This is a genomic window from Amnibacterium sp., assembly GCF_025463795.1.
In the GTDB taxonomy this organism is placed as follows: Bacteria; Actinomycetota; Actinomycetes; order Actinomycetales; family Microbacteriaceae; genus Amnibacterium.
The window spans coordinates 1-57,095 of the sequence record NZ_JAODBE010000123.1 but is presented as its reverse complement, the minus strand read 5'-3'; the positions used below and the strand labels follow the sequence as shown (position 1 = coordinate 57,095).

Genomic DNA, 57,095 nt, shown 5'->3' with positions numbered 1-57,095 from the left:
AAAAGCAGCGACGATCGAGACGGCGAACGAGACGACCCCGCTGATCCAGGTGAGCACGCGATTGCCGCGCCACGCGGCCATCCAGAACTTGCCCCACAGGTGGATGACCATGAAGAGGAAGAACAGCTCGACGGACCACAGATGGGTGCTGTTGATGAAATGCCCCAGCGCCGACAGGTGATACCACGCCGGCCCGTTCAGGGCGAGGACCAGCCCGGAGGCGATCACGAACACGAGAGAGGCGATCGCGCCCATGCCGAAGACGTAGATCCAGGACGCGACGTAGCTGGGCTGCTCGTTCGGCAGCAGCTTGTCGGCAGGGAGCCGCTCGAGCAGCAGACGCCGCGCTCGACCGGTCCAAGACCGGTCATGCTCGAGAACGTCCTCAACCTGCACCGTAGGGATCGGTGCCGGTTCCCCACCAAGGTCGGGCTGCACTGGAGTGTCCGCGGTCGTCATCGGCCGCGCCGCCCACGCGGGAACGGGAGCACCAGAGCGAGGAGGAACAGCACGAGCATCACCAGGATCACGATCAGGTTGCCGACCTGGATGCCGAAAACCCCCCACGACAAGAACACCCCAACTGACGCAGCGGACAGTACCGACACTTCGACCTCCCAGCCATCGATGATGCGACCGACGCTAAGTCGAGGACTGGCAACTCCTTAGGGCCAAACGTCCCGCCCCTAGACCTGACATTGGCGGGAAAGCGGCCGGCGCGAGTGCAGTAGCGGCCGAGAGGGGGCGCCCAACGCGGACACCGGATCCCGCGGAGAGCACCGCACTTCTCGACATCAGGGCCGCGAGGCGCGTCGCTGCAGCCGACAGGGGCCCCGGGCAGCCGGGTCCTCGGACTCCGGTCGCGGCGGAGCGGCCCGAGCATGGTGGTCGCCATGAATGAGCAGTTGCATCAGCACGACGGGTCGCGGCCACGAATCCTGGTCGAGGTGGACCCGCCACTCGAACCGATGTGCTGGGCCAACGTCAGCAAATGAGCGTTGGTTGGCGGCTCGCGCCGGGAGGGGCGCGGACGGCGCAGTAGAGGATCGTCCCCCGTGCCTAGGCGACTGGTGCCCAATAGGCCTGCTGATTGGTCCGAGCTCCTCCGTGCGCGCTCGTTCGCACCGGCTGGCAGAAGGCCCTTGAGCAGCGGAAGTGCTGATCGAGGGCCTTCTGCGTCCTCAACTAGCGGGCGACATGTCCGAAGTAGGACGCCACTGAGCGTCATACCTACGAGAGCGATCAGCCTCCGGTGCTCTTCTCCTCGATCAGGATCCGGAGGGTCTCGGGCGCGACGCCGTCCTGTGCCATCACTTCGCCCATTGATGGCTGCTGCATGGCCGCCATGAGCGCGTCCATGTCCGCGACGTCCATGACGAGGGCGACCTTCGACGCGTCCTGGGGATCGACGAAGGTGCGGATGTTCGTGACGCCGAGCGGCCCGAAGAGCTCCTCGCGGTTCGGTGATGACAGCCAGTGGTTCTTGTCCTTGACGATGTCGTGGTGTGCGACGACGGTGGGCACGGCTCCCTGCTTCCTGGGCGCATCATCGCGCCCGGCTGCGCGAACGGTATACCTCTGGCGGGCCCGGCGACAGGGCGGGGTGGCCCTCCGCGGCAGCCCGGAGAGCGGCGGGAGGTGGCCGGGTTCGATCGGGTCGGCTTGAAGAGGAGGATCCCCTCGTTGTCAGAAGGCGGTGGCCTGCTGCCGCAGCACCGGACGATCGATCGCTGCGGTCCATGCGGCGAACGGGAGCATGCGGACCATGCCGCACTCCGGGCAGAGCAAGTAGCGGACCCCGGAGCTGAGCGCCGTTCGGAACTTCAGGCAGCAATCCGGGCATTCTGCTGCTGCCGCTTCGACATCGTCGTCGTGCATGGCGAAATGATCAGCCGAAGTCGCGCCCACCACAAGCCCCGGATGTTCCGCTGACGGCGTTTCGAGGGCTGAAGCCCAGCCCGGCAGGCCCCTCGTCTCCTTTTGCGCGGGGCGATGCGCGCTCTCGTGCCGGTGGGTGCGAGGTGGCAGGAAGGACGTCCGTTTCGCGCTGCGCAGACTGAAGAAGCCGTAGATCGACACCAGAGCTACAGCGCCTCAGCCAGCACCCTTCGGGCCGAACCCTTGACGACCGAGGAGTGGAACCACGTCGGGGGCCGGGTTCCGAACACCAGGCGTGCCGTGGCGTCCAGCACCGCCCTGGCCTTCTCGCATCCGCTGGTTCACACGCCGTGATGGGGTGATCCTCCCCAGCGATCACCGCGAGCAGCGGCGCGTGCGTGCTCGCGGCGATCAGCGCCGCTTGACGGAAGGCGGCCTCGGAGCCGACTGATCCGTCCACGCCGACGATCACCGGAGCCGACTCCGGGATCAGGCCGGGCGGCCGGGGTTCGTGCGCTCCCGGTGGAGCGGTCTCCGGTCCGCTGCCGTCGCTTCGTTGCCCCACCGATCGGGGTTCGGCTGCATCTCCATCATCGACGGATCACGCTGGCCGGACGATCGAGTCCTGCCGCCACGCGCAGACGACTGCGTCCGCGGTCGGGGAAGCAGCTCCCAGCAGCGCGCGGACGGACTGCGATGCGATGAGCGAGTCGACCCGCTTGATCGCAGCCGACGGCTATCAGGCGGCGTCCTCAAGGAGCACGGGCTCCGCGCCGCCGACCTTCGCCGGCTCCTCGTGGAAGACGAGCACCGGGCACGTGGCGTGCTCGGCGCACGCCTCGCTCACCGAGCCGAGGAGCAGTCCGGTGAAGCCGCCGTGGCCGCGGCTGCCGACGATGAGCATCTCCGCGCCCCGGCTCTCGTCGATGAGGATCTGGGCGGCTCGGCCCTCGCGCACGAGGCCCCGGAATCCGGTGGGCGGCGAGTCGCCGAAGACCGCGGCGACCGTCTCGTCGAGCATCGCCTGAGCCCCGTCCGCGAGCATGCTCGGGTCGGGAATGAACGCTTCGCCCATGTAGCCGCCGTAGAGGTCCGGGTAGTGCCACGCGGCGATGGCATGGAGGGGAAGGTCGAGCGCCGCGGCGATGCGGGCCCCGCGGCGCAACGCGCCGACGGACGAGGGAGAGCCGTCGACGCCCACAACGATCCGGGGCTCACGACCTGCGGTCTGGTTCTGCATGGCCCGAGCATCCTCCGGACGGTTCGTGCCGACTAGGGCCGAAGGTCTCCCTCCGTCGCCCGCGCCGGCCGACCCCGGGAAGGCCGGCGGGGGACGTTCGGCCCTGTTCGGGATCGCGGTGCACGGCGAGGCTCGGCCTGTGCGCCGATCGGGCACGGGACTCGGCGGTGACCATGGTGCAGACGCTCGTGCATGCCGACCGGACTGGGGCGGGACCGGGGGCTGTGCCCTTCTGGTCGATGCGCCAGGACGAGGTCGAGCAGCACCTCGCGGACCATGTCGAGGACCGCCGTCGGGGCCCTGCCGGCGGTCGGCGGGGCGGGCGGGCGCTGGCATGGCTGCGCGTCGTCGGCCGGCAGTTCCTCAGCCCGATCACGCTCATCCTGGTGGTCGCAGCACTGGTCGCGACATCCACGGGCGATCTGGTCGACGGCTCCATCATCCTCGGCATCGTGGTGTGCAGTGCGCTGCTGGGCGCCTGGCAGGAGGGTCGAGCCGCCGACGCGGTCTCGGCGTTGCTCGTCGAGGTCGCCGTCACCATCGAGGTCATCCGCGGTGGCCGAACCCTTGGAGTGATGATCGATGAGGTGCAGTCGGGTGACCGACTGTCCTTGAGATCAGGCGACGTGATCCCCGGAGATTGTCTGCTGCTGAGTTCGCAGGATCTCGCCGTCGACGAGTCGGCCCTCACCGGCGAGTCGTTCCCCGCGATCAAGGCCGCGGGGTCCCCTGTACCGAGCGGGGCCGCCCTCGCGGGCCGCACGAACTCCGTCTTCGCAGGCACGCACGTCATCAGCGGCACGGGCACCGCCCTCGTCGTCCTCGTCGGAGCGGACACCACCTTCGGTCACATCGCTGCAGCACTGAACGGGCGAGCGGACGCGACGAGCTTCGAGATCGGCGTCCGGAAGTTCGGTCTGCTGCTGCTACGGGTGATGCTGGTGCTGGTCGGCGCGATCCTGCTCATCAACATCCTTCTTCACCGCTCGCTGATCGAATCGCTGCTGTTCGCGCTCGCTCTCGCGGTCGGCATCACGCCGCAGATGCTGCCTGTGGTGGTCACGGTCAGCCTCGCCGCAGGAGCCAGGCGGATGGCTCGGAACAAGGTCATCGTGAAGCGCCTCGACGTGATCGAGGACCTCGGCGCCATGTCTGTGCTCTGCACGGACAAGACCGGCACCATCACGCAGGGCGTCGTCGGTGTCGACATGACCCTGGACGCGACAGGCGAGGACAGTCGCGCCGTCCTCGATCTTGCCGCGCTCAACGCGGGCCTGCAGACCAACTATTCGAACCCCCTCGACGCGGCGATCATGGCTCGCGCGGCGATCCCACCCGAGTCGACCCTGCTCGGCGAGGTGCCCTACGACTTCCTCCGGAAGCGACTCTCGGTTGTGACGACGGTCGCCGGCGCGCGGACCATCATCACGAAAGGAGCCCTGGACTCGGTGCTGGGGTGCTCGACCTCCGCCGACGGGCGACCGCTCGACCGTTCCCGGACGGAGGAGATCAGTCGCCGCGCCGAGGCGCTCGGCTCGGCCGGCTACCGCGTGCTGGGTATCGCCACCCGAGCGCTGGCCGCCGGGGAGGCCGTCGTCGGTCCCGGCATCGAGGCCGACCTCGACTTCCGGGGCATCCTCGCCTTCCACGACCCGGTGAAGGAAGGAGCGGCCGACTCCATCGCGGAGCTCTCCGCGCTCGGGGTCCGCGTGAAGATCATCAGCGGCGACAACCGGAACGTGACCGGATCCCTCGCCCTCCTGCTGGGGCTCGCCGGTCGAGTCGTGCTCGGTGAGGAGCTGGAACGGGCGAACGAGGCCGAGCTCCGCCACCTCGTCTCCGAGAACAGCCTCTTCGCCGAGGTCGAGCCCATGCACAAGGTGAAGGTCGTGCACGCCCTGAAGACGAGCGGCGAGACGGTCGGGTTCCTCGGCGACGGCATCAACGATGCCGGTGCCCTGCACGCGGCAGACGTCGGCCTGTCCGTGCTCACCGCTGTGAACGTCGCGAAGGAAGCCGCGAGCATCGTGCTGCTCACGCAGGACCTCGGCGTCGTCGCGGCGGGCGTCCGGCTGGGACGCCACACCTTCGCCAACACCTTGAAGTACGTGCGGGTCGCGGCGAGCTCCAACTTCGGGAACATCCTCAGCATGGTCATCGCGGCCGCGGTGCTGCCGTTCCTGCCGATGCTGCCGGCGCAGATCCTGCTGCTGAACTTCCTGGCCGACATCCCGAACACACTCGTCTCCCGCGACCGCGTCGACACCGAGCGGGTCGCCGTCGCCGGCGCCTGGAACATGCGCTCCATCACCAGGTTCATGGTGACGTTCGGGGCGGTGAGCACGGTCTTCGATCTGATCACCTTCGCCGTCCTGGAGTGGGGCCTGAGCGCCCACGCCACGCTGTTCCACACGGCGTGGTTCGTCGAGTCCGCGATAACCCAGCTCGTCGCCATGATGACGCTCCGGACCGGTCGTCCTGCATGGAGGAGCCGGCCGGACTCGGTGTTCCTCGCCGTCAGCGTCGCGGTGGCCGCGGTGACCTGCGCCCTTCCCTTCACCGTCCTGGGCCCCCTGGTCGGCTTCACACCGGTTCCGCTCGGACTGCTGGGGCTCCTGCTCGGTCTGGCGATCCTGTACGGCGTCGCGATCGAGGCGATGAAGCGGCTCGTACGGTTCTGACGTCTCGGGCTCGATCGAGGCTCAACGCCGAGATCGGCGGTCCCCGCCGGCACCCCGTAGGGGCCCGAGGCGGAGGGACCCGTATGCGAGGAGGCCGATCGGCAGAGGCGCCCAGAACTGGAGCAACCGCCATCCGATCACCCCGAGGAGGGCCGGCCCCGCGGGGACGCCGAAGGCGACGAAGGCGGGCACCATGACCCCTTCCACGAGTCCGAGGCCTCCGGGTGTCAGCGGCACCAGCTGGAGGATGCTGCCGAGACCGTAGACCGTCGCGAGGGCTCCGACGGGTACCGGGTGACCGAAGGCGGCGAGCAGCACCCCGAGTGCTGCGGCGTCGAGAAGCCAGTTGGCCGCCCCCAGCGTTCCTGCAGCGGCGAGTCTCTTCGGCTGGGCGCCGAAAGACCGGAGCCGCCCGGCCATGGTGCGGACGAACGCCTCGGCTCGGACCGGGGTGAGCTTCGGAATCGGACGCGCCATCGCGCGGACGACCGTGACCGTCCGGCTCGTCCGGCCGACGAGGGCCCACAGCCCGACCGCGGACGCGGCGAGGACCACGAGCACGGCGATGCCGGCGACCAGGTAGTAGGCGTTACCGACCAAGGTGGGCAGCGATAGCGCGATCCCCGATGCGAAGATCACCCCGAGGATGACGTTCGAACCGAGGATCTCGACGGTCGCCGTCGTGAACGCGTCGGCGAGCGGGATGCCCACCTGCCGGAAGAAGCGCATCCGGACCGCTCCGGAGGTCGTGCCGCCGCCCGGAACGGCGTGGTTCACCGCGAGGTCGGCCAAGTCGATCCGGAGCAATGTGAAGTAGGTCGGCCGCCCCGACCCGAGGACGACGGCGGTCAGCGCGCTGTACGAGGCGAGCGAGGCCGCTTCGAGCAGAGCGGCGATGGCCACGAGCCCGGGTGAGAGATGCTGCAGCGATTCGGCCGTCCGCGTCGCGGCGCCCAGCTGCGGCAGCACGACCAGCCAGACCGTCAGCGCGATCACCACGACCGGCACCGCGATGCCGACGGCGCGCCGGAGCCGCCGCCGAGACGCCGGCCGTGGCGCGGACATGCGCCCGCCCCGCGGCGGCGAGGACGAGCGAGAGCCGATGTCCGTCGTCATCTGCAGGGGGCCTCGGCCCGCCTACGGTCGAACCTCCGTCGCCGGAGGGAGCCGATCCCAGACCCAGTCGGCCACCTCGGGGATGTCCTCCCCGTGAGCGCGAGTGTGAGCACGGGCCCGGAGGCGTGCGTCCTGCATCTCCTGCCGGAGTCCGCCCTCCCGAGCGGCCAGGCCGGGAACCCGGTCAAGAGCATCGATGACGAGCTGGTACCGGTCCAGGTCGTTGAGCATGACCATGTCGAACGGGGTCGTGGTCGTGCCCTCCTCGATGAAGCCGCGGACATGCAGGTTGTCGTGTCCGTGCCTCTTGTAGGTGAGCCGATGCACCAGGGCCGGGTAGCTGTGGAAGGCGAACACGACGGGCCGGTCCACGGTGAAGATCGCGTCGTACTCCTCGTCACTCAACCCGTGGGGATGCTCCGCCTCGGGCTGCAGCCGCATCAGGTCGACGACGTTCACGACGCGGACCTTCAACGTCGGCACCTCCCGATTCAGGATGGATGCCGCGGCGAGGATCTCCAGGGTCGGCACGTCTCCTGCCGCAGCGAGCACGACGTCGGGTTGCTCGCCGCGCTTCTCAGTCCCGGCCCATTCGAGGATCCCGATCCCTCTCGTGCAGTGCTCGATCGCGGCCTCCATCGACAGCCAGTTCGGCGCGGAGTGCTTGCCGGCGACGACGACGTTCACGTAGTCGACGCTGCGCAGGCAGTGGTCGAACGTCGACAGCAGCGTGTTCGCATCGAACGGCAGGTAGATGCGCACCGTGTCGGCCTTCTTGTTGGCGACGTGGTCGATGAAGCCCGGGTCCTGATGCGAGAAGCCGTTGTGATCCTGGCGCCAGACGTGCGAGCTCAGCAGGTAGTTCAACGAGGCGATCGATCGGCGCCAAGGAACGCGCCTGGCCGACTCGATCCACTTCGCGTGCTGATTGAACATGGAGTCCACGATGTGGATGAACGCCTCGTAGGAGTTGATCAAGCCGTGGCGGCCGGTGAGCAGGTACCCCTCGAGCCAGCCCTGGCACTGGTGCTCGCTCAGCATCTCCATGACCCGGCCGGCACGCGCCAGATGGTTGTCTGCGAGGTCGATCGGCCAGATCTCGGCGTTCCACTGCTTGTCGGTGACATCGAACACGTCCTGCAGCCGATTCGATGCCGTCTCGTCTGGACCGAAGATGCGGAAATTCACCGGGTTCCGCACGATGACCTCCCGCAGCCATCGTCCGAGCACTTCGGTCGCCTCGCTCTGCGTCGTGCCCGGGCTCGGCACGTCCACCGCGTAGTCCCTGAAGTCCGGCAGGTGGAGGTCCTGACGCAGCGATCCGCCGTTGGCGACCGGGTTCGCGCTCATCCGGGCATCGCCATGTGGCGCCAGTGCGGTCGCCATCGGCACCGGCGCGCCTACGGAGTCGAACAGCTCGTCCGGCCCGTAGGAACGCAGCCACGACTCGAGCAGCCGGGTGTGCGCTTCCGAGTCCCGGGCGTTGCCGAGGGGCACCTGATGGGAGCGCCAGTTGTTCTCGGCCGGGTGTCCGTCGATGACCTTCGGGCAGGTCCACCCCTTCGGGGACCGGAAGATGATCATCGGCCATGCGGGTCGCCCCGTATGCCGTCCGTCGGCCGCGTCGGCCTTGATCTGTGCGATGTGGTTCAGCACCCGGTCCAGCGTCTCCGCGAACCGCCGGTGCACCTCGATCGGGTCTTCGTCGTCGAAGCCGCCGGAGACGATGTACGGCGTGTGCCCGTACCCGTGCATCAGCTGGAGCAGCTCCTGCTCAGGGATCCGGGCCAGCACCGAAGGGTTCGCGATCTTGTACCCGTTGAGGTGCAGGATCGGGAGGACGACGCCGTCGGTGACCGGGTCCACGAACTTGTTCGAGTGCCACGCGGTCGCGAGCGGGCCGGTCTCCGCCTCGCCGTCGCCGATGACCGTCGCGACGAGGAGGTCCGGGTTGTCGAAGGCGGCTCCGTACGCATGCGACAGGGAGTAGCCGAGCTCGCCGCCCTCGTGGATCGAGCCGGGCGTCTCGGGAGCCGCATGGCTCGGGATCCCACCGGGGAAGGAGAACTGCCTGAACAGCTTCCGAAGCCCCTCCGTCGAACGGTCGATGTCGCTGTACACCTCGCTGTACGTGCCGTCGAGATACGCGTTCGCCACCATTCCCGGTCCACCGTGCCCTGGGCCCGTGATCGAGAGCACGTTCAGGCCACGCTGCTGGATCGCCCTGTTCATGTGCGCGTACAGGAAGTTGAGACCGGGCGTGGTGCCCCAGTGGCCGAGGAGGCGAGGCTTGATGTGATCCGGTGAGAGCGGTTGCCGGAGCAGGGGATTGTCGAGCAGGTAGATCTGCCCGAGCGACAGGTAGTTCGCCGCGCGCCACCACCAGTTCAGCTGCTGCAGCTCGGCGTCGGTCGGTGTGCGCAGGTCCGCGACCTGCCAGGGCCCGCGGGCGTCGCTGCGGCCGGCGAGAGCGGGTTCGAGGAGGTCGGTTCGGCTCATCCGGCGACTCCACCATCGTCGGGGGCCACGCAGCAGAGCCGAAGGTCCCGACCGGAGCAGGCGTGCCGACCGGCATGACTCAACCGTGCCGGATCGGCTGCCGGCGGAGCATCGGGGGGAAGTGATCCCGCTTTACGCGGTGATCGACCGGAAGACCTCGACCTCGCTTCCCGACACGGGACGGGGTCTTACCCCTCGGCGAGAAGCGTCCAGCGCTCGCCGACGGTGAGGTGCGCGATCGCGGCCTGGAGCGCGGCAGCCCCGTCAGCGGCTGTCGGCGGTCGCGCGCAGATCGGTACCGGGACCGTGCAGCAGCTGGAAACGCCTGCCGCTCACGCTGTCGGGCGTGATCTCCACTGCCGAGCCCTTCTCGGTCGAGGTCCACGGCACCGGCAGAGGCACCGACTGACGCGCTGCGGGGCGCATGTCGATCTCCTCGGCGAGGCCCTTGACGATCACGCTCCACGCGACGCCGTCGCCGAAACCGTCGATCTCGAAGGTGACCCGGTTGTTGATGATCAGGGCCACCAATTTCGTGCCGGGATCGGTCCGGAAGCGGATCCGACCATCGACGGCGAGGTAGTTGACGGGGAAGATCTCCGCCGCGCCGTGCACCGTCACGGCCAGTCGGCCCAACTGCTCCAGCTCGAGATGTGTCCAGCATTCGCGGAGATCCAGGATCTGCACCGACGGCTCCGAGCGTGCCGCGATCGTTTCACTCATGGGCGTTCCTTCCTTCGAGGCTTCGCCGGTCGCGCCCGTCAACGACGGAAGCCCGGTCGTCCTGGCTACCGGTCGGTGCCAGGCACAGTCCAGCTCGGGACGGCGTCGGAAGCCAGGGCCGAAGGTCCTCCCTCGGGAGTGAGGAGCAGGACGACGGACGGCCGGGACCTTCAGCGCTGGGAGGCCGGCGGCAGGGGGGCTTCACTCGTCGGTAGGCCTCGGAGAGCGTGCTGAGTCGGGCGACCGAAGCCCACCGCGGCTCTGCGAAGGCCCCCGCGAGGCGGGGGCGGAGAAGCGATGACGGCCTGGCACGGTGAACCCGATTCCGGGGCGATCGAATCTCCGCGCTGCTTCGCTCTTCGAATCCGTTCATGCCCCGCGCGTCCCCTGCTTCACATGGCCACGGATTCTGCTCATCGGCCGCGGCCGTGACGGGCGTCCCCGGCTGTGCGGCAGTTCCTCCCCGCGACCTTCACTTCGCGGGTGCTCGAAGCGGTCGACTGCGCCGTCGTCATCCTGCCGCCGACCGGAGAGCCGATGCGTCCGACGTGACCGGATCCCCGGCGGAGGCTCCGTCGTTCAGGGGCTGCGCCGACGGGCCGTGGCCGCGAGGTAGGCCACCAGGACCCCGACGATGCCCAGCCCGGAATCGAGGAGCGGCGCCCGAAGGGACCGGGACCGCCCCGTCGAGACGGCGGTGAGTCGCCCGACACCGCCGATCAAGGCCGCCGCGATCATGCCGGCAACGATCCGGTTGCCGATCCGCTCCATGCGAGTGACCAACGGATCGAGTTCCGACGTCCTCAGGTGCAGCTCGAGGCCGTCGGTGTCCATGGTCTCCAGCAGTCGGCGCAACCGCTCCGGCAGCTCGACCCCCAGCGCGGCGACGTCGATGCCTGCACGCCCCGCTCGTGTCGCGAGCGCTCGGAGCGAGAGGTGCTTGGCGGCGAGTCGCGCCGCGTACGGGTGCAGTGCCGCGGCGAGGTTGAAGGCGGGATCGAGTCGCGCCCCCACGGTGTCGACCAGCAGGAGCATCCGAACCAGCAGCGCGAGATCCGGCGGCAGATGCATCCGGTGCTTCCGAAGGACGGTCAGCATGCGAGCGAGAAGGGGGGTCATCTGCACCTCGCCGATGGACCGCCCCTGGTAGAGGCTCATGAGGCCGACCACGTCGTCGTGGAGCTGGTCGGTGTTCCTCGTCCGCGGTGCATCGCACAGGCCCGTGAGCGCGGCGCCGATGCGGTCCGCGTCGTTCCGAGAGATCGCGATGATCAGCGCGGCCAGCCGTTCGCGGAGCGGGCCGTCGATCGTCCCGACCATGCCGAAGTCGATGAGCGCGATCCGGCCTCCGGGCTGGATGAAGAGGTTCCCCGGGTGCGGGTCGGCGTGGAAGAAGCCGTCGGTGAACACCATCTGCGCGATGGCGGCGATGGCCCGACGGACGATCGCCGGCCGGTCCATGTGAGCCGCGTCCAGCGCGTCGAGGTCGTCGACCTTGATCCCGGTGATGCGTTCGAGGGTCAGCACGCGCGTGCTGGTGGTGTCCCAGTACACGCGGGGGATATGGATCTCAGGGTCGTCGGCGAAGGCGGCGGCGAACCGGTCAGCGCTATGCGCCTCTCGGACGTAGTCGAGCTCCGCGCGCAGCGACCGGGCGAACTCGTCAGCGAGGGCCGGGAAGTCGTACCGGGCCGCATCCGGGACATATCGTGCTGCCCGGGCGGCGAGGTGATGGAGGATCTCCAGGTCCTCCTCGACGATCACGGCGGCTTCAGGGCGCCGGACCTTGACGACCACCGGGGTTCCGTCCCGGAGCGTCGCCCCGTGCGCCTGCCCGAGCGACGCGCTCGCGAGCGGTTCCGCTTCGAAGGTGGCGAAGAGCTCGGACGGAGGAGATCCGAACTCGGATTCGATCGTCCGCGCGACTGCGTCGGCGGGTACCGGTACGGCGGAGTCCTGCAGCTTCGCGAACTCCTGCACGTACGCCACGGGTAGCAGATCGCGACGGGAGGCGAGCAGCTGACCGAGCTTGACGAAGGTCGGCCCCAGTTCCTCCAGGGCTTCTCGTGCCTCCCGTGCGCGTGCTTCCGGGCCGGTCACCCGCTCACCCGCGCCGTGATCGAAGGGCATGAGATGGTCGATCCCGAGGCCGGCGATCAGCACGCCGAAGCCGTGCGCTCCGAGCACGCCGGCGATCTGCCGATAGCGGTCCCCGCGGCTCGCGGCGTCCTGCAGCGCCGACTCGTGCTCGCGGGAGCCGAGTGCGTCGCCGATCGGTTTCAGAGCCATGGCGCCAGTGTCTGCGCCGGGCAAGCGGCGGGGATGTGCCGAAAGTCACATCGAGGGATCAGGCGAGCCGGTCGACGTTCCTGAGGAACTCGACGAGCGGCACCGCCGTGATGAGCGCCACCGGCGCGAACACCGGCACCTCGAGCAGTTGCCCGGCCGTTCCCGAGTGGGCGCGGTCCGCCCGTCTTGCTGGGCCCGGTCGTGCCGTCGATACGTCGATGGGTCGGCGACTCGCCACTGCGGGGAAGAGGCGTGCCCGCACCGCTGACGCGGAGAGCGCGCAGTCGACGGCACCGAGCCCGGTGGGAGCCGACGGCAACGCCCGATACCCGCCGGCAGCAACGGCGTGTGGGACCGGGGCATGGACGTCCCCTTCCGCTCAGACCGCTCCGCTCGCGCCGACGAGCAATCCGAGCCCGTAGGTGACCGCGAGCGCTGTGGCACCGCCGATGACCACTCGCGCGGTCGGCCGCCAGACGGATGCCCGGCCGAGCCGAGCGCCCGCCGCCCCCGTGATCGCCAGGGCGATCAGGACGACGACGACGGTGACGGGCAGCCGCGCCGAAGCGGCGCACAGCAGCATCGCGATGAACGGCAGCGCACCCCCGAGCACGAACGCGATGGCCGACGCCGCGGCCGCGCGGCCGGGGCTCGCGACCTTCCCTTCGTCGATACCGAGCTCCTCGCTCAGATGCGCTCGAACGGGGTCCTCCGCGGTGAGCTCCTTCGCGACGAGTCGTGCCGTGTGCTCGGTGAGGCCGCGCGCCCGGTACAACCCCACCAGCTCCTCCAGCTCTCCGGCCGGGTCCGCCGCGAGCTCGGCGCGCTCCTTCGCGATCAAGGCGCGCTCGCTGTCGCGTTGGCTGCTCACGGACACGTACTCGCCGAGGGCCATGGAGATCGCGCCGCCGGCGAGGCTCGCGACACCGGCGCTGATGATCGTGCCGAGGGCTGGGGTGGCGCCGGCGACCCCGACGAGCACCGCCGCCACCGACACGATGCCGTCGTTCGCGCCCAGCACGCCGGCTCGGAGCCAGTTGAGGCGGTTGCTGAAGGAGGCGTCGTGGGGTTCCGTCGGGTGCGGGACCGGCTCGAAGGATGCAGGAGCTGTGCCGCCGGAAGGCGCCGCGGCGAGGCGGTCCTCACTCACGGCGTCGGCGCCGGAACCGGCCCCGGCTTCTCGGTCGCGAGCCTCGGAACGGCGACCGACGGTTGCGCGCACAGGACGATGAGCACGATCAGACCCGCCAGCGGCAGCAGGAGCCAGAACAGGTGGCCCCATCGGAACCCGGCGTCGCGAAGACGCCGCACCGCCACCGCGAGCGTCGGAAGGAGCACGGCGATGGACCAGGCGGCGGCGAGGCCGGAGGTCCGGCCGGCGGTGTCGCCCCACATCATGGCCGGCGAGGCAAGCATCATCGGCCAGGTCGGGAGAGCGTTCAGCACCGTGCTGACGATGGTGGTGAAGAGGATCCACCACCAGAACTCCGGCCGGCCCGCGCGGCCGGAGAAGTCGGCGTACTTCCGGAACCCTGTCGTGATCGCTTGGCCGAAGTGCATGTCGGTCCCCTTCTCGAAGTCGGCTCCAAGGACAGCGCATGGAGCCGCGTGCGGTCAGAGCCGAAGGTCCTTGACCTCCACCTGCCCCTCTGCCAGAACCGGTGCAGACCGCGAGCCTCAGGACTCGGCGGACCAGCAGCGGTGCAGCCCACGACCAGGAAGGTCGGACTCGCACTGGGGTCTCCGTTGCCTGGACTAGGGCATCGCAGACGTGGTGGCGGTGAAGAGGCGAGGGCTGCGTCCGTGGGATGGGGAGTAGGCAGGACCTTCGCCCCTGCAGTCGGTGACGCGAGATCGGGAGAGTGGGTGCTGAGCCGGCGTGTGCCGGGGTCGAAGGGGGTCAGCGTCCATGAGTGTTCAACCGGAGGTCAGCCGGAACGGAATGGAACACCTCGCCGAGGACGATTGCTGGAAACGCCTCGCGGGCGCCCCGGTCTGCCGCCTCGCGTTCGCACTCGACGGGAGGACCGAGATCATCCCGGTGAACCACGTCGTACTGCAGCACCGCCTGCTGTTCCGCACCGTCCCGGATACGGGGATCGACCGGGCGGTGGGGGAGTCGGTCGCCCTGGAGGTGGACGGGTGGACCGACCGCGAAGCGTGGAGCGTCGTCGTGCGCGGTCAGGTCGAGCGGGTGGCGGACGCGGACGGGATCCGGCGCGCCGAGGAGGTCGGCCTCGAGCCCTGGCCCTCTCGGGATCAACCTCCGACGGTGCTTGTCGAAGTCGTCGCGATGGAGCTTCGCGGACGACGCTTCCCGCGTCGCCCCCAGCCGGGCACGCTCTGGTACTGGTGACCCCCTCTCCGCGGGACGCCCTTGCAGACCCGCACAACCATGCAGATAGTCCCCGTGCCGCAGGTTCGCGCTGACCGTCGGTCTCGGCAGGTAGTAGGCCTCGAAGGGGAATCGGGCCCGCTCCGGGGTGCCAGACCCCGGGATGGGGGACGCCACTAGCACCGCAAGAGGTTCTCGATGGCAAGGGCCAGAGCCGCGCAGCGCCCTCACAACTCCTGTCCGACTGCTGCTGCAGTCGGGCGTTCGGAGGAGTCGCCGACGGTGAGGGGGGAGGTTCGGCTGCTTCGTCACGTCCACGCCCTCAGCGATGACGGACAGCACGGGCGGACGCATCCCCGCCTGCGCGTACAACTCGACCTCGCGGACGGCCGCTGGCACGCCGTCTTCGTGAGCCTCGCGAGATGCACGGCCGCGGCAAACCCCTTCCTGGTGCCCCTGCAGCGAGTGGTCGAGTACTCGGTCGAGCAGTGGGCGGATGAGGTGGCGGCGACAATGACCGGTGACCGGCGTGGCACTGCAGTCGCGATCGCGAAAGCGGCGCTAGCGAGCCGTGGTCGCCACGACATGCCGACCGCCGCACTGGGTATCGCGGGTCCCTCGGGCGGCCCGGTTCCCCGGCGCGGGGCCGCGATGCTCGCGCCGGAGCGCCGTTCCCACCCCGCAGCCGTGGTCATGGCCCTCGCCGGCCTGCTCGTCGCAGTCGGCTGCGCCGCCGAGGGTGCACGAGACCTGCACGCGTTGTTCGCGATGATCGGCCTGCTCTAGGAACAATTCGGGAGGCCAGGCCAAGGGGTCGGCGCGCCCGACGCTCAACCGAACTGCTGATTGGCACGCGCGATCCGGGGAGTGCCCTACGACTTCGAACCGATCAAGGCGAGTCCGAGCGATCCACACGGCCGCTCGTTCTCAGTCTGGAGAATCACTTCGAGCAGGGCCGCCTGCCCGGGTTCGACCGTGGTCCCTGCCCCAACCGCCAGGCCGAACGCCTGGGGCTTCCGGCCGTCGAGTGCCAGCTGATGCACGACTTCGTCGCTCTGTTCAGTCAGCGCCTTCCCGTCACCGTCCGTCAGCGCGAAGGTCGGATGGACATCCTGGGCGACGGAGACGCCGAGTTCCTTCTCGACGAGTTCGCTGACCTTGCCCTCCTGGCGGACGATGAGGAGGAAGCCCTGCTTCTCGGCGAAGGGGTTGGTGACGTTGAAGAAGAACTGTGCTCCGCCCCCGGACGGCAAGGGTGCTGCCACCAGGTTGTGCTGAGCCCAATGCCTGTCCTCATACGGGTCGCACACCGTGCCTGCCGGGTCCTGCGGATGGGACACGGCCACGAGCAGGCAGATATGTCCAGGCGCGCTTGCCGGGATCACTGCCGTCATGGCTGCACTGCGGGTCGACATCGCTGCCGTCCGACTGGGGACCACGCTCACCGTCGTCGCAGCGAAGAAGTTCGGGTGCGCGAAGCCGACGGTGGGATCAGCCCAGTAGACGACCACGGTCACGACGGAAGCCGCGCTTCCGCCGCCCGCGTTCCTGACGTCGATCGAAACAGTGAGGGGCTCACCCGGCTCGTAGGCGCTGGCGTGGATCGAGGAGCAGAGGTACGACACGACGGCGGTCGGGAGCGGTCGTTGCTGCCCGTCGTCCCAGGAACCACCAGCCGTGAGCGGTGCATCCCAGTAGGGGATGCACAGGTAGGGGCGTGTGTCAGGAGGACCTTCCTGGCCCTCGTCGTCGTTGCCGGGCATGGCTGCTCCTACTGGTCCGAGTAGCTGAGATCGCGGACTTGAATCGGTTGGTCGGCGACGGAGCCGACCGCGTCCCAGCACGGATGCTGGAACCCACGGTCGGCGTCGAGATCGAGGTTCACGTCGTCAACGGTGCCGGTGACGGCCTGTGCCCACAGGGTCAGGGCCACCGTGCCGGCGCTGAGGGGGCCGGTCGCGTCCAAAGCGATTGCGGGGACCGCTCCTGGGGGGAAGGGCGACGGACGCCGCGAGGGCCCCTCGATCACCGACGTCGGGTACAGGAAGTAGGTGTCTGCCGGGCTGACCTCTTCGCGGTGTGGCCAATCCTCCTCGAGTCCCCGAGTCGGCGTGGCGGTGAATTGCTCGTACACGGGCAGACCCCCGACGCTCGGCGGGTAGATGAGGCCGGTGATGGCGAGAAAGCTCTGTGCGTTCGCGAGGGCTTCGTACACCTGCGAGTGAGTGTCGTAGAGGATCCCGACGAACTGCACCGCCTGTGGTGCCTGACTGATGGCCGTCAACATCTGCGTGGTGGAGTTGGGGTTGGTGGGGTCGCGCGGGTCCGGCGGGTCCTGCTCCCACAGCTTGCTGAGCAGCATGTTGTCCCAGAAGGTGCAGCGCTTGTTGTTGCCCCATTGCACGCAGCACTGCACGAAGGCCTGGATCAGATCGATCACGATCAGGATCGCGAAGATGATGCCGCAGATCGTCGAGCCGTCGCTCTTCTGGCTGGGCTGGCCGGAGCCGGGAGCCGGTGACCCGACGGTCATCGCCATGCCACCGCCATCCTGGCCGTTCACATCGACGTCCTGGGGGCGAAGCGACGGCGGGGGAGTGCTGGGGTCGGACCACAGCTGGGCCATCCAGTACTGCGCGGGTGCGATGGGGGCGCTGGGCATCTCGAACTCGTCCATGAGCCGGAGGTGGGCGACGAGCCTCGTCCAACCCGTCTGGAGGGGCGGTATGGGCTCCGTCGCGTTCACGTCGAAGGTGTCCTCGAGCGCGGTGGTGATGAAGCTTTCAAGGTCGGCCGGCAGGCCACCCCCGCCTGCTGTTCCCTCGAGTTGATCGGCGATCGTGGAGGGACGTCGTGCGTTGGAGTCGTTGTCCAGCAGCCACCGTCCGATGGAGTTCCGCCCCAGCCGGTCTCGGTAGCGCTGACTTCGCCGCGGTCCGCCGACCACGTGGCCGAGATAGGACGATCCCGCGACGTTGGCGCCGTAGCTCGAGAGCACGCCGACGGCCAGTCCGAGAGCGCGTGGGTCCTTCGCCTTCGTGAAGAGCGTCTCCACCAGCGCTTCCGTGCGTCGTCCTGCGGCAAGGTTCGCCCAGTCCCACGATTTCGTCGGGAGGTCCGACTGTCTCGGATGCGGCGGAAGGTGACGGAAGCTCAGTGCGCCTGACCGAACGGCCTCCACCTCGGTTCGTAGCCCGGCCGCATCGTTCGACAACTGCTGAGCCCTGAGCGATGCGTTGTCGAACACGTCTGGCGCTCCAGCATCAGCCGGGTTCTCCAACGCCGACTCGAGGTCCGCACGGATCGAACCGAGCTGGTCACAGAGAGCCTTCCCCTTCTCCCACAGCGCAGCCGCCCGCGTGAGGAGATCGACCTCACTGCCGTCGCTGGAGGCGTGCTCCAAGAGATGGTGGAGCATCGCACCCGTCAGCACAGCGCTGGGCTCGTCCGTGGTGCTGGCGAGAGCATCGTTCCGCGCGCTGGTCAGCGTCGGGTCGGGGAAGTTGCTCGCCGAGAGCTGGGACACGTAGTGCTGGAGGGCGACGTAGTCGAAGTGGTAGTCGAGCATGGTTCATCCTCGAAACTGCTCGGGACTCGTCCGTCCAGCGGTTCTCCGATGGAGGCAGACCTGTTCGCTGGCTCAACTGTGTGGAGGCGGGTCCGATCGCCTCAGAACGTACTCACCTCGGGGCCGCGCGCAAGCCGGTGGTTTGGGGGGCACGGGTCGGATCGATCGCAGGGTCGGGTCCCCGCGGCCCGGCGCCGTGCGCTCGGTGAGCCGCCCGACGCGAACGCCGTCGGGGGCCGCGACCGTCGGGCCGGGCAGCAACCGGACCGTGGGGGCCTCGACCACGTCGACGGCCAGGAGTGATGTGAGCCGGGGAGGTGTGGACGCGGTCAGGCGCGCTGGAGATGACCCCGTCCGGTCGTCGACATCGGCGTCTGTGGCGTATCCCGCCCGCGCTTCTTCTGGAGTGCCGAGTCTCTACGTCGTGATTTCGGCGACCTGGGACGCGGGCGGGGGCGGTGGCTGCTGGGTGTCGATGCCGTGCAACTCCGGGATCACGTAGTCCCGCAGGTACCGCTCGTGGTCGCTGGCAGGGTCCTGCAGCATGCTGCCGAAGTGCGCGGCCATCGCGTTGGTGTCGACGCCGTCCCACACCATCACCAAGAGGTCCCCCATCGGGGTCTGCTGATGGAAGAGGGTCTCCTTGCCGACCCCGCCACGCCGGAGGAACGCACGGTGTGCCTCGCTGCGGGCGCCTGTCGAGATCTCATCGGCGAACGCCTGCCAGGCGCCCACGTCCACGATCGGCATGACTGCTACTGCTATCTGGGTCATCTTTGACCTCCACGCCGAGCGGGTTCCGTAGGCAGTCGAGGCGACAGTCGGCGAGCCAGGCACGCGGAGTCTCCACCTCGGTCGGGGAGACGACAAGGCCGGATGCTGCACGCTCCGGCGGACGGGGCGTTGCGGGGCGATACGGAAATTGCATGAGTTCGGCGCCGCCGGTGCTGCAGCGCACTCCCATAGACGCCCTAATGATCCTTTTCGAATCGCGACGATTTCCCCTGGTGCCTTCGGCCGGCGGATCACTATGGTGCGTCCATGCGACATCGCCATCGCATGTGGATCGGCACGTCGCTCGTCGTTGTGTGCTCGTTCGCCCTCGCCGGCTGCTCCGGAGCGGCGGGGAGCCCTCAGGCCACTGTCACGGTCACCGCGGGCGCGCCGGCCACGGGCGCGGCCGCGAACACATCGTCTGCCGCCCGGTCGAGTGTCGTTCTCGCGTGCTCGATTCTGACCAAGGCCGATGCGCAGGCGATCGTGGGCGCTGAGCTGCAGCCTGGGCAGGAGGGGCAGCCGGCCGAGCCCTCCTGTGAGTACGACACCAGCCCAACCGGGCCGAAGACCGCGCAGGTCCGCTTCACGATCGGCGACGGAGCGAAGAAGACCTACGACATCGACAGGAGCCTGAAGCACGCCTTCACCCGGATCCCGGGCATCGGTGACGAGGCATGGGAGGAGCCGTTCGCGATCTTCGTGCGGAAGGGCACCACCTGGTACGGCATCACGGTCGTCCTCCTTGATGACGCATCGGTCGCGGCGAAGCCCCTGCGGGTCGCGGCCGCGACCGTCCTGCCCCAGGTTCACTGACGCCGCCAGCCGGGCGCTTCGCAGAATCGATCAGGGTCCGGGGACCGGGCGGGCGAGGGTGAACTCCGCCTTGGGGAGCTGGACCCGGACCGCTCCCCGCCCTAGGGCGGCGAGCCCTCGCCCGGTCGGGAAGGAGGCACGTGCTACCCGCGGGAAGGTCGTGCGCAGGATCGTGTCACCCTCGAGCGTCTCGGGCTGGAGGACGATCCCGCGGCGCGCCGTCTTCATCTCGGCGAGCAGGGGCCACGACGAGGCCCACGTGCTCGACTCGGATTCCGCGACGATGACGTGGTCGCTGCGTTTGATCGTCTTGATGAGCTCGACCAGCGCCATGTCGGCGGGGCCCGACAGGAAATCGGCGATGCTCTCAACGATCACCGCAACACGACGCGCCGGTCGGTCGTCCATGGCGAGTTCGGCCGAGATGCGGCGCGCGAGCGCGGCGACATCGTCCGGTGTGGTCGCCGTGTCAAGCCAATCGAGCGAGTGCGGTACGGGGGAGCGGCGGTTGCCGAGGTAGTAGAGCGCGACCTCGGGGTCGAAGCGGGCGAGGCTGCGCGCGATCCCGAGCAGGGCGGTCGTGCGGCCGCTTCCCGGGGCGCCCGCTATCACGAACGCGCCGGCCGGCTCGAATCCGATCGGTGCCAGGTCGTCATCGGACAGCCCGAGCACCGGCTTCCCGTCGACCGCATCGGGCAGCTCGCCCTCCGCGTACTCGAGCGGGAGGGCCTCGACCGGCTCCGGCCGATGCGGCTTGGCGAGCGAGATCTGACTCGCGAGGTCCTCGGTCGCGCGCGCCTGGTCCAGCACGTTCGACGAGCCGCCCAGTACGGCGATCTGCGTCTCGTTCGTCCCGAACACGGCGCGCCCGGGCGGCGAGGCGTCGGTCAGCACATCATTCGGGGTGCCGAGGAGGAGATAGGAGGAGTCGTCGCTGAGCCGCAGCACGATCCGTTGCTGCACGGCGGCGAGCACGGAGGTGGGGACGCTGCCTGCCCGGTCCGCGCTGATCACGACGTGGACGCCGAACTGGCGGCCCTCCGACAGGATGCGCAGGAAGACGCCGTACAGGGCGGCCCCTGCCGCGGTGTCGAAGGCGTCCCGGAAGGCGGTGAACCCGTCGATGAGCAGCAGGATCCGCGGCGTCGCTTCTCCGGTGATCGCCCGGTAGTCGGCGATCGTCGCGGCGTTCGCCAGGGGGAACCGCACGGCTCGCTCGTCGAGCACATCGCGGATCGTTCGGAGCAGTCGGGCGCTCCGTTCCGTGTCGTCCCCCGTGATCACTGCGCCGACGTGCGGAAAGGTCGAGAGCATCCTCAAGGAGCCGCCGCCGAGGTCGAGCGCGTAGACGTGCACCGGTTCGGACGCGCGTCCAGCCGCGGCTGTCACCGATCGCAGCACTGTCGATTTGCCGGAACCGCCGGTGCCGAACACGGCGAGATGCCCGGCGATGTCGGGCGAGAACCCCGCCACCCGGCGTGCCTGCGCTTCGGGCACATCGGTGACCCCGAGCACCAGCTCGGCGTCGGAACCCGCTTCGAGGCTGAGCAGGTCGATCGTGTCCGGCAACTGATCCAGCCACGGCCGACGAGGCGCGGGGATCGATGCCGCATCGGCGGCCTTCCGGAACACGGCGACGAGCCGCGCCTGATCGGTCGGCCCCTCCTGGGCGGTCGTCGCCTCCGTCTGAGGGCGCCACAAGATCTCGGCACCGAAGCGCAGCTCGGCGACCTGGACGGCTGCGCGCTTCGGCGCGGAGTCCGTCCAGCCGCCCGCATACGCGGCCTGGAAGGGCACCAGGCGGCCGGGGCCGGTCTTGGCGATGGCCCGCCCCGGCAAGCCGGGGTCGAACGTCGCGGCAACGGTGTCGCCGACGACATCCGAGCTGTCGTGGGAGTCGGCCATCCGCAGAGCGACACGCAGGTTGGTGTTGGCTCGCAGGTTGTCACGGATCACGCCCGCCGGCCGCTGCGTGGCCATGATCAGATGGATGCCGAGGGACCGGCCGCGCTGGGCAATGTCCACGACGCCGTCGACGAACTCGGGCACCTCGCCGACCAGTGCGGCGAACTCGTCGATCACGAGCACGAGGGCCGGCGGCGCCTCCGGGTCGCCGCGCTTCTCCAGCTCGAGCAGGTCCTTCGCCTTCTTGCGGGAGAGCAGCAGCTCCCGGTGGTGCAGCTCGGCTCGGAGGCTGGTGAGCGCTCGACGCACGAGGTAGGGCGTCAGGTCCGTGACGATGCCCACCGCGTGCGGGAGGGCGACGCAGTCCGCGAAGGCCGATCCGCCCTTGTAGTCGACGAACAAGAAGGTGACCCGATCCGGGCTGTACTCGGTCGCCATGCCGAGCACCCACGCCTGCAGGAACTCGCTCTTGCCGGCTCCGGTCGTGCCGCCGACGAGCGCGTGCGGTCCCTGCGTGCGCAGATCGAGCCGCATCGCGTCACCGGCGGCCTGACCCACGATCGCCCGGAGGGTCGCGCGGCCGGTCCCACCTCCCGAGGAGACCCCGTCCCGGCTGTGGATCGATCCGTTCTGCCGCCACCGGTCCACGGCCGTGGCGGGGGAGTCGGCGATCTCGGTGCCCGTGAGGGCGAGCATCGCGACGGAGGCGGGCAGATCGCTCGCGTCGACGGTGACCGCGCCGGCGTCGACGATCGAGGACAGGCGCCGCGCGAAGGTCAGCGCCTCCTCGTGGCCGACCCGCTCCGGCACGCCCTCGTCGATCATGGAACGGCGGACGTAGCCGATTCGTGCGGAGCCGTGGCCGAGGTCGACGAAGGTGTGGCAGGCCGCAGGGAGCTGCTCCGGTCGGTCCGCGATCCAGATCGGGAAGACCCCGGCGGCCGCGGCGTCCTCGGTCAGCTGGACGAGCCGGCCGAACGAGACGGGGGCGTCAGCAGCGACCAGCACCACGACCGCGGGTAGGCCGGCGGCCTCGACCGGGGGCGCTTCCGCATCGGCGTCCGCGCCGCGCTCAGCCACCGAACGACTGTCCGAGCGACCAGCGCGGGCCGCGGCACCACGCGCCTTCACGAGTTCCTCCAGCGCCGACAGGAGGGCGCCGCCGGTCGCGGCGCTGTCGGCGAGGTGCACCGCGTCCCCGAACGGGCTCTGCGGCGACGAGGTGTGGGGCAGCCAGCTGAGCCAGTCGAACTGGGCGCTCGTGCTCGGGCCGACGATGGCCGTGACGATGAGCTCGGCAGGGGAATGGAGGCCCGTGAGCTGCACGAGCACCGACCTGGCGAGGTCGGCGGCGGCGGCCCGATCTCCCGCGATCCCGACGGCACCCGCGGACGGCAGGCTCTCGGCGAGCGGTACGTCCTCGACCATGCAGTAGTGGTCGGTCAGTGCACTGACCCGCTCGGCGTGCTCGGGCATCTGACCGCCCCCGGCCGCGGGGGTATCGACGGTGACGCGGGACGTGGCCGTGCCGACGGCGAGCCGGACCACCAGGAAGTTCCAGTGCTCGGGGCGCCTGCTCCACAGGAGCTCGTCCAAGCGCATCGCGTCCGAGATGACGTCCGCTGCAGAGGGGGCCTCCTGGCGCCTGATCTGCTGCTCCCGAGGGCGGTGGTCGATGAGGGCGGTCGAGCACGCGGCGAACTCGGTCTCGAAGCGGGCCGTGTCCGTCGCGAGCTGCTTCTTGCGCTGCGACCGGCCGTCGACGTAGCTGCCGATCATCATCAGCGGCGCCATCACGATGAAGAGCAGCGAGAACGCGTTCCGGGTGAGCGCATACATCGACATGCCCATGAGCATCGGAGCCATGAGCGAGAGCCACGGGAACCGTGGCTTGTCCCGTGGACTGGCCATCGTCGGGGCCGGCAGCGCGGTCGGCGGGAACCGGGGGACGACGCGTGGGCGTCGGATGAACGGTCGCGTCCCCCCGACCTCCTTCGGCCCGCCCGGGCCCTCGGCGAGCAGCTCGACCGCGATCTCGGTGTCGCCCAGCTGCGCCGTCTGGCCGGCTTCGAGCACGAGGCGGGGGACCACCCCACCGTCGACGAGGATGCCGTTGGCGCTGTTCAGATCGATCAGCTCGACGACGTTGCCGACGAAGACGCGGGCGTGCCGGGACGACACGAGCGGATCGCGCAGCCGGACCGTGCTCGAGGGATCCCGTCCGATGGTGCTGTCGCCGAAGCGAAGGGGGAACTCCATGCCCTGGTCGGGTCCGCGGATGACCCGCAGCACGGCGGCCGTCCCGCGAGGATCGGTGCGTTCAGATTCCGCGACGGCGACACGGACGAAGTAGCCGGAGCCGATGGCGGCCTCGGACAGTGGCTTCTCGGGTGGGAGCGCCACTTCGTGGGCGAACGACGGTGCGGTCACCGCGAGGGTGAGCCGCGGCAGAGCGGACTCCCGCGCGGGCGGCTGGCGCGGATCGGCGAGGCGGATCGCGCGGGCGGCGTCCTCGACCGTGGCCGCTGCGTCGGTGGTCAGCACGATGTCGATCGGTGCAGGAGCCACGTTGAGCGTGACCTTGAGCTTCATCGCCGTCCCTCAGAGGAGCACGAGCGCGGTGGCCGCGGCGGCCACGCCGAGGACGAGCACAACGTCGACGACGATGCCCGGGAGAACGCGGCGCCGCGTCGGTGCCGGCCCGAACGCGGGCTCGTCGACGCGCCCTCGGAGCATGGTGTGATCGGACGAGTCGTCGATCGCGGGACGGGACGCGGTCCCGGTCGCGGCGGCGGACGGAACGGCCGGCGAGGACCCGGTGGCTGCGGGGGCGATGTAGACCGCCGCAGGCACCCCCGTGGCGACCGGGCCGATGTCGAGTCGAGAACCGGTGCGCGATCCTGTCGTCGAGCGTTCCCCGGTGGCGCCGAGCCGCCCGAGCGTGAGGCTCTCGTCGCCGGGGAGACCGCCGCCGGCGCCAGTGAAGGAGTTGTCGAGAACATCCACCGTCGTGACGGCGAGGCCGAGCTCGCGCTGCACCTTCTGCAGGGCCCGGGCGAAACTGAGGGCCGAGGTGTAGCGGCCCTGCGGCGTCTTGGCCATCGCGGTCTGCAGCGCCCGTTCCAGAGATGCGGGCACGTCCGGTCGGCCGGTCGGGGGAACCGGATCCCGGCGGATACGCGCCGCCTGCGTTTCGACGTCGTTCGCGCCCTCCGCCGACTCGAACGGCGCGCGCCCGCCGAGGAGGGAGTACACCGTGGCGCCGAGCATGTACACGTCGGTGGCCGGCCCGCTCCAACTGCCGTCGAGCGTCTCCGGCGGCGACCACGGCACCGACATACCGAGCGTGTCGCCGGTGGCGGCGCGTCCGAGCGTGGCGGCGATTCCGAAATCGGCGAGCGCGGGCCGGTTGAACGAGGTCACCAGGATGTTCGCGGGCTTGATGTCGCGGTGGAGGACGCCGGCGCGATGGGCCGTCTCAACCGCTCCTGCGATCTGAATGCCGATCGCGAGGACCTCGTCGACGGGCAACGCCTCCACCCGGAACCGTTGCCCCAGGTTCGGTCGGGGGCAGTGCTCCATGACGAGGAACGGGCGCTCGTCGGGCAGCACGCCGGCGACGTGGACGGTCACGATGGCCGGGTGGGCGGACAGCTGCGCCATCAGGTTGGCCTCGTCGCGGAACGTCGCAACCGCGTCGGAGGACAGATCGTCGCCCCTGAGCACCTTGACCGCAACCGACCGTCGCGGCATCTCCTGCTCGTACAGGTAGACGTCGGCGAAGCCGCCGGAGCCGAGCGGCTGGAGGAACTCGTACCCGTCGATCTCGGGCGCGGCCGTCATCGTCATCCGACGTACCCGGTGTTCTGCACGACGATCGTCTTCGTGACCTTGTCGCCGTTCGCGCTCTGGACCGTCACCGCGTAGTTCTGCGACGAGGACGGGCACGGCCAGTCGAGGGAGATGTTGCTGTTCGGGTCCACGGTCGAGTAGGGCTGCTCCGACGCGTCGAACGTGTCAACGCCGAACCAGGCCTTGGTCCCGCCGGTCGACGACCAGGAGATCGTGATCGTCGGCGGGGGCGGCGTGCTCGAGAACTGACCACCGCCCGGCGTCGGGCACGACACTGCCGGGGCGCTCAGGGAGGTGATCACAGGTGCTGGGGGCGTGCTCGGGTGCGGTGAGGAGCCCGAGCCGGATCCGGACCCTGAGCCGGACCCCGATCCGGAGCCGGATCCCGATCCCGACCCCGAGCCGGAGCCGGAGCCGGAGCCGGAGCCGACCGGGGGAAGCGCCGGGACGGACAGGGTCGGGACCGGGGTCGTCGGCGACGCCGCTGGGCTGACCGACGGCAGGGCGCTCGGCGTCGTGCCCGCCGCGACCACCGCCGTCGGTGTGGGGGCATGCTGCGACAGCGCCGCCGCGATCGCCGGAGCGTGCTTGACGCCGTTCAACGCGAGGAGCACGGCCAACGCCACGCCGAGGGCGATCCTGAGCACCAGCCGCGCAATGCCGGACCGAGGCTTGGGAGCCGGGCCAGTCGGACCGGCCATCGCGCACCTCCATCCACCGCTGGATGCTGACGGGCACACCCTAGACCGCGCCGACACGCCGCGCGAGACCACTGGCGCGGAACCCCTACCACAACTACCCATGGCGGAACCTGAACGCGAGTCCTAGTCTGCTCGGCGGGGGACTCGGGCACGCCGCGAACAACCGGAAGGAAGCGGGAACATGCCGAACGTCAACGTCACCTACGAAGAGATGCAGAGCACTGCATCGCAGCTCAAGAACGGGCAGAACCAGCTCGAGCAGGAGCTCAATCACCTGAAGCAGATCGTCGACAACCTCGTTTCGTCGGGGTTCACGACGGACACCGCGTCGGGTGCGTTCCAGCAGACCTACGAGAAGTTCACACAGGGGTCGATCCAGACCATCTCGGGTCTCGAGGGCATGTCCGAGTTCCTGAACAAGGCTGCCGACACGATGCAGCAGACCGACTCGTCGCTGGCACGGGCCATCTCGAACTGACGACCGCTCACTCGAGGTGACGAGCGAAGGGCCCGGGCGCTGATGAACGGCGGGAGCCTGCGGCTGAACGACGAGGTTCTCGCCGACCTCGATCGCTCGATGACGATGATCCGTGACGTGCTGTCGAACGCCGGTGGATCGGCTCGGAACGACGCGAAGGCGGCGGGGGACGAGCGGCTGGCCGAGCAGCTCGTCGAGTTCGCCGACGACTGGCGGAAGACGAGGAACCACATGCTCGAGGAGATCGACAAGTTCCAGAGCATGGTCGCCATGACCGTCGAGAGCTTCGCGCAGACGGACCAGCAGCTCGCGGCGGCGCTCGTCCCCCCGGGCTCACGAGGCACGATCGCGAGCACCCGTGGCTGACGCGTTCCCGAACCCGCTGACCGGGGATCCGAACCAGCTCGAGGCCGACGGCACCCTCTACTCGGAGACGTCGGACGCGATCGCGAACGCCATCGGGGAGATCCGGCAGCTCGGCTCCGACCTCTTCTCGAGCCACGCGGTCACGGCGCTGAACCGCAACCAGGGCGACGTCGTCGAGAAGGTCACCCGGATCCAGTACCGGTACTACGAGGCCGGCGGCGCGCTCGTGAACTACGCGAGGGCCCTCCGGGAGGCGCAGACGCAGGCGGCGAACGCGATCGCCGCCCACGGCCCGCTCTCGGACCAGGCGTCGACCCTGCTGTACCGGATCGACGAGGAGTCCCGGCTCGCGCACGAGCCCGGCCCCGACCAGATCGTGCACATCATGCAGCTCCAGCAGCTCATGGCGGAGCAGCGGGAGGTGCAGGCGCGGCAGGCCGATGCGCAGCGGATGTGGAACGACGCGAAAGGAATGAAGGACGCCGCGGCTCAGGCTGCCCGCATCGCGATCCACGTCGGCGATGAGAAGAACGACCTGAACGACGACCTCTGGGACTCGCTCGCGGCGCTCGTGCCGGTGCTGCTGCTGATCGACAGGATCGCGCAGATGGTGCTGAAGATCGTCTCCCTCGTGCTGACGATCCTCGCCATCGTCTTCGCCGTGCTCTCGCTGATCTTCCCGATCCTCGCGCCGGTGGCCGCGGCCCTGTTCGGCTACGCGCAGATCGTCAACCTCGCGATCGCCGTCCTGGCGCTGCTCGCCTTCCTGATGGACGGGTTCCACCTGATGGACCTCGTGCTGGTGGGTGTCGCGATCGTGGCGACTTTCGGAGCCGGGCTCGCCGGGAGCGCCCTCGGGGCGGCGGCGCAGGGCGCGATCAGCAACGCGCTGTCGGACGTCGATGAAGTCGCCGGCGACGTGATCGGCGCGGTCGCGAAAAATGCGATCACCGAAGGCGTGAAGGACGTCACGAAGGCCGAGGTCGGCGACCTGCTCTTCCGCGGGTCGAACGAGGCCGGGCAGCTGTTCAACGAGGTCGGCGGGCCTGCGGCCGACGGGCTGAACACCCTCGCCGCGCCCGGCATCACCGACATGAAGGATCTCAGCAAGCATCTGGGGTTCGAGGCGGGCGGCTACCTGAAGGACGGCCTGAACGAGACCCCGTTCCCCGAGATCCTGCACATGCCCTTCCGGGAGATCTCGTCGTTCGCCGACTCGGGTGGCCTCGGGAACCTCGACTGGGCGAAGGACGGCTGGAACGCGGTCCAGACCCACATCATCGATCCCGCGCAGCACCTGCAGCAGGCCGGCAACCAGTTCGCCGCGACACTCACCCATTGGGACCCGGGTGGTCAGTTCTCAGCAGGCGCCACCGGGTGGAGCTCGGGCGACGTGAGCGGCGACAAGCTGGGGGACGCCGTCAGCGGCCCGCTCGCGGACGCCGGCAGCGCGGCGTCGGACGGGCACTGGGGCGGCGGTGCGCAGTGGGTGATGAACCACCTGGGGCCGGGCCTACCGCTCGGCTCCAGCGCGGGGGCGGTGGGCGACCGGCTCGGTGACATCTTCGGCAACATGCAGGACGACCAGAACAAGGCGCTCATCAAGTTCGAAACGCCCGAGGGCACGTGGGGCTCCCACGATTGGGATCCGGCGATCTGGGGCGCGGTCACACCGTGAGCACGGCACTCGAGCGGACCGAACTCCAGGTCGCCATGCCAGCCGGCTGGTACGCGATGCCCGACCCGGAGGCGCCTGGCGCGCCCGCCTGGCCCTATGAGATGGTCGGACGACTGGGATTCGAGGGCCAGGACGCGGTGTCGGCCGTCGTGTCGCTCGCAGATGCCCTCGACAGGGCCCGGGCCCAGGCGAGGCCCAGGCGGTTGCGCTGGGTGTTCCTCGGCGAGCCGCCGGTCGCAGTCGTGCAGGCGTGGGCCCGGCTCGACGTCGTGCCGCGACTACAGCCGGACGGGCGCACCGCATCAGACACCTGGGAGCGGGGAGTGCGCAACGCGCCGCACGCAGGCGAGGCGGCCGTGTGGCATCGTGAGGTCGCGCGGCGCACCGTGCACGGCGACCCTGCGGTCACGATCCACGACCTGCTCACCGTCCGATCAGCACCGGACGCATCCGGGACGGTGCAGCACCGCACCGTGGTGACGATGTTCCCTGCCGAGCCGATCGTCGTTTCGCTCTCGGTCTCGACCCCCTTGCTCGCCGCGCTGCCCGACGTCGAAGCGACGGCGCTCGAGATCGCGAACGGCATCCGCCTCGGAGAACCTTCGTGAAGAACCCCGACATCGAGTTCGTGCTACCCGGCTCGTGGCGGTTCGTACCGGTCGCGGACGAGTCGGCCGCCAAGCGCGCCATAGGACGCATCACGGAGCAGACGGTCGGCCGGGCCGACGAGCGAGCCCGCCTCCGGGCGGACATCCGGGCGCGGTTCACCGCCGCGGCCGACCGTGCCCGCGGCGCAGGCGGCGAGGCGATGTGGATCTGCGACGAGATCACACCCGGCGTCCCCCTCCCCGCGTCCATCGTTCTCTACCGGCCCGCGCTCACAGTTCGCCACGAGGAGTCCGCCGAGCACCGCCGCACGGCGCTGCATGAACTGCTCGCCGAGCCGAGGAGCGACGTCGCCGAGTCGGACCTCGTCTCCGGCGGCCAGCCGGCGGTGCGGCGCGCCGAAACGGTGTCGGGCCCAGCCACGGACGAGCCGAACGCGCCGGTCGTGGAGACGGTCGAGTGCGACTACTGGATCGTGCAGCCCGACGGCCGCGGCGTGCTGCTGCTCGTCTTCGCATGCGGCATGCCGCTCCTGCGGGACAAGCTGATCGAGCTGTTCGACCTCATCGTGACGACGCTGCGGTGGAGGGACGAGGTCCTGGTCCCCCCGGTCGTCGACGCCGCCGTCATGTAGCCGTCGCCGCAGGTCCGTGCAGCACGGAGGGGCTGCGAAATGCAGCGGTAGGCGCCCGTCGCCCTCGACGATGCCGGTGATGGGTGGGCGGCCGAATCCCGCAGCCGCGCTGCCCAGCGGGTCCCCGTATCCACTGGCGCGAGGGTGTCCCCAGGTGGGTCGTCGAGATCGCGTCGAACGCCGTCGTACTCGATAGAGACCAGCCTGCCCCGAGCTCACCTGCTATGCCACGCTCACGAATGGTGCCGGGCGCTCGACGGCGCGAGTGCGTATGTCAAGGTGGTTGGGCATCACCACGACTACCGGTGGCCCGTGGACAGCGTCTCTCTCTTCTGAGGCGGAGCCGGTCACCACGTGCTCGGTCGACGTCTCATCGGAGGCACGTGAGTCAGTCTGGGCGCCTCTCGATCGTCTTGGGGCTGAACCTCGCGCTCGTCGCCGGGCTGACGGTCGCCGGCCTCGCCGTCGGGTCGGTGTCGCTGCTGGCGACGGCCGGTGACTGCGTCGGGGACGTCGTCGCGCTCGGGCTCGGACTGCTCGCCGTGCACCTGCGGGACCGGCACGGCAGGGCCGGAGCGACGAATGTGGTCGCCTCGGTCAACGTCGTGGTCCTGCTCGCCGTCTCGGTCGGCGTGCTGATCGAGGCGAGCGTCCGCCTGCTCCAGGGCGCGCCCGAGGTGCCCGGCGTGCCGGTGGTGCTCGGCGGTGTGGTGACGGCCGTGGTCCTCGGTGGCGGCGTACTCGTGCTCGGCAGGGGCGCGGGCCGCGAGGACCTCCACATGCGTTCGGTGCTGCTCGACACGGCGTCCGACAGTGCCGCGGCCGGTGCGGTCGCGCTTGCGGGGGCGGTCATGGCGGTGACGCACGGGCTGTACTGGCTCGATCCAGCGGTGGGGGCGGTCATCGCGCTGGTCGTGATGGTCGGGGCGGTCCGGCTGCTCGTCGACGTGGGGCGCGCGCTCCGTCGCGGTACGGCTGTCCAGGTGGACCTGGACTGATCCGGAGCGTGGGGGTCAGTCCTCGGCGATGAAGGCGGCAGCCCGCCGGCCCCAACCCGAGATCCGGTCCGGAGACGTGGCGACGTCGAGGGTGCTGTTCGGGAGCCGCTCGGCCAGGTACTCCGCGGTATCCACGGGATGGCTGGGGTCGGTGTCCCAGGTCAGGATGAGGGTCGGGTGCGTGATGGCGCGGAGCTGGTCGTCGTCGGGGAAGATGCTGGTCGCTGCGCCGCGGAGGACCGCGGACAGGAGGTGGTCGCGGACGGCGATGCCGGAGGCCCGCGTCCATCCGCCGGCCTGGAGGATGGGGGCCGGTGGCGTGACGCGCATGACGCGTTGCCACGATTCACGTCCGCGGAGCTCGATCATCTGGGCCGCGGCCAGGTAGAGCTGCGCTTGTGCTGCCCGCGCCTCGCCGCGAGTCGGTGGCACGACAAGGACGAGCCGACGGAAGCGCCGCGGGGCGGCGACGGCGGCCCAGAGCAGGACGCCGCAGCCTGTCGATGAGCCGAGCCCGTCGATCGGCCGATCGGGAGAGGCCGAATCGGCGACGGCGAGGTAGTCCTCGGCGAGGCGGGGCCACCGGTACGTCGTCCCGTCGTCCGTTCCCGTCGAGGCGCCGTGCCCACGGGTATCGAACCGGATGAGCCGGTTGCCGGCGGCGGCGACGGCGCTCCAATCCATGATGCCGACCTCGTCCTCCCACGCCCGGCTGGTGGCGAGGGAATGGGCGACGACCATCGTGTGATCCGCGTCCTTCGGACCCGCGCTGCTGTAGGCGAGGGTGACGTCCGGCCGGTCGAGGTGCGAATCCACCGGCGAATCCTACGGACCGCACTTGCGTCGTCCCCTCGGCGGCTCGAAGGCGCAACCCGTATCAATAGATGCCTCGGGATGAGAGCATGTCCGCCATCGCACACGGTTCGTCTGAGGGGGGATGGCCGATGGCCGACGCAACGTCGTCCGTTCCGCTCCCGGCCGTGCTGCAGGGTCGCTATCGCCCAGGTCCTCCGCTCGGACACGGTGGCGCATCGACCGTCTACCGGGCCCGCGACATCCTGCTCGGCCGCGACGTCGCGATCAAGGTCTTCAGGACGCCCGCGATCGACCCGAAGGATCTGCGGACGCAGGAGGGCGAAGCCCGCATGCTCGGGGGGCTGAACCACCCCGGCCTGGTCACGCTCCTCGACGCGGGCGTCGAGCTCACCGACGTCACGTCACCGCAGGTGTTCCTGGTCATGGAGTACGTGGAGGGTCCGGACCTCCGCCACCGGCTCCGCCAGGGCGCCCTGTCGGCGCTCGAGGTGACCTACCTCGGCTGGGACCTGCTGAGCGCTTTGGCCTACGTCCACGAGCGCGGGATCATCCACCGCGACCTGAAGCCGGCCAACGTGCTGCTCGCCGCCTCCCGCGGCCGACCCGCGCGCGGGAAGCTCGCCGACTTCGGGATCGCCGTGCTGCGCGGGGACATGGGGGAGCCGAGCGACGAGACGACCGGCACCGCGGCCTACCTGAGCCCCGAACAGGTCGAAGGGCTCCCGCTCGGATCCGAGACGGACATCTACTCCGTCGGGCTCGTGCTTCTCGAGGCGTACACCGGGCGGCCTGCGTTCCCCGGCAGCGTGATCGACTCCGCGATGGCGCGCCTCGACCGCGATCCCGCCATCCCGCCCGACACCCCCGCCGGGCTGGCGGCGCTGCTGCGATCGATGACCTCCCGGGTTCCAGCGGACCGACCGACGGCGGAGGACGCGGCCGCCGCCTTCCGCGACCTGATCGTCGGCGACCTGGGTGGCCAACGACCCAGGCCTCGCGATCCGGAGTCCGAACGGGTCGCCGCCGTCCGGGACTACAACCTGATCGACACGCCGCCGGACGCCGAGTTCGACCGGATCACCGCGCTCGCCGCCCGCGTGTTCGAGGTGCCTGTCGCCGTCATCAGCATCGTCGACGAGGAGCGGGTCTGGTTGAAGTCCAGGCACGGGATCGACGTGAGCGAGGTCGAGCGCACGCGCGGTCTCGGCGCCGCCGGGGGGCTCCATGAGCAGACGCTCGTGATCGAGGACGTCGCGACCGACCCGCGAATCGCCCACGTTCCTGGCGCTGAGGCGTCTCCCTTCCGGTTCTACGCCGGCGTCCCCTTGAAGACGAGCGACGGACTCAATCTCGGCACCTTCGCGATCGCGCACACCGAACCGCGCCGGATGTCGGCGACCGACACGGCGACGCTCGAGGACCTCGCCGCCATGGCCCTGCACGAGATGGAGATCCGCCGTGCCGCGCGACGCATCGCCCTCGGACGGGCGAGCCGGAACGAATGAGGGCGGCCCCGGCGTGACGGTTCTTCGGGTCGGGGGTTTCCGGGTCCCTGTCCCGGGGGCGTACGGCACCGAGGCGAGGAGCGGGTCTCCTCGTCGTTCTCGTTCCTGCCGAGCCCGCCGCAGGCCCGCCCGGCAGGAGCTCGCCGGCTTCGCCGGTGCGCTCCCTAGATCGCGGCGGTGAGGTCGAGCAGGGTCTGCCGCTGCGCGGTCCGCTGTCGCATCGACCGCTGCACCCGCTTGCAGACCATCGGGAACGCCTCGACGGCGTCGGCCTGCGTCGACAGGTAGCGGAGCCGCTGGTAGTACTCCGTTCTCGACATCCCGAAGGTGAAGAGGATGAGGTCGGTCTTCCTGCCGGTCGGTGCGGGGTGCGCCTCCTCGAAGGCGAGGAACCGGTGTGCGTCTTCCGTGAGCATGCGACGAGTATCGAAGACAGGTACGACATCCCCTGCCTGCCGGCTGACGTCCGGCGGGCGGGCCCTGCCGGGTTGTCCACATCGTTTTCGTACCTGTGTACGAGTTCTTCGCCGTGGGTCCCGCTGCGACAGGGCCCGATCGGGGCCCGTGACACCATCACCCCTGTGATCGACCACGTCGACGGCATCAGGGGCGCGCGCGAGCACCCCCACACCATCGATGCGGTCGCGGCCACGCCGGTCGTGCGGTGACGGCCCTGCCGGCGCAGCGCTCGGTCGTGCTGCGGCGTCGCGGCTTCGCGCTCGAGGCGGCCACGCTCGCATGGAACGTGGCCGGCGTCGTCGTCCTGGCGGCCATCGCGCTCAGCAGCGGGTCGGTCGCCGTCGTCGGGTTCGGGCTGGACAGCCTCATCGAGATCGGTGCCGGCATCGTGGTGATCTGGGAGCTGTCGGGCACGGGCGCGGCGCGGCAGGTACGGGCGCTCCGCATCATCGCCGCCGCGTTCCTCCTGCTCGCGGTGTACCTCGTCGCCTCATCGGCCTTCGCGCTGGTGACGCGGCTGCATCCGCACGACGGGCCGGCGGGCATCGTCTGGACGGGCGTCACGGCTGTCGTCATGTTCCTGCTCGCGGCGGGGAAGACAGCCACCGGCGCGGAGCTCGGGAACCCGGTCCTGGTCGCTGAGGGCCGCGTCACGGTCGTCGACGGGATGCTCGCCGTCGTCGTTCTGATCGGCCTCGCGGTCGACGCGCTCCTCGGCTGGTGGTGGGCCGACCCGCTCGCGGCGCTCGTGCTCGTGGTCTACGCCGTCCGCGAGGCCGTGCACATCCGGCGGGGCTGAACGGCAGCATCCGCAGCGGGCGAGACGCCCCGGCCGCGAAGATCGGCCGGCCGCCGTCCTCCTCGATCCGACCGAGGTGACACGAGGAGCTGCTCCGGCCCTGCCGCCCGCTGCACCACGGCTCGACGCATCAGCGAGGGCGGCTCGAACCTCGAGCGACACTGTCGCGCAGGGAGCGAGCACCTGGCGTACTCGGCCACGGTGCTCGAGCAGTGAGCCGTCCCGCGCTCGGGGCGGCGTGCGACGGCCTGCACATCCCGAGGGCCGAGCGGCAGGACCCGGCGGCCGGGGAGCCGCTGCGGCGGCGGACGTAGGCTGCCCCCGTGGCGGTCCGTGCGCTCGATCCGTCGCACCGGCGTGTGCGTGCGGCTCGCGCGGCCGCCGCGTCCACGCTCGCCACCCTGGTCGCGCTCGCGTCGCATGTCGCCGCCGGTGGTGCTCCGCCGTCGATGCTGCTCGTCGCGACGGTCGGCGTGCTCTCCTGGTGGCCCGCGATCCTGCTGATGGGCCGGCGGCCGTCGCTCGCCGGGCAGGCGCTCACGATCCTGCTCGCAGAGGCCGCCCTGCACGCGACCTTCACGCTCGGGGCGGCGCCCTCGTCGGCGCTCGTCGTGCCGCGGCCCGGTGCCGTGCTCGGGCCGATGCCGGGCATGCCGGCGGAGGCACCCATGGCCGCGATGGCCGCTCCGACCGCAGCGATGTGGACCGCTCACGCCGTCGCCGCGGTGCTCACGGTCGTCGCGTGGAACCGCGGCGAGGCCGCCTTCTGGGCTCTCGTGCGACTCGCCCACCGGCTGAGCCCCGTTCCCGTGCCGGAGCGGACCCACGACGAGCGGCCGCGGCTCCGCGCACTCGTCGCGACCCGGTGGGATCCGTCCCCCGCGCACCACCTCGAGCGGGTGGTGGCCGTCCGGCCCCGCCGAGGCCCGCCTCCCGTTCCGAACCGCTGACGTCCCACCCGGCCCTCGGGTCCGAATGCTCCCGTGTGCATCGCGCGCGGCCCACTGCTGAACCGAGCCCCTTCGGCGGCTCCACCTCGTGAGGAATCTCCCCATGTCATCGATGTCCTGGTCCCGGGTGGCAGTCGCCGCCGCGGCGACCGTCGCCCTCGTGCTCGCCGTCCCGCTGGGCGCGAGCGCCCACGTCCGCGTCACTCCGAGGCAGGCCGTCGCCGGCGCGGACGACACCCTGCTGACCTTCTCCGTCCCCACCGAGTCGGGGGCGGCGAGCACGACCCGTGTGGTGATCGAGCTGCCCACGTCCACCCCGTTCGGCGACGTGTCGTACCAGCCGGTGCCCGGCTGGACGGCGAGGGTCGTCGACGGCAGGCTGCCGAAGCCGGCGAAGGTCGACGCCACGACGATCACGGAGGCGCCGCTGCGGATCGAGTGGACGGCGGACCCGGGCACGAAGCTCGTCAGCGGCCAGTTCCAGGACTTCGTGCTGAGCGTCGGACCCATGCCCCGCACCGGCAGGATCGCCTTCCCGACGACGCAGACCTACTCGGACGGCACGGTCGTGCGGTGGTCGCAGGCCACGCCGGCGACGGGCCAGGAGCCGGACCATCCGGCCCCCGTCCTCTACGTCGAGGACGCGCCGCCGGGGACCGAGCGGCTCACCTCCGACGCGGTCGGGCTGAGCGCCGAGGCTCCCGCCACCTCGAGCGATCTGATGCTGGTCGCCGTGCTTGCGGCCGCCGCGCTCGTGCTCGCGGTGCTGGCGGGCGGGCTCGGCGTGCTCGCCGTCGTCGGCGCCCGCCGCTCGCGGCGCCCCTGAGAAACGGCCGCGGCCCCGCCCTGCAGCACGTCGGGGCCGCGGCTCCAGGGGGAGCGGCAGCCGCTCCTCCTGGCCCTGGTGCGGACGGGCGGGTGCCGCTACCGTCGATCCACGCAGCCGACGCGGTCGGCCGCGGCTCGGGCAGAAGGAAGGAGCGAGGCCATGACGGTGCGCATCAGCACGCCCTCCTCCACTTCCTCACCCATCGGGGCCGCCGCCTAGCACCACCCGGCGGTCTCCAGCCCAGTACGGAGATCACCGTGTCGTTGTTCGACGAGTCCACCGCATCCCTGCGGTTCTCGACCCACCAGCCCGGACCCGGGCAACGGTGGTCGACCTGGCCCTCGACCACGCCGACGCAGCGCGGGCCACGACCCCATCCCGACTGGCTCGTCGTCTCGGCCGCCGCGTTCGACACCGAGCTCGGGATCGTGAAGACCGGGAAGGAGGCCGACCTCCACCTCCTCGAGCGGGCGGTCCCGGACGATCCGACGGCGACGTGTCTCCTCGCCGCGAAGCGGTACCGGGGGCCGGGCACCACCGACTTCCACCGGTCGGCCGCGTACCAGGAGGGCCGGCGGATGCGGAACACCCGCGACACGAGGGCGGTCGCTCGCGGCAGCGCGCACGGCCGGGCCGTCTCGGCCGAGCGGTGGGCGATCGCGGAGTTCGAGGGGCTCTGCACTCTCTCGCAACTCGGCCTGCCTGTGCCGTACCCGGTGCAGATCTCGGGGACCGAGATCCTCATGGAGTTCATCGGCGACGGGACACGCGCGGCCGCCCGCCTGGCCCAGCACCGCCCGGGCCGGGCGGAGGCGGAGGACTGGTTCGAGCAGGTCGTGAGGATCCTGCACGGGCTCGCCCGCGCCGGCTTCGCGCACGGGGACCTGTCCGCCTACAACCTGCTCGTGCACCGCGGTCAGGTGGTGGTGATCGACCTGCCGCAACTCGTCGACATCGCCGCCAACCCCAACGGGGCCGCGATGCTGCAGCGCGACTGCCACATCATCTGCGACTGGTTCGCCCGTCACGGCGTCGCGGCCGACGAGGACCTGCTCTTCACCGACCTGATCAGCGAGGTGTTCTGACCGCCCGGCGCCGGGACGGTCCCGGATTCAGCGGCGGCCGCCTGCGACGGCGAGGCGGCTGTTGACGGGCTTGATCGGCGGGTCGGGGAGGTGCGGCTGCGGGACGGCGTCGAGCGCGAACTCGGCCACGACCCCCGGCCGGAACAGCAGGCAGTAGGTCGAGCCGCCGAACTGGAAGTGCCCGAGCTCCTGCCCCTTGTCGAGGTGCGCCCCCGGCTTCACGGCGGGCGCGACGATGCACGACGACACCTCGACCATGCCGACGAGCACGACCGCGACGAGGCCGATCGACGGCTCGTCCGCCTCGAGGAGGATCACCGCGCGGGTCGCCACGTGGGCGAGGTAGGACTGCGAGTTCGTAGGCTCGGTCGCCTCCGGCCCCTCGGCGTCCGCCTCCGAGAAGTAGGTGCCGTCCTGCACGAAGGCCCGCACGACGGTGCCGCTGACGGGGCTGTGCCACCGGTGGTAGTTGTTCGCGCTGAGGAACGCCTGGTACACCGTGCCCCCGACGAACTCGTCGACCGCTTCGTCGCCGGCGAGCATGTCGACGAGCGAGTACGGCTGGGTCTTGATCCAGAAGCGGTCCTTGCGCTGCACGTCGATGGCGATGCCGTAGGCGACGGACTCGCAGACGTTCGCGATCACGCGGCCGTCCTTCGGTGCCGCCACCGGGCGCGCGCCCGGTGCCAGGCGGCGGGTGAAGAAGTCGTTCCAGGAGGCGAAGCCGTCGTACTCGGCGTCGGGGTCGTGCTCGAACTGGTCGATGCCGATCGTCGCCCTGGCCTCGTCGGACAGCCAGCCGGTGGGGGAGTCGTTCAGCACGTACCGGGACTCCGGGCTGTTCAGGAAGTCGCACCAGACGCCGAGCAGCTCCTTCAGCACCGCGTTGACGCGGGCGTCGCGGAAGAACGCGAACCCCGCCGTGGTGCCGCTCGGCCAGTCGAGGATCGCTCCGAGCGGGGTCGACGCGGTCGAGTCACCGAACTCCGGCGCGAGCGTGAGCACCTCGTTGATCATGCGGAGCAGCTCGTCCCACGAGTCGACCGGCTTGTCGCTGTACTCCTTGCCGACCGGCGCCTCGGTGACCATCCGCTCCGCGTACATCCGCAGCACCGGGTCGCCCTCGACGAGGTCCTTCAGCTTCGCAGCCACCGGATGCAGCACGAGCCGCTCGCCGAGCGCGGCCACGCGCTGACGGTGCCGGGTCAGCCAGGACTCGAGGTCCGCCTGCTCAGGCAGCCAGCCCGCCTTGCGTCGCACATCGACAGAGACCACGGGACCAGGCATAGCCGCACGGTAACCCCGGGCGCATGGGCGTTCCCCCCGCGCCGACCGTCACGAGCGCGCAGGCCGGGCGGCGGTCGTGATCTGGAGCGGTCGCCTGGACTGACGCGAACCTGACCCGCCGGTCCCGGCGTGCCGCCGATCCGGCGTGGGGCTGGGAACCGACCGGCTTGATGCGAAAAGGTGGTCCCTGCCGCCTCACGTGAGGCGGTCGACGGCCGGACCCATCCCCTCCGCCCGTCGGTCGCGCGGCGCGGAGCGCCGCATCACCGAGAGGGGCGAGACCCAGTGGGCCTTCTCCAGGCAGTGCTGCTCGGCGTGATCGAGGGACTCACCGAGTTCCTCCCCGTCTCGAGCACCGGCCACCTGACCATCGTCGAGAAGCTGCTCGGCCTCCGCGTCGACGACCCCGGCGTGACCGCGTTCACCGCGATCATCCAGGTCGGGGCGATCATCGCGGTCATCATCTACTTCCGCCGCGACATCGTGCGGATCATCGCCGCCTGGGTGCGGGGCCTCGCGAACCGGGACCATCGGTCCGACCCCGACTACCGGCTCGCCTGGTACGTCATCATCGGCACCGTCCCCATCGGGATCATCGGCCTGCTCGCCCGGCACCTCATCACCGGTGCGCTGCGCAGCCTCTGGGTCGTCGTCGCGGCCCTCGTGCTCTGGAGCATCGTGATGTTCATCGCGGAGCGGGTCGGGCGCAAGAAGCGTACTGAGGAGCAGCTCACCCTCGCCGATGCGATCGTCATCGGCCTGATGCAGTGCATCGCGCTCGTTCCGGGCGTCTCCCGGTCCGGTGCGACGATCAGCGCCGGCCTGTTCCGCGGCCTGAACCGCGTCGCGGCGACCCGGTTCTCCTTCTTCCTCGCCATCCCCGCGCTGATCGCCGCGGGCGGCTTCGAAGCGGCCACGTCGGCGAAGGACATCTCCTCCACCGTCGGCTGGGGCCCGACCGCCGTCGCCACCGTCATCAGCTTCGTCGTGGCCTACGCCTCCATCGCGTGGCTGCTGCGGATCGTGGCGAAGCATCCGATCTCGGTGTTCATCGCCTATCGGATCGTCCTCGCCGCGCTCGTCGCGGGGCTGCTGCTCGCCGGCCTCATCACCGCCCAGTAGCCCGTCCTGCACGCCGGATGAACGCAGAAGCCGATCCTGTTGGGATCATCGGCGGTTCTTAGGATGCGCCAGCAGCGCCCACAGCGACACGCCCGACGCTGATCGTGCGGCCCCGGCTCGGCCGTGTCGAGACCGCGGGCGCCCGCCCGCGGCGGGAGGGACGGTCGTGGGACGGAACGGAGTGGCGGTCCGGCACGGCGCGGGCCGCCGGGCGCCCCGGTGGGTGCGGCTGCTGCGCACCGCGCTCGTGGTGGTGGTCGTCTGCGCCGTCGCCGGCGTCTCGCTCGCCGCGATCACCGCCTGGCGGCTCACCTCGGAGCTGCAGCACTCCGCCGTCGACATCGGCAACGGGACGACTGCGCAGACGCCCTCGATCGGCGCCTTCTCGGGCGCGTTCTCGGTGCTGCTCGTCGGCGAGGACAACTCGAGCGGCCAGACGGGCTTCGGCGCGAGCCGCGACGCGACGCTGAACGACGTCAACATCCTCGTCCACGTGAACGCCGACCACACGAGCGCGACGGTGGTCAGCCTGCCCCGCGACCTCGTGCTCGACCAGCCGCAGTGCACGGACCCGACGACGAAGCAGGTGTACTCCGCCGTGTCCGCCGAGCCGCTCAACACGGCGATCTCCCGGGGCGGCCTCGGCTGCGTCGTCGCCACCGTCGAGCAGCAGACGGGGCTCGCCATCCCGTACGCGGCACTCTTCAGCTTCGACGGCACCGTCGCCATGGCCGACGCGGTCGGTGGTGTGCAGGTCTGCGCCACGAAGGCGATCGACGACCCGAACTCCGGGCTGAAGCTGCCCGCGGGCGTCTCGACGATCACCGGGCGCACGGCGCTCGCCTACCTCCGGGACCGGCACGGCGTCGGCGACGGCAGCGACCTCGGCCGCATAGCCTCGCAGCAGGCCTACATGTCCTCCCTGCTCCGGAAGATGACGAGCAGCAGCACCTTGACCGACCCGGCCAAGCTCTACGGACTCGCGTCCGCGGCCGCCCGGAACGTGGTGCTGTCGAAATCGCTCGCCGACGTGGACACCATGGTCACGATGATGCTGGCGCTCAAGCAGATCTCCCTGTCGAAGATCGCCTTCGTGCAGTACCCCGTCGTCGCGGATCCCGCGGACTCGAACAAGGTCGTGCCGAACGCGACGCTCGCCGCCGCGCTGATGACCCGGGTGAAGGCCGGCGCCGCCATCCCGCTCAGCACCTCGAACCTCGGCAGCAGCGCCGTGGCGGCGAAGACGGCCGCGGGTTCCTCCTCGTCGAGCGCCTCGGCGCCCTCGCCGAGCCCGTCCTCGTCCTCCTCGTCCTCGTCCTCCTCGTCCACGGCGCTCAAGGGCCTCACGGGCCAGACGGCGAGCGAGCAGACCTGCTCCGTCGCGGCCTCCAGCTAGACGACCACCCCTGGCGGCAGGCCCATCAGCTCCGCTTTCGCCGCGAGCAGCGCCCGCAGCAGCTCGAGGGGGAGCGGCTCGTCCAGCGCGAAGTGCAGCGAGCCCGGGGTGCGGGCGTACCCGTCGACGGCCGGCCCGAGCGACTCCAGCACGTGCCCGCTGTGGGGCAGGTAGCTGAGGTGACGGCGGAACGCCGCCAGCCCGGCGATCGGCGCACCGTCCACGAGGAACACCGGCACCGAGTAGGAGATCCCCTCCGTCGCGGACGGCACGAGCCGGCGGATCCGGTGCCGCACCTCGTCGAGCGTCGCGCGGCCGGGCTCGCTGACGCCGGCCAGGTAGTCGTCGATGTCCACGGCGGTCATGCCCGCATCCTGCTCCGCTTCGGCGCCTCCTGGAACACCGGGCGGGCCACCTGCGTCCCGGGGGCCGATCTGAGGCCGCGACGCCGGATCGCACCCGGCTCCGCCGTTCGGCCCATCCGGATGAGCCTCGGGAACGGATCCGGGCCCTCCTGTCGAAATCCGCCGCGCCCGTTCGTCGACATGAGGAAGCGGCCACCCGGGCCGCGACGAGACCGGAAGGAACAGTCATGGCCGAGGAGTACATCGTCCTGATCGTCGAGGAGCCGTGGGACCCCACCGCGGTGACCGAGGAGCAGTGGGGCGCCGCCATGCGGGCCCACCAGGCGTTCGCGGAAGCCGTGCAGCAGGCGGGAGCCTCCATCCTCGGCGGCGACGCCCTGCAGCCGCCGTCGACCGCCGTTCGCATCGTCCCGGCCCGTGACGGCGGCTCGCCCGTCTACACGGACGGGCCGTTCGCCGACACCAAGGAGGTCGTCACCGGCTACTACAAGCTCGGCGTGCGCGACGCCGACCAGGCCCGCGAGCTCGCGGCGCTCTGCCCGAGCGGCGGTCGCCTCGAGCTGTGGCCGGTGATGGCCACCAACGCGATGTGACGCGACCGGATCTACGCTGAGCCGTGGCCGCTCCCTCCCTCGACGACGTCTTCCGTCGGGAGTGGCCGCGGCTCGTCGCCGTCATCGCCCGGACCACCGGCGATCTCGCTCTCGCCGAGGACGCGGTGCAGGAGGCGTTCGCCCGCGCGGCCGCCGCCCGCGACCGCGAGATCCTGATCAACCCGGCAGCGTGGCTCACCACGGTCGCGAAGCGGATCGCGATCGATGCACTGCGTCGCGAGGCCCGCCTCGTCGAGCGGCTGCCGATGCTCGCCGCCGAGGAACCGCCCGCCGTGAGCGACGCGGCCGGCGACGACCGCCTCGCCCTGCTCTTCGCCGTCTGCACGCCCGCGCTGGAGCCGGACGCCCGCCTCGCCCTGGCGCTGCGGTTCGTCTGCGGCGTGCCGACCGCTGAGATCGCCGCCGTGCTGCTCGTGAGCCACCCGGCGATGAGCGCGCGGCTCACCCGCGCGAAGCGGCGGATCGCGGAGCAGCACGTGCGGTTCACCGTGCCCACGGGGGCCGAGCTCGCCGCGCGGCTGCCCGACGTGCTCGCCACGGTGCACCTCCTCTACACGACGGGTCACACCGCCGCCGAGGGCGCCGACCTCCGCCGGACCGGTGTCACGACGACCGCGGTCGAGCTCGCGCGAGCACTCCGCGGCGTCGCGCCGGCGGACCTGGAGGTGGCAGGGCTCCTCGCCCTGCTCCTGCTCACCGAGGCCCGCGCCCCCGGCCGGGTGCGGCCCGACGGGTCCGTCGCCTCGCTCGAGGTCGCGGACCGCGGCACCTGGGATCCCGCCCTGCTCGGGGAGGGCCTCGACCTCGCCACGGCGGCGCTCGCCGGCGGTGGACGCTTCTCGCTCGAGGCAGGCATCTCCGGACTGCACACGTCCGCACGGGACTTCGCGTCCGCCGACTGGCCCGCGATCTGCCGGCTCTACGACCGCCTGGTCGAGCGCTGGCCGTCGCCGGCGGCCGAGGTCGCCCGTCTCGTCGCGCGCAGCTTCCTCCCCGGCGAGGGGCCGGTGTCGCTCGAGGCGCTCGCCGAGCTCGAGATGCGCGCGCCGGCGGCCGCGCGCCACGTGGCGGCCGCCCGTGCCGATCTGCTGCGGCGGATGCAGCGGGTGGAGGAGGCGCGGGCCGCCTACGCGGCGGCGCGCTCCATCGAGCGGAACGCGGCGGTGCGGGACTTCTACGGCGCGCGGATCGCGGAGCTCGAGCAGCGCTGAGCGACCGCGCGTCCAGGACCCGTGCACGGCGGGGGGGATCCGCGGGAGCACGTGGATGCGTGTTCGGGCAGGATCGGCGGTACGCCGAAGGAGGACCATGACCGACGACGCCGAGCGCGAGCGGTTGCAGGGGGCGGACGTCGACGCCTGGCGGCGATGGGGCCCCTACCTCAGCGAGCGGGCCTGGGGCACCGTGCGGGAGGACTACAGCGCCGACGGCGACGCCTGGTCCTTCTTCCCGCACGACCACGCCCGGTCCCGTGCGTACCGCTGGAACGAGGACGGCCTCGCGGGCCTCTGCGACGACGGGCAGCGACTCTGCTTCGCGCTCGCGCTCTGGAACGGCGCGGATCCGATCCTCAAGGAGCGCGCGTTCGGCCTCACCGGCCCGCAGGGCAACCACGGCGAGGACGTGAAGGAGTACTGGTGGTTCGTCGACTCGACGCCGACCCACTCGTGGATGCGCTGGCGCTACGCCTACCCGCAGCGTGCCTACCCCTACGCCGACCTGCTCGAGGAGAGCGCTCGCCGTGGCCGGCACGACCCCGAGTACGAGCTGCTCGACACGGGCGTCTTCGACGAGGACCGGTACTTCGACGTGTCGGTCGACTACGCGAAGGCGTCCCCGGACGACATCTGCCTCCGCATCACCGTGACCAACCGCGGCCCGGAGGCGGCGACGGTCCACCTGCTGCCGACCCTCTGGTTCCGCGACACCTGGAGCTGGCGGCTCGGCGTCCCGGTGCCTTCGCTGACGGCGTCCGGAAGCGGTGCGCTCGTGGCGCGGCACGAGGAGCTGGGCACTAGGACGCTCGCGAGCGACGGATCCCCGGAGGCGCTGTTCTGCGACAACGCGACCAACACCGAGCGGCTCTGGGGACGCCCGGGACCCGCGTACCCCAAGGACGGCATCAACGACCACGTGGTCGACGGCGCCGCCACGGTGAACCCCGACCGCACGGGCACGAAGGCCGCGCTGCACCACGTGGTCGAGATCCCGCGCGGCGGCAGCCACGAGATCCGCCTCCGGCTGTCCCCGGACGTCGCGCCCGACCTCGGGCAGGACTGGGAGCGCACCATGGCGGCGCGCGCGGCGGAGGCCGACGCCTTCTACGGCGGGCTGAGCACGGGCGCGACCGCCGACGAGGCGCACGTCATCCGTTCGGCGATGGCGGGGATGCTCTGGAGCAAGCAGTACTACGCGTACCGCGTGCGCACCTGGCTCACCGGCGATCCGAACCAGCCCGCACCGCCGCCCGAGCGGTGGCACGGGCGCAACCGGCAGTGGCAGAACCTCGACGCCGAAGCCGTCGTCTCGATGCCCGACCCCTGGGAGTACCCGTGGTTCGCGGCCTGGGACCTCGCGTTCCACTGCGTCACCCTCGCGCACGTCGACCCCGCCTTCGCGAAGCAGCAGCTCGCGATGGTGCTGGGGGCCGGCTGGATGCATCCGACCGGGCAGGTCCCGGCCTACGAGTGGGACTTCGGTGCGGTGAACCCGCCGGTGCACGCCTGGGCCGCGCTGCACGTGTTCCGCCGCGACGGCGGCACCGATCTCGCCTGGCTTCGGCAGGTGTTCGAGCGGCTCATCGTCAACTCCACCTGGTGGGTCGCCCGGAACGACCCCGACGGCAACGGGACGTTCAGCGGTGGCTTCCTCGGCATGGACAACATCGGTCCCTTCGACCGCGGCGCGGCGCTGCCCGAGGGCGTCGTGCTCGAGCAGGCCGACGCCACCGGCTGGATGGCGTTGAACTGCGTGAGCATGTTCGAGATCGCGCTGGTCCTCGCCGAGACGGATCCGGCGCTCGAGGACATGGCGCTCATGTTCTTCGACCTCTTCGCCCTCATCGCCCGCGCCACCGAGGGCAGCGGGCTCTGGCACGACGAGGACGGGTTCTTCTACGACCGGCTCGCCCGGCCGGACGGTGCCGGCTGGCCCATCGCGGTGCGCTCGATGAGCGGTCTCGTGCCGGTGTTCGCCGCGGTCGGGGTGCGGCGGGAGCTGCTCGACCGGCTGCCGCGCCTGAAGGCGCACGTGGAGCGGTTCCTCGAGGACCACGGCGACGCGGCGGAGGCCGCCGACATCGATCTGGAGGCCGCCGGCGAAGGGCACGGCCTTCTCGCCCTCGTCGACCGCGAGCGGCTGCGCCGCATCATGCGCGTCGTCGGCGGCGAGGGCGAGATGCTGTCGCCGCACGGCGTGCGTGCCGTCTCGGCGGCGTACCGCGACCACCCGTTCGTGCTGCACGCGGGCGTCGAGGACGAGACCGAGGTCGACTACGAGCCGGCCGAGTCGACGACGGGACTGTTCGGCGGCAACTCGAACTGGCGCGGACCGGTGTGGCTGCCCGTGAACTACCTGCTGCAGCAGGCGCTGCGCCGCTACGGGGAGGCGGCGGGGCACACGGTGCTCTGCGAGTACCCCGCCGGCTCGGGCCGCAGCGCGACGTTCACCGACCTCGCCGCCGACCTGTCGGACCGGCTCGTGAGCCTCTACCTGCCGGATGCCGACGGCCGCCGGGCCGTCTGGGGCGGAAACCCGCGGTTCTCCACCGACCCCGCATGGCGGGACGCGCTGCTGTTCTACGAGTACTTCAACGGCGACGACGGGGCGGGCCTCGGTGCGAGCCACCAGACCGGCTGGACGGGGCTGATCGCGAACCTGCTGCTCGAGCGCATCCGCGATCGGCTCCGCTGAGGACCGGGGCGCTTTCGCGCCTCGGTCGCGGCCGATCGCCGGCACCGTCTCGGCGCCGTTACCCGTCTCGGACGACGCTTTCGTGCCTCGGCCGTTGCACGACGGAGCGACGGAGTCGTCCTGCACACGACCCGCGGTCCTGCAGACCGCCACGACGGACGTGGTGCTGCGAGGCGGGCGGCGTGTCGGTCGCGTCTCACCTGCAACGGACCTGAACCTGGACCCGGCGGCTCGCGCCCGCCAGGAGGACGATGTCGAGGATCCTGATCCGCGCCGGGAAGCGCCCGGACGCGGTGGTCACCCCTGAGGCGTCACTCGCCGCGTCGCGCTGGAGCGTCTTCGGTCGCAACTCGGGCAACCTGCTCTTCAGCAACTCGGTGACCCGGGCCCTGTCGGTGCCCGGCGCGGAGCTCGTCCCCGACTCCCTCGCCCTCGAGCGGACCGCGCCGACGCCGGCGCTCGCCGCCCGCATCGACGAGGAGTTCGATGCGCTCGTGCTCCCGCTCGCGAACGCGTTCCGGCCCGACTTCGTCGGCGCCCTCACCCGCCTCACCCGCCTCATCGAACGCCTGAGCATCCCGGTCGTCGTCGTCGGGGCCGGCGCCCAGCTGCCCGTCGACGGGTCGGTGCGATCGGTCGGTGACGACGTCAAGGACGCCACCCGGGCGTTCGTGACCGCGGTGCTCGACCGCTCCGCCTCCATCGGCGTCCGCGGCGCCATCACGAAGCGGTTCCTCACCGACCTCGGCATCCCCGCCGGCTCGGTCGACGTCATCGGCTGCCCGTCGATCTTCGACGCCGGCCCCTCCTTCACCGTGCGCAGGAAGGCCGACGCGATCACCCGCGACTCGGCCGTCGCGTTCAACACGGCGCTGGCCAATCCGGGGGCGGGCGCCTTCGTGCGCCGCATCACCGACGCCTACCCGCGGAGCGTCTTCATCGGCCAGAGCAACCTCGAGCTCGAGCTGCTCCTCTGGGGCACGCCCATCACGGGTCAGCAGGCCGGGGTGCCCGCGACCACCGACCACCCGCTCTGGACCGGGGACCGCCTGCGCTTCTTCGTCGATCCCCGCAGCTGGATCCGATACCTCGCCGGTAGGGACCTGTCGGTGGGCGCGCGGATCCACGGCAACGTGGCCGCCCTGCTCGCCGGCACGCCGGCCGTCGTGCTCGCGGCCGACTCCCGCACCCTCGAGCTCGCCGACCACCACGCCATCCCGTACCGGGTGATGCCGCGGCTCGACGCGGACCTCGACCTCGACCGGCTCCACGACGAGATCGACCTCGACGCGTTCAACCGCCTGGTGCCCGAGAACTTCGACCGCTACTGCGCCTTCCTGGACCGCAACGGCCTCGCCCATGCCGCCGGGGATGCGGCGGCCACGGCGCGGTTCGACGCCCGGATGGCGGCCGCCCCGTTCCCCGGACCGGTCGGTCCGCCCACCGGACCGGACGGCGTGCGCGAGCTCCTCGACCGGCTGCGGTGGCTGCGGCAGACGAACCCGACTCCGGACGTGCGGACGAGCGACGCGTACACGCCGCCGTTCTCGCCCGATCCGGTCGCCGCGGCGCTGCAGCCGCTCGTGGCCCGGATCGCGGAGCTCGAGCGGGCGCGGGACCGCCGTCGCCGTGCCCTCGATCCGAAGGCGTGGGCCCGGCTCGCCGGTCGCGCCGTCCAGCACGTGCGTGGCCCGGTCGCGCCTGCGACGCAGCCCGCGCGACCGGGCACCCGGACCGCCTGACCGCTCGCGGCGTGCGCGACGGCGCGGCAGGATCGGCGGCGTGACCATCACCCGCTACTTCACCGCCATGAGCCTCGACGGCTACCTCGCGGACGCCGCGGGATCGCTCGAGTGGTTGCTCGCGCTGCCCGACGAGGGCCAGGAGGGCGCCTTCGGCTCCTTCCTCGACGGCGTCGGCGCGATCGCGATGGGCGCCACGACCTACGAGTGGGTGCTCGGTCACGAGCCCGTGCTCGAGCGCCCGGAGCTCTGGCACGACTGGTACGGCGACCGACCCACCTGGGTGTTCACGCATCGCGAGCTCCCATCGATCCCCGGGGCCGACGTGCGCTTCGTCTCGGGCGACGTCGTCCCCGTGCAGCGGGAGATGACCGCCGCGGCGGGGGAGCGGGACCTCTGGCTCGTCGGCGGCGGCGAGCTCGCCGGCGCCTTCGCGGACGCCGGCCTGCTGGACGAGCTGGTGCTGTCCGTGGCGCCGGTGCTGCTCGACGGCGGAGCGCCGCTGCTGCCGCGACGGCTCGAAGGTCGGCTCCGGCTCACCGCCGCTCGGGTGGCCGGCGTCTTCGCCGAGCTGCGCTACGCCGTCGAGCCCTGACCGACGGGCGGAATCGGGCGTTCCGGGCGTCCGATGACGCCCACAGGTGTCCGAACCCGCCCGCCCGCCGGCGGCTCGCCGGACCCCTACGGCCGGTGGCCCTCGAAGCGGGCGAGCCGCCACATCGCGACGGCGGCCACGGCGTCGTCGAGAGTGCCGTACGTGCCGGCGGGCGGGCCCTCGTCGCCGTCCGACGTCAGGGCGTACCCGCTGTGCTCGTTCCCGGTCACGGTCCCGATCCGCGCCTCCGAGGCGGGCCGCCCCGTCTCCAGCACCGCCCAGCGGCCCGCGCCCTCCGGCTCGGTCGTGAGCCCGTCCAACCCGCTCACGGCGCGGCCGTGCAGGGACGGCCCGGCTGCGGGCGCAGCCGGGCCGTCGTCCTGCGGGAGCCGTCGGTCACGACCGCGGCACGTCCTCGCGCCAGGCGCCGGTCTCGGTCGGCCGGCGCTCGATGAACTCCTTGAAGTGCTCGAGGTCCTTCTTCACGCTGCGCTCGTCGAAGCCGAGCACGTCACCGGCCTTCTCGATGACACCCTGCGGATGCCAGTCGATCTGCACGGCGACCCGCGACGAGGTGTCGGAGAGCTTGTGGAAGGTGACCACGCCCGCGTGCTCCGTGCCGTCGACGCTCTTCCAGGCGACCCGCTCGTCGGGGTGCTGCTCGGTGATGACCGCGTCGAACTCGCGCTCGACGCCGCCGATCTTCACCTTCCAGTGGTTGTGGGTGTCGTCCTGCTGCTGGATCGACTCCACGAAGCTGAGGAAGTGGGGGAAGGACTCGAACTGGGTCCACTGGTTGTACGCCTTGTCGACGGGGACGTCCACGTCGATGGTCTCGATGACCTGAGCCATGAGAATTCCTTTCGGTCGTCGGTCGATGTGACATCCGACGGTATGCACGCGGGCTGGGCGGATCCGGAGCGCCCACTGAACGCGCGTCCAGGCGATGGGGGCTCAGCGGGTCGGCATCGCCCGGCCGTGCTCGATCGCGTCGGCCGCCCGCACCAGCGCGAGGTGCGACAGGGCCTGCGGGGTGTTGCCCGCCTGCCGCTTGCCGCCGACGTCGTACTCCTCGGACAGCAGCCCGACGTCGTTCGCGAGACCGACGAGCCGGTCCATCAGGGCCGAGGCCGCATCCCCCCTGCCGCTCGCCGCGTACTGCTCGACGAGCCAGAACGAGCACGCGAGGAACGGGTACTCGCCGGGCGGCAGGCCGTCCGGCGTCGTCTCGCTGCGGTAGCGCAGCACGAGGCCGTCCTGCATGAGGTCGCGCTCGATCGCGGCGACCGTGCCCAGCATCCGCGGATCGTCCGCCTGCAGGTAGCCGACCTGCGGGAGGATCAGCAGCGAGGCGTCGACGTCGCCGCTGCCGTAGTACTGCACGTAGCTGTTCCGCCTGGCGCTGAAGCCGTGCTCCTCGATCTCGGCGCGGATCGCGTCGCGCAGGCGCCGCCAGACGTCGACCGGTCCGTCGAGACCGAAGTCCTCGACAGCCTTCACGGCCCGGTCGAACGCCGCCCACACCATGACGCGCGAGTGGGTGAAGTGCCGCTCCCGGCCGCGCATCTCCCAGATGCCGCTGTCCGTGCGCTTCCAGTGCTTCTCCATGAACGCCATGAGGGCGCGCTGCACCGGCCACGCGTGCTTCGCCTCGTCGAGGCCCTTCTCACGCGCCTCGTGCAGGGCGACCATGACCTCGCCGATGACGTCGGCCTGGTACTGGTCGACGGCGCCGTTGCCGATCCGCACGGGCGAGCTGCCGCGGTAGCCGGGAAGCGTCGTGAGGGTCCGTTCCGGCAGGTCACGCTCGCCGGCGAGCCCATACATGATCTGCACGTCGGCGGGGTCGCCCGCGATCGCCCGCAGCAGCCACGCTCGCCAGTGCTCCGCCTCGTCCTGGTAGCCGTGGTTCAGCAGCACCGAGAGGGTCAGCGAGGCGTCGCGCAGCCAGACGTAGCGGTAGTCCCAGTTCCGCTCGCCGCCGAACTGCTCGGGCAGGCTCGTCGTAGCGGCGGCCGCGATGCCGCCCGTGTCCTCGTGCGTGAGCGCCTTCAGCACGATGAGCGAGCGCACGACGTGATCGCTGTACGGCCCGTCGTGCTCGATGTCGCTGGTCCACTCCTTCCACCAGTCGCTCGAGACCCGGATGGCGTCGTCGACGTCGATCGGATCCGGCGCCTCCCGGTAGGAGGGGTACCAGGTGAGCACCACGTCGACCGTCTCGCCCGCCGCGACGTCGAACTCGCCCTGATGGGAGGGGCCGTGCGCCTTCAGCCGCGGACCGCGCACCACGACGGCGTCGGGTCCGGCGGTCGCGACGAGCGCGCGGGAGTCGCCGTTCCGCTCCACCTGCCGCACCCACGGGGTCGCGCTCGCATAGGCGAAGCGGATCCGCAGGTCCTGCCGCATCCTGACGGTGCCGGTCACGCCGCGGACCCGGCGCACGATGTCGGCGCGGCGGTTGCCGTGCGGCATGAAGTCGGTGACCTCCACCTCGCCCGTGCTCGTGATCCAGCGGGTGACGAGCAGCACCGTCCGGTCGACGTACGAGCGGCGGGCGATCGCCGCCGGCTCGGCCGGCGCGACCAGCCACCGGCCGTGGCTCTCGTCGCCCAGCAGCGCACCGAACATGCTGGGGGAGTCGTAGCGGGGGAAGCAGAGCCAGTCGATGCTGCCGTCGCGACCGATCATGGCGGCGGACTGGCAGTCGCTGATCATCGCGTAGTCCTCGATGGGGAGCGGCATGGCGACATACTGGCCCTGCTCCCCGTCCGTCGCCCCGACGCCCGACACGGAGGTCCCGTGACCGCTGCCAAGCCGCTGATCGGCGTGACCACCTCGCTGGAGCAGGCCGACGAGAAGGGCTGGGTCGGGCAGTACGCCCTCGTGCCCGAGGAGTACCTCCTCGCGGTGTCCGCCGCCGGTGGCGTGCCGCTGCTGCTGCCCCCGCAGCCGTTCGACGACGCGGCGGTGGACCGGGTGCTCGGCGTGCTCGACGCGCTCGTGCTCTCCGGCGGCGTCGACGTGGATCCGGCGCTCTACGGCGCCGACCGCGATCCGCACACCGAGCCGTCACGACCGCAGCGCGACGCCTGGGAGCAGGCGCTCGTGCTCGCCGCGCTGGAGCGCGACCTGCCGGTGCTCGCGATCTGCCGCGGCGTGCAGCTGCTCGACGTGGCCCTCGGCGGCACGCTGCACCAGCACCTCCCGGGGATCAGCGCGGTGAGCCACGGCAGCGAGCCGAGCGTGTTCGTGCCGACCGGCGTGACGATCGAGGCGGGCACGCGGCTGGCAGGGATCCTGCCGGCGGGGGAGCCGATCACGGTGCGGTGCCACCACCACCAGGCGCTCGACCGGGTCGCGGAGGGGCTCGTGGTGACCGCGAGGAGCGCCGACGGGATCATCGAGGCGGTCGAGTCGCCCGCGCACCGCTTCGCGCTCGGCGTGCAGTGGCATCCGGAGCAGGACACCGATCTGCGCCTGCTCGAGGCGCTGGTGGCCGCCGCTTCCTGAACGCTTGCGGCGCATACGCGGTTCCTTGCGCGTGCCGCGGAACCGGCGAGGCCGGCTGACGATACTGGGTTGCCGCGAGGCGAGGGGGCCGAGAGCAGACGACCGGAGCCGAGGAGACGCGCGTGGACCTGTACAGCCTGTGGATCGAGATCATCGCGACCACCTGGAGCCGGATCACCTTCGACATCGTCGTGGCCGTGGTCGCGGCCCTGCTCGTGTCGCTCGTCGTCGGCCTCCTCTTCCGGGCCGTCGCACGGCGACGCGGATGGCCGGAGCGGAGCGTGCAGCGGCTCCGGCGGCCGTTCCGGGTGCTGCTCGTGGTGCTGGCCGTCTGGGCCGGGTTCGACGCGTCGTTGCTGAAGCTGCAGCGGCACACCTGGGACGAGGTCTTCGCCGTCGTCTCGATCGTGGCCGGCGCGTGGTTCGCCGCGACTTCCGTCTCGTTCCTCGTCGACATCGGCCTCAGCCGCTACCGGACCGACGTCGCCGACAACCGGTCGGCCCGCCGGGTGCGGACGCAGATCCTGCTCATCCGCCGCGTCGCCGTCGCGGTGATCGTGGTCGTCGCGCTGGCCGCGATCCTGCTCACCTTCCCCTCCGCCCGGGCGGCGGGCGCGAGCCTGCTCGCCTCGGCCGGCGTCGTGTCGATCATCGCGGGCGTCGCGGCGCAGTCGACGCTCGGCAACGTGATCGCCGGCATCCAGCTGGCGTTCTCCGGCGCGATCCGGGTCGACGACGTGGTGGTCGCCGACGGCCAGTGGGGGCGGATCGAGGAGATCACGCTCACCTACGTCGTCGTCCACGTGTGGGACGACCGGCGCCTCGTGCTGCCGTCGAACTACTTCACGACGACACCGTTCGAGAACTGGACCCGCACCTCGTCGCAGCTGATGCAGGCGGTCGAGTTCGACCTCGACTGGCGCGTCGATCCGCAGGGGATGCGGGAGCAGCTGCACGAGATCCTCGGCAGGACGAACCTCTGGGACGGCCGCACCGCCGTGCTGCAGGTGACGGACGCGATCAACGCGGTCGTGCACGTGCGGATCCTGCTCACCGCGGTCGACGCCCCGACGCTGTTCGACCTGCGCTGCTTCGTGCGCGAGGAGATGATCCGGTGGATGCAGCGGACCGCGCCGGACGCGCTCCCGCGCACGCGGCTCGTGATCACCCGCGATCCGGGGAGCGTCGCGGAGGACCCGGTGACGCAGGGGGAGCGGCGGGACCGCGAACTGTTCAGCGGATCCGCCGAGGCCGACCGCAGGAGCCGCAACTTCACGGGTCCGGTCGCGACGATGGAGCCCTGACCGCTCGGCCCGCCGTTCCGTCCGGTCGCCGACCGAGGAGCGGTCCCGCTACGCCTTCGTGCGCGCCCGCTTGATCGGTTTGGGGCCGGTGGCCGGCTCCTCGCGGGCTCGGCGTTCCTTCTCATCCTTGGTCTTCGGCTTCGGCTCGTCGGCCTTCTTCGACTCGATGCGCACGGTGCCGAGGGCGACCATGAAGCTGAGGATCCAGGACGCCCACGTGAGCACCGTGCGCCAGTCCGCCGGCGACTTCCGCTGCTGCCGCAGCGCGCCGATGCCGGAGATCAGCGACGAGATGATGACGCCGTTGAAGAGGTACTTCCGCAGGGTGCCCATGGTCGGATCAGGGTACTGGTCGTCCGCCGATCGGCGTCTGGTCGTCCGCTGTGCGTCTCTTGGGTGCGCGCTCCACCGCGCCGTCCGAGCTCGTCCTGCTGTCGTGCTCCATGCGGCAGCGGCTGACCGATCGTGCAGTACGCTGCCCGGATGTCGTCGGGAGCCGCTCCGCTGATCGCTGCCGCCCTGCGGCAGTTCGCGGCCGTCGGCTTCGAGGGCGCATCGCTGCAACGGATCGCCGACGACGCCGGCCTCTCGAAGTCGAGCGTGCTGTACCACTTCTCCAGCAAGGAGGCGCTGTTCGACGCCGCCCTCCGCCCGGCCATCGAGGGCCTCGGCACGCTGCTGGAATCGGTCGATCTCGACGGGGACGCGGGCACGCAGGACTTCCTCGCCCGGTTCGTCGACTTCCTCTTCGACCACCGGCTCGCCATCACGGTGATCGTGAACCACGGCAGCGCGCTCCGCGGCATCCCCGTCATCGACGAGGCCGACCAGCTCGTCCGCCGCGTCGAGCAGCTGCTCCGCCCCGCGGAGGGCTCGGAGCGCGACGCGGTGCGCTTCGGCGTCGCCCTCGCCGGCACGGCGTTCGTGCTCGTCGCCGCCGACCGCTGGGGCACCGAGCGGCTCCCGGACGAGACCCTGCGCCCGATGCTCACCTCCGTGCTCGCCGACCTGGTGCTCCCAGGACGCGCCCTTCCCCTCGCCTGACCGCTCCACTCCGCGCGACACCGCCGTCGCATCCGAACCCACCCCTCGAGGACGGCTCCCGCACATGACCGCGTTCCTGTACCGCCTGGGCCGCACCGCGCACCGGCACCCGTGGCGGGTCGTCGCCGCCTGGGTGCTGCTGCTGCTCGTGTTCTGCGTCGGCGGGTTCGGCTTCGGCGGCAAGCTCGCCGACAGCTTCACCATCCCGGGCACCGAGTCGCAGGCCGCGCTCGACCGTCTCGACGCCGTCTTCCCGCAGGCCGCGGGCGGCAGCGCCCAGGTCGTGCTGGTCGCGCCGTCCGGGCAGCGGATCGACGACGCCCCCGAGAAGGCGGCCATCGGCCGGATGGTCACCGCGATCAAGGAGGTCCGGGGCGTCGAGAGCGCGTCGAGCCCGTTCAGCAAGTACTCCACGAAGGCGATCTCCGGCAACCACCGGGCGGCGATCATCGCCGTGCAGTTCACGGCCGGCGACTCGGGCGTGGCCGCCGCGACGAAGCAGCGGCTGAAGGACACCGGCGCGATCGGCCGGGCCGCAGGGATGCAGGTGGCGTTCAGCGGTCAGGCGTTCCAGCAGTCGTCCGTCGGCGTCGGCATCTCGGAGGGGCTCGGCCTGCTGGTCGCGGGCGCTGTGCTCGTCGTCACCTTCGGCTCGCTGCTCGCCGCGGGCCTTCCGCTCGTCTCGGCGGTGATCGGCGTCGCGCTCTCCTACGCGGCCATCCGCATCATCGCCCTGTTCACGGACGTGTCGACCTCCGCGCCCACGCTGGCCCTCATGCTCGGCCTCGCGGTCGGCATCGACTACGGCCTCTTCATCATCTCCCGGCACCGCGAGCAGGTGGCGGGCGGGATGCCGATCGGCGAATCGGTGGCCGCCGCCGTCGCGACCGCCGGCACGGCGGTGACGTTCGCGGGCACGACCGTGATCATCGCGCTGCTCGGCCTGCTGATCGTCGGCATCCCGTTCCTCTCGATCATGGGCGTCGGCGCCGCGTTCGCGGTGCTCGTCGCCGTCTCCTCGTCGGTGACGCTGCTGCCCGCCCTCCTCACCCTCGGCGGGCAGCGGTTCGTGCCGAGACCCGGCAGCCGGGCCGCCCGGCGCGCCGAAGCGGCCGCCGCCGGCGAGGTGCACACCATGGGTGCCCGCTGGGTGGCGCTGGTCGCCAAGGCGCCGGTCGCCGCCGTGGTCCTCGTCGTCGCGGTGCTCGGGGTGCTCGCCGTCCCCGCCGCGAGCCTCGAGCTCAGCCTGCCGAACAACGGCAGCCAGCCCGTCGGCACCGACTCCCGCACGGCGTACGACCTGACCGCGAAGGAGTTCGGGCCGGGCCGCAACGGCCCGCTGGTGATCCTCGCGGACGTGACGCAGAACAACGACTTCATCACTGCGCTCGACGACATCAAGCGCCGGATCCAGCAGCTGCCGGACGTCGCCGCCGTCGGCACGCCGACCCCGAACGCGACGCTCGACTCCGCGATCGTGCAGGTCATCCCCGGGTCGGCCCCCGACTCGCCGAAGACGATCGCGCTGGTCCAACGGATCCGCGCCCTCGAGCCGACCTTCCGGCACGACTACGACATCCCCATCTCCGTCACCGGCACGACGGCCGTGCAGATCGACATCTCCAGCCGCCTCGGCAACGCGCTGCTGCCGTTCGTGCTCGTCGTCGTCGGCCTGTCCGTGCTGCTGCTGCTCGCCGTCTTCCGGTCCCTGATCGTGCCGCTGAAGGCCGCGGTCGGGTTCCTGCTCTCGCTGGCCGCGAGCGTCGGCGTCACGGTCGCCGTGTTCCAGTGGGGCTGGTTCGGCGCGCTCGGCACGGAGCCGGGACCGCTGCTGTCGTTCCTGCCGATCCTCGTGATCGCGATCCTGTTCGGCCTCTCGATGGACTACGAGGTCTTCCTCGTCTCGGGCATGCGCGAGTCGTGGGTGCACACGAAGGACGCCCGCTTCGCGGTGCGCCGCGGCTTCACCCACGGCTCCCGCGTCGTCACCGCGGCTGCGCTGATCATGCTCTTCGTCTTCGCCTCCTTCATCCCCGAGGGGGGCGGCACGATCAAGCCGATCGCGCTCTCCCTCGCCACCGGCATCGTGTTCGACGCGTTCCTCGTGCGGATGACCCTCGTGCCCGCCGTCATGCTGCTCGTCGGCCGGGCGGGCTGGTACCTGCCCCGCTGGCTCGACCGGGTCCTCCCGTCGGTCGACATCGAGGGGGAGGAGCTCGCCGCCCGCCGTGCGCAGCTCGCCTGGGCCGCCGGGCAGGAGGGCTGGCTCCTCTCCGCCGAGCGCCTCGTCGCCGCGGCCCCGTTCACCACCGAGCCGATCGACCTGCGGGTCGGTCGCGGCGGCATCACGACGCTCGCGGTGCCCGCTGCCCTGCGCCGCGGCGTCGTCGCGACGCTCACCGGACACCTCGCGCCCGAGCGCGGCGCGCTGCAGATCGACGGGCATCCCGCCCCGTCGGAGGCCGCGGACGTGCGGCGCCTCGCCGCGCCTGTGCTCGACGACGGCACCGCGGCGAGCGCATCCGTCGGCGAGCTGATCACGGAGCGGCTCCGCGCCGCCCCGCGGCGGGCCCGCAGCGGGTCCGTGGCGATCTGGCTCGAGCGCATCCGCGCCGCCGAAC

Annotated in this window: 51 protein-coding genes (1 of these 51 running past the window's edge); 26 read left to right on the top strand and 25 right to left on the bottom strand. The window is 71.1% G+C overall.

The features are described from left to right. The 4 genes from JWQ92_RS11215 to JWQ92_RS11200 all read right to left on the bottom strand — a co-directional run. Nucleotides 1–396, bottom strand: partial view of a cytochrome b N-terminal domain-containing protein gene (locus JWQ92_RS11215; RefSeq protein WP_297344546.1) — the 5' portion only. It extends 288 nt beyond the left edge of the window; 396 of the gene's 684 nt are visible here — the first part of the coding sequence; its start codon is at nt 394–396; the stop codon falls past the left edge of the window. Nucleotides 397–1,242: 846 nt separating this feature from the next. After that, entirely contained in the window at nt 1,243–1,524 is a 282-nt protein-coding gene (locus tag JWQ92_RS11210; RefSeq protein ID WP_297344545.1) for a hypothetical protein, read from the bottom strand. 162 nt (nt 1,525–1,686) lie between these two features. Further along, nucleotides 1,687–2,079, bottom strand: a complete 393-nt coding sequence (locus tag JWQ92_RS11205) for a hypothetical protein (RefSeq protein WP_297344544.1) — start codon at nt 2,077–2,079, stop codon at nt 1,687–1,689. Nucleotides 2,080–2,617: 538 nt separating this feature from the next. After that, nucleotides 2,618–3,118, bottom strand: coding sequence for a universal stress protein (locus tag JWQ92_RS11200; RefSeq protein WP_297344543.1), 501 nt, complete (start codon nt 3,116–3,118; stop codon nt 2,618–2,620). A gap of 239 nt (nt 3,119–3,357) precedes the next feature. On the opposite strand from JWQ92_RS11200, the gene mgtA reads away from it, so the two are divergent. Next, on the top strand, nt 3,358–5,799 hold the full coding sequence (mgtA, locus tag JWQ92_RS11195; RefSeq protein ID WP_297344542.1) for a magnesium-translocating P-type ATPase: 2,442 nt from the start codon (nt 3,358–3,360) through the stop codon (nt 5,797–5,799). Between the two features lie 21 nt (nt 5,800–5,820). Here the strand turns inward: mgtA and JWQ92_RS11190 are convergent, their stop codons facing one another. From JWQ92_RS11190 to JWQ92_RS11160, 7 genes are all read right to left on the bottom strand, one after another. Then, on the bottom strand, nt 5,821–6,864 hold the full coding sequence (locus JWQ92_RS11190) for a lysylphosphatidylglycerol synthase transmembrane domain-containing protein (RefSeq protein WP_297344541.1): 1,044 nt from the start codon (nt 6,862–6,864) through the stop codon (nt 5,821–5,823). A 72-nt stretch (nt 6,865–6,936) separates the two neighbouring features. Further along, on the bottom strand, nt 6,937–9,414 hold the full coding sequence (locus JWQ92_RS11185) for a phosphoketolase (protein ID WP_297344540.1): 2,478 nt from the start codon (nt 9,412–9,414) through the stop codon (nt 6,937–6,939). Between the two features lie 264 nt (nt 9,415–9,678). Then, a complete protein-coding gene (locus tag JWQ92_RS11180) occupies nt 9,679–10,179 on the bottom strand; it encodes a pyridoxamine 5'-phosphate oxidase family protein (protein ID WP_297344539.1) in 501 nt (166 codons plus the stop codon). Nucleotides 10,180–10,716: 537 nt separating this feature from the next. Continuing rightward, nucleotides 10,717–12,426 carry an AarF/UbiB family protein gene (locus JWQ92_RS11175; RefSeq protein WP_297344538.1) on the bottom strand — a complete coding sequence of 570 codons (1,710 nt, stop codon included), beginning with the start codon at nt 12,424–12,426 and terminating at the stop codon, nt 10,717–10,719. 58 nt (nt 12,427–12,484) lie between these two features. Further along, nucleotides 12,485–12,745, bottom strand: a complete 261-nt coding sequence (locus tag JWQ92_RS11170) for a hypothetical protein (RefSeq protein WP_297344537.1) — start codon at nt 12,743–12,745, stop codon at nt 12,485–12,487. A 60-nt stretch (nt 12,746–12,805) separates the two neighbouring features. Next, the gene (locus tag JWQ92_RS11165; RefSeq protein WP_367276730.1) at nt 12,806–13,576 is read right to left on the bottom strand and encodes a VIT family protein; all 771 of its coding nucleotides are present in this window, start codon (nt 13,574–13,576) and stop codon (nt 12,806–12,808) included. Further along, nucleotides 13,573–13,986, bottom strand: a complete 414-nt coding sequence (locus tag JWQ92_RS11160; protein ID WP_297344535.1) for a DUF805 domain-containing protein — start codon at nt 13,984–13,986, stop codon at nt 13,573–13,575. Before JWQ92_RS11160 ends, JWQ92_RS11165 begins: the two co-directional genes overlap by 4 nt. 382 nt (nt 13,987–14,368) lie before the next feature. On the opposite strand from JWQ92_RS11160, the gene JWQ92_RS11155 reads away from it, so the two are divergent. Together JWQ92_RS11155 and JWQ92_RS11150 are read left to right on the top strand one after the other, a co-directional pair. Further along, nucleotides 14,369–14,782 (top strand): pyridoxamine 5'-phosphate oxidase family protein, encoded by a 414-nt coding sequence (locus tag JWQ92_RS11155; RefSeq protein WP_297344534.1) that lies wholly within the window; start codon nt 14,369–14,371, stop codon nt 14,780–14,782. A gap of 429 nt (nt 14,783–15,211) precedes the next feature. Continuing rightward, complete coding sequence (locus tag JWQ92_RS11150) at nt 15,212–15,547, top strand: hypothetical protein (RefSeq protein ID WP_297344533.1); 336 nt, start codon at nt 15,212–15,214, stop codon at nt 15,545–15,547. Between the two features lie 86 nt (nt 15,548–15,633). Here the strand turns inward: JWQ92_RS11150 and JWQ92_RS11145 are convergent, their stop codons facing one another. From JWQ92_RS11145 to JWQ92_RS11135, 3 genes are all read right to left on the bottom strand, one after another. Next, a complete protein-coding gene (locus JWQ92_RS11145) occupies nt 15,634–16,524 on the bottom strand; it encodes a hypothetical protein (RefSeq protein WP_297344532.1) in 891 nt (296 codons plus the stop codon). Between the two features lie 8 nt (nt 16,525–16,532). Next, nucleotides 16,533–18,329 carry a hypothetical protein gene (locus JWQ92_RS11140; RefSeq protein ID WP_297344531.1) on the bottom strand — a complete coding sequence of 599 codons (1,797 nt, stop codon included), beginning with the start codon at nt 18,327–18,329 and terminating at the stop codon, nt 16,533–16,535. A 417-nt stretch (nt 18,330–18,746) separates the two neighbouring features. Continuing rightward, nucleotides 18,747–19,079 (bottom strand): hypothetical protein, encoded by a 333-nt coding sequence (locus JWQ92_RS11135; RefSeq protein ID WP_297344530.1) that lies wholly within the window; start codon nt 19,077–19,079, stop codon nt 18,747–18,749. Between the two features lie 291 nt (nt 19,080–19,370). Here JWQ92_RS11135 and JWQ92_RS11130 point away from each other — a divergent pair, with 291 nt between their 5' ends. Next, entirely contained in the window at nt 19,371–19,919 is a 549-nt protein-coding gene (locus tag JWQ92_RS11130; protein ID WP_297344529.1) for a hypothetical protein, read from the top strand. Nucleotides 19,920–19,949: 30 nt separating this feature from the next. Here the strand turns inward: JWQ92_RS11130 and JWQ92_RS11125 are convergent, their stop codons facing one another. From JWQ92_RS11125 to JWQ92_RS11115, 3 genes are read right to left on the bottom strand one after another with little or no spacing between them, the layout of a single operon-like run. Continuing rightward, a complete protein-coding gene (locus tag JWQ92_RS11125) occupies nt 19,950–24,416 on the bottom strand; it encodes an FtsK/SpoIIIE domain-containing protein (protein WP_297344528.1) in 4,467 nt (1,488 codons plus the stop codon). Between the two features lie 9 nt (nt 24,417–24,425). Then, nucleotides 24,426–25,667 (bottom strand): serine/threonine-protein kinase, encoded by a 1,242-nt coding sequence (locus JWQ92_RS11120; protein WP_297344527.1) that lies wholly within the window; start codon nt 25,665–25,667, stop codon nt 24,426–24,428. Between the two features lie 2 nt (nt 25,668–25,669). Then, a complete protein-coding gene (locus tag JWQ92_RS11115; RefSeq protein ID WP_297344526.1) occupies nt 25,670–26,323 on the bottom strand; it encodes a hypothetical protein in 654 nt (217 codons plus the stop codon). A 235-nt stretch (nt 26,324–26,558) separates the two neighbouring features. On the opposite strand from JWQ92_RS11115, the gene JWQ92_RS11110 reads away from it, so the two are divergent. From JWQ92_RS11110 to JWQ92_RS11085, 6 genes are all read left to right on the top strand, one after another. Continuing rightward, nucleotides 26,559–26,855 carry a WXG100 family type VII secretion target gene (locus tag JWQ92_RS11110; protein ID WP_297344525.1) on the top strand — a complete coding sequence of 99 codons (297 nt, stop codon included), beginning with the start codon at nt 26,559–26,561 and terminating at the stop codon, nt 26,853–26,855. 42 nt (nt 26,856–26,897) lie between these two features. Then, a complete protein-coding gene (locus JWQ92_RS11105; RefSeq protein WP_297344524.1) occupies nt 26,898–27,221 on the top strand; it encodes a hypothetical protein in 324 nt (107 codons plus the stop codon). Beyond that, the gene (locus JWQ92_RS11100) at nt 27,214–28,899 is read left to right on the top strand and encodes a hypothetical protein (protein WP_297344523.1); all 1,686 of its coding nucleotides are present in this window, start codon (nt 27,214–27,216) and stop codon (nt 28,897–28,899) included. The genes JWQ92_RS11105 and JWQ92_RS11100 overlap by 8 nt, the downstream gene beginning before the upstream one ends. Next, complete coding sequence (locus JWQ92_RS11095) at nt 28,896–29,507, top strand: hypothetical protein (RefSeq protein WP_297344522.1); 612 nt, start codon at nt 28,896–28,898, stop codon at nt 29,505–29,507. The genes JWQ92_RS11100 and JWQ92_RS11095 overlap by 4 nt, the downstream gene beginning before the upstream one ends. Beyond that, entirely contained in the window at nt 29,504–30,139 is a 636-nt protein-coding gene (locus JWQ92_RS11090) for a hypothetical protein (RefSeq protein ID WP_297344521.1), read from the top strand. The genes JWQ92_RS11095 and JWQ92_RS11090 overlap by 4 nt, the downstream gene beginning before the upstream one ends. A gap of 383 nt (nt 30,140–30,522) precedes the next feature. Further along, nucleotides 30,523–31,137 (top strand): cation transporter, encoded by a 615-nt coding sequence (locus JWQ92_RS11085; protein ID WP_297344520.1) that lies wholly within the window; start codon nt 30,523–30,525, stop codon nt 31,135–31,137. A 15-nt stretch (nt 31,138–31,152) separates the two neighbouring features. Here the strand turns inward: JWQ92_RS11085 and JWQ92_RS11080 are convergent, their stop codons facing one another. Continuing rightward, nucleotides 31,153–31,953, bottom strand: coding sequence for an alpha/beta hydrolase (locus JWQ92_RS11080; RefSeq protein ID WP_297344519.1), 801 nt, complete (start codon nt 31,951–31,953; stop codon nt 31,153–31,155). A 128-nt stretch (nt 31,954–32,081) separates the two neighbouring features. On the opposite strand from JWQ92_RS11080, the gene JWQ92_RS11075 reads away from it, so the two are divergent. Next, nucleotides 32,082–33,458, top strand: coding sequence for a GAF domain-containing serine/threonine-protein kinase (locus tag JWQ92_RS11075; RefSeq protein WP_297344518.1), 1,377 nt, complete (start codon nt 32,082–32,084; stop codon nt 33,456–33,458). A gap of 164 nt (nt 33,459–33,622) precedes the next feature. Here JWQ92_RS11075 and JWQ92_RS11070 read toward each other — a convergent pair whose 3' ends face one another. Further along, nucleotides 33,623–33,874: a DUF3263 domain-containing protein gene (locus tag JWQ92_RS11070; protein WP_297344517.1), complete on the bottom strand. Its 252-nt coding sequence runs from the start codon at nt 33,872–33,874 to the stop codon at nt 33,623–33,625. 248 nt (nt 33,875–34,122) lie between these two features. On the opposite strand from JWQ92_RS11070, the gene JWQ92_RS11065 reads away from it, so the two are divergent. From JWQ92_RS11065 to JWQ92_RS11050, 4 genes are all read left to right on the top strand, one after another. Next, on the top strand, nt 34,123–34,716 hold the full coding sequence (locus JWQ92_RS11065) for a cation transporter (RefSeq protein WP_297344516.1): 594 nt from the start codon (nt 34,123–34,125) through the stop codon (nt 34,714–34,716). A gap of 323 nt (nt 34,717–35,039) precedes the next feature. Beyond that, the gene (locus JWQ92_RS11060; RefSeq protein WP_297344515.1) at nt 35,040–35,666 is read left to right on the top strand and encodes a hypothetical protein; all 627 of its coding nucleotides are present in this window, start codon (nt 35,040–35,042) and stop codon (nt 35,664–35,666) included. Nucleotides 35,667–35,769: 103 nt separating this feature from the next. Next, complete coding sequence (locus JWQ92_RS11055) at nt 35,770–36,492, top strand: YcnI family protein (protein ID WP_297344514.1); 723 nt, start codon at nt 35,770–35,772, stop codon at nt 36,490–36,492. Nucleotides 36,493–36,752: 260 nt separating this feature from the next. Beyond that, entirely contained in the window at nt 36,753–37,580 is an 828-nt protein-coding gene (locus JWQ92_RS11050) for a serine protein kinase RIO (RefSeq protein ID WP_297344513.1), read from the top strand. Between the two features lie 27 nt (nt 37,581–37,607). Here the strand turns inward: JWQ92_RS11050 and JWQ92_RS11045 are convergent, their stop codons facing one another. Beyond that, nucleotides 37,608–38,867: a phosphatidylserine decarboxylase family protein gene (locus tag JWQ92_RS11045; RefSeq protein WP_297344512.1), complete on the bottom strand. Its 1,260-nt coding sequence runs from the start codon at nt 38,865–38,867 to the stop codon at nt 37,608–37,610. Nucleotides 38,868–39,152: 285 nt separating this feature from the next. On the opposite strand from JWQ92_RS11045, the gene JWQ92_RS11040 reads away from it, so the two are divergent. Both JWQ92_RS11040 and JWQ92_RS11035 read left to right on the top strand, forming a co-directional pair. Next, nucleotides 39,153–39,989: an undecaprenyl-diphosphate phosphatase gene (locus JWQ92_RS11040; protein WP_297344511.1), complete on the top strand. Its 837-nt coding sequence runs from the start codon at nt 39,153–39,155 to the stop codon at nt 39,987–39,989. 166 nt (nt 39,990–40,155) lie between these two features. Continuing rightward, the gene (locus JWQ92_RS11035; RefSeq protein ID WP_297344510.1) at nt 40,156–41,385 is read left to right on the top strand and encodes an LCP family protein; all 1,230 of its coding nucleotides are present in this window, start codon (nt 40,156–40,158) and stop codon (nt 41,383–41,385) included. Here JWQ92_RS11035 and JWQ92_RS11030 read toward each other — a convergent pair. Then, nucleotides 41,382–41,750: an iron chaperone gene (locus JWQ92_RS11030; RefSeq protein WP_297344509.1), complete on the bottom strand. Its 369-nt coding sequence runs from the start codon at nt 41,748–41,750 to the stop codon at nt 41,382–41,384. The two genes, JWQ92_RS11035 and JWQ92_RS11030, sit on opposite strands and share 4 nt — an antisense overlap. Nucleotides 41,751–41,977: 227 nt before the next feature. Here JWQ92_RS11030 and JWQ92_RS11025 point away from each other — a divergent pair, with 227 nt between their 5' ends. The 5 genes from JWQ92_RS11025 (at nt 41,978) to JWQ92_RS11005 (ending at nt 48,613) form a co-directional block, all read left to right on the top strand. Beyond that, nucleotides 41,978–42,343 carry a YciI family protein gene (locus tag JWQ92_RS11025; protein ID WP_297344508.1) on the top strand — a complete coding sequence of 122 codons (366 nt, stop codon included), beginning with the start codon at nt 41,978–41,980 and terminating at the stop codon, nt 42,341–42,343. A gap of 23 nt (nt 42,344–42,366) precedes the next feature. After that, entirely contained in the window at nt 42,367–43,575 is a 1,209-nt protein-coding gene (locus JWQ92_RS11020; RefSeq protein ID WP_297344507.1) for a sigma-70 family RNA polymerase sigma factor, read from the top strand. Nucleotides 43,576–43,672: 97 nt separating this feature from the next. Continuing rightward, on the top strand, nt 43,673–46,276 hold the full coding sequence (locus JWQ92_RS11015) for a glucosidase (protein ID WP_297344506.1): 2,604 nt from the start codon (nt 43,673–43,675) through the stop codon (nt 46,274–46,276). 251 nt (nt 46,277–46,527) lie between these two features. Next, complete coding sequence (locus tag JWQ92_RS11010; RefSeq protein WP_297344505.1) at nt 46,528–48,018, top strand: polysaccharide pyruvyl transferase family protein; 1,491 nt, start codon at nt 46,528–46,530, stop codon at nt 48,016–48,018. Nucleotides 48,019–48,058: 40 nt separating this feature from the next. Beyond that, a complete protein-coding gene (locus JWQ92_RS11005) occupies nt 48,059–48,613 on the top strand; it encodes a dihydrofolate reductase family protein (protein WP_297344504.1) in 555 nt (184 codons plus the stop codon). 86 nt (nt 48,614–48,699) lie between these two features. Here JWQ92_RS11005 and JWQ92_RS11000 read toward each other — a convergent pair whose 3' ends face one another. From JWQ92_RS11000 to JWQ92_RS10990, 3 genes are all read right to left on the bottom strand, one after another. Further along, nucleotides 48,700–48,942, bottom strand: coding sequence for a hypothetical protein (locus tag JWQ92_RS11000; protein WP_297344503.1), 243 nt, complete (start codon nt 48,940–48,942; stop codon nt 48,700–48,702). A gap of 67 nt (nt 48,943–49,009) precedes the next feature. Next, nucleotides 49,010–49,465 carry an SRPBCC family protein gene (locus tag JWQ92_RS10995; RefSeq protein WP_297344502.1) on the bottom strand — a complete coding sequence of 152 codons (456 nt, stop codon included), beginning with the start codon at nt 49,463–49,465 and terminating at the stop codon, nt 49,010–49,012. Between the two features lie 102 nt (nt 49,466–49,567). After that, entirely contained in the window at nt 49,568–51,358 is a 1,791-nt protein-coding gene (locus JWQ92_RS10990; RefSeq protein WP_297344501.1) for a glycoside hydrolase family 15 protein, read from the bottom strand. Nucleotides 51,359–51,415: 57 nt separating this feature from the next. Between JWQ92_RS10990 and JWQ92_RS10985 the strand changes: the two genes are divergently transcribed. Then, nucleotides 51,416–52,126: a gamma-glutamyl-gamma-aminobutyrate hydrolase family protein gene (locus tag JWQ92_RS10985; RefSeq protein ID WP_297344500.1), complete on the top strand. Its 711-nt coding sequence runs from the start codon at nt 51,416–51,418 to the stop codon at nt 52,124–52,126. A 122-nt stretch (nt 52,127–52,248) separates the two neighbouring features. Further along, nucleotides 52,249–53,430, top strand: a complete 1,182-nt coding sequence (locus JWQ92_RS10980) for a mechanosensitive ion channel domain-containing protein (RefSeq protein WP_297344499.1) — start codon at nt 52,249–52,251, stop codon at nt 53,428–53,430. Nucleotides 53,431–53,478: 48 nt separating this feature from the next. Here the strand turns inward: JWQ92_RS10980 and JWQ92_RS10975 are convergent, their stop codons facing one another. Next, nucleotides 53,479–53,763, bottom strand: coding sequence for a hypothetical protein (locus JWQ92_RS10975; protein ID WP_297344498.1), 285 nt, complete (start codon nt 53,761–53,763; stop codon nt 53,479–53,481). 150 nt (nt 53,764–53,913) lie between these two features. On the opposite strand from JWQ92_RS10975, the gene JWQ92_RS10970 reads away from it, so the two are divergent. Both JWQ92_RS10970 and JWQ92_RS10965 read left to right on the top strand, forming a co-directional pair. Then, on the top strand, nt 53,914–54,474 hold the full coding sequence (locus JWQ92_RS10970) for a TetR/AcrR family transcriptional regulator (protein WP_297344497.1): 561 nt from the start codon (nt 53,914–53,916) through the stop codon (nt 54,472–54,474). A gap of 64 nt (nt 54,475–54,538) precedes the next feature. Then, the coding region (locus JWQ92_RS10965) for an MMPL family transporter (protein WP_297344496.1) at nt 54,539–57,095 on the top strand (2,557 nt) is incomplete at its 3' end.

What these genes read in the sequence shown, in the direction of transcription:
- JWQ92_RS11200 (WP_297344543.1), bottom strand. Translation starts at nt 3,118, where the DNA reads ATGCAGAACCAGACCGCAGGTCGTGAGCCCCGGATCGTTGTGGGCGTC.
- mgtA (WP_297344542.1), top strand. Translation starts at nt 3,358, where the DNA reads ATGCGCCAGGACGAGGTCGAGCAGCACCTCGCGGACCATGTCGAGGAC.
- JWQ92_RS11190 (WP_297344541.1), bottom strand. Translation starts at nt 6,864, where the DNA reads ATGTCCGCGCCACGGCCGGCGTCTCGGCGGCGGCTCCGGCGCGCCGTC.
- JWQ92_RS11185 (WP_297344540.1), bottom strand. Translation starts at nt 9,414, where the DNA reads ATGAGCCGAACCGACCTCCTCGAACCCGCTCTCGCCGGCCGCAGCGAC.
- JWQ92_RS11175 (WP_297344538.1), bottom strand. Translation starts at nt 12,426, where the DNA reads ATGGCTCTGAAACCGATCGGCGACGCACTCGGCTCCCGCGAGCACGAG.
- JWQ92_RS11160 (WP_297344535.1), bottom strand. Translation starts at nt 13,986, where the DNA reads ATGCACTTCGGCCAAGCGATCACGACAGGGTTCCGGAAGTACGCCGAC.
- JWQ92_RS11155 (WP_297344534.1), top strand. Translation starts at nt 14,369, where the DNA reads ATGGAACACCTCGCCGAGGACGATTGCTGGAAACGCCTCGCGGGCGCC.
- JWQ92_RS11145 (WP_297344532.1), bottom strand. Translation starts at nt 16,524, where the DNA reads ATGCCCGGCAACGACGACGAGGGCCAGGAAGGTCCTCCTGACACACGC.
- JWQ92_RS11140 (WP_297344531.1), bottom strand. Translation starts at nt 18,329, where the DNA reads ATGCTCGACTACCACTTCGACTACGTCGCCCTCCAGCACTACGTGTCC.
- JWQ92_RS11135 (WP_297344530.1), bottom strand. Translation starts at nt 19,079, where the DNA reads ATGCCGATCGTGGACGTGGGCGCCTGGCAGGCGTTCGCCGATGAGATC.
- JWQ92_RS11130 (WP_297344529.1), top strand. Translation starts at nt 19,371, where the DNA reads ATGCGACATCGCCATCGCATGTGGATCGGCACGTCGCTCGTCGTTGTG.
- JWQ92_RS11125 (WP_297344528.1), bottom strand. Translation starts at nt 24,416, where the DNA reads ATGAAGCTCAAGGTCACGCTCAACGTGGCTCCTGCACCGATCGACATC.
- JWQ92_RS11120 (WP_297344527.1), bottom strand. Translation starts at nt 25,667, where the DNA reads ATGACGGCCGCGCCCGAGATCGACGGGTACGAGTTCCTCCAGCCGCTC.
- JWQ92_RS11110 (WP_297344525.1), top strand. Translation starts at nt 26,559, where the DNA reads ATGCCGAACGTCAACGTCACCTACGAAGAGATGCAGAGCACTGCATCG.
- JWQ92_RS11105 (WP_297344524.1), top strand. Translation starts at nt 26,898, where the DNA reads ATGAACGGCGGGAGCCTGCGGCTGAACGACGAGGTTCTCGCCGACCTC.
- JWQ92_RS11075 (WP_297344518.1), top strand. Translation starts at nt 32,082, where the DNA reads ATGGCCGACGCAACGTCGTCCGTTCCGCTCCCGGCCGTGCTGCAGGGT.
- JWQ92_RS11070 (WP_297344517.1), bottom strand. Translation starts at nt 33,874, where the DNA reads ATGCTCACGGAAGACGCACACCGGTTCCTCGCCTTCGAGGAGGCGCAC.
- JWQ92_RS11055 (WP_297344514.1), top strand. Translation starts at nt 35,770, where the DNA reads ATGTCATCGATGTCCTGGTCCCGGGTGGCAGTCGCCGCCGCGGCGACC.
- JWQ92_RS11045 (WP_297344512.1), bottom strand. Translation starts at nt 38,867, where the DNA reads ATGCCTGGTCCCGTGGTCTCTGTCGATGTGCGACGCAAGGCGGGCTGG.
- JWQ92_RS11030 (WP_297344509.1), bottom strand. Translation starts at nt 41,750, where the DNA reads ATGACCGCCGTGGACATCGACGACTACCTGGCCGGCGTCAGCGAGCCC.
- JWQ92_RS11025 (WP_297344508.1), top strand. Translation starts at nt 41,978, where the DNA reads ATGGCCGAGGAGTACATCGTCCTGATCGTCGAGGAGCCGTGGGACCCC.
- JWQ92_RS11015 (WP_297344506.1), top strand. Translation starts at nt 43,673, where the DNA reads ATGACCGACGACGCCGAGCGCGAGCGGTTGCAGGGGGCGGACGTCGAC.
- JWQ92_RS11010 (WP_297344505.1), top strand. Translation starts at nt 46,528, where the DNA reads ATGTCGAGGATCCTGATCCGCGCCGGGAAGCGCCCGGACGCGGTGGTC.
- JWQ92_RS10995 (WP_297344502.1), bottom strand. Translation starts at nt 49,465, where the DNA reads ATGGCTCAGGTCATCGAGACCATCGACGTGGACGTCCCCGTCGACAAG.
- JWQ92_RS10990 (WP_297344501.1), bottom strand. Translation starts at nt 51,358, where the DNA reads ATGCCGCTCCCCATCGAGGACTACGCGATGATCAGCGACTGCCAGTCC.
- JWQ92_RS10975 (WP_297344498.1), bottom strand. Translation starts at nt 53,763, where the DNA reads ATGGGCACCCTGCGGAAGTACCTCTTCAACGGCGTCATCATCTCGTCG.
- JWQ92_RS10970 (WP_297344497.1), top strand. Translation starts at nt 53,914, where the DNA reads ATGTCGTCGGGAGCCGCTCCGCTGATCGCTGCCGCCCTGCGGCAGTTC.